General features: G+C 57.5%; 46 protein-coding genes. 22 read left to right on the top strand and 24 right to left on the bottom strand.

Features of this window, described 5'->3' with window-relative positions:
• Positions 1-66: 66 nt before the first annotated feature.
• The 5 genes from urtC (at position 67) to D9N14_RS13665 (ending at position 4,362) form a co-directional block, all read left to right on the top strand.
• Entirely contained in the window at positions 67-1,206 is a 1,140-nt protein-coding gene (gene urtC / locus D9N14_RS13645; RefSeq protein ID WP_290580582.1) for an urea ABC transporter permease subunit UrtC, read from the top strand.
• A gap of 3 nt (positions 1,207-1,209) precedes the next feature.
• Complete coding sequence (urtD, locus tag D9N14_RS13650; RefSeq protein ID WP_290580584.1) at positions 1,210-1,965, top strand: urea ABC transporter ATP-binding protein UrtD; 756 nt, start codon at positions 1,210-1,212, stop codon at positions 1,963-1,965.
• A 13-nt stretch (positions 1,966-1,978) separates the two neighbouring features.
• Positions 1,979-2,665: an urea ABC transporter ATP-binding subunit UrtE gene (gene urtE / locus D9N14_RS13655; RefSeq protein ID WP_290580586.1), complete on the top strand. Its 687-nt coding sequence runs from the start codon at positions 1,979-1,981 to the stop codon at positions 2,663-2,665.
• Positions 2,666-2,752: 87 nt separating this feature from the next.
• The gene (gene fmdA / locus D9N14_RS13660; protein WP_290580588.1) at positions 2,753-3,982 is read left to right on the top strand and encodes a formamidase; all 1,230 of its coding nucleotides are present in this window, start codon (positions 2,753-2,755) and stop codon (positions 3,980-3,982) included.
• 29 nt (positions 3,983-4,011) lie between these two features.
• Positions 4,012-4,362 carry an FmdB family zinc ribbon protein gene (locus D9N14_RS13665; RefSeq protein ID WP_290580590.1) on the top strand — a complete coding sequence of 117 codons (351 nt, stop codon included), beginning with the start codon at positions 4,012-4,014 and terminating at the stop codon, positions 4,360-4,362.
• Between the two features lie 108 nt (positions 4,363-4,470).
• Here the strand turns inward: D9N14_RS13665 and D9N14_RS13670 are convergent, their stop codons facing one another.
• The 3 genes from D9N14_RS13670 to D9N14_RS13680 form a co-directional block, all read right to left on the bottom strand.
• On the bottom strand, positions 4,471-5,445 hold the full coding sequence (locus D9N14_RS13670) for a sulfite exporter TauE/SafE family protein (protein WP_290580592.1): 975 nt from the start codon (positions 5,443-5,445) through the stop codon (positions 4,471-4,473).
• Between the two features lie 187 nt (positions 5,446-5,632).
• The gene (locus D9N14_RS13675) at positions 5,633-6,364 is read right to left on the bottom strand and encodes a glutathione S-transferase family protein (RefSeq protein ID WP_290580594.1); all 732 of its coding nucleotides are present in this window, start codon (positions 6,362-6,364) and stop codon (positions 5,633-5,635) included.
• Between the two features lie 70 nt (positions 6,365-6,434).
• The gene (locus tag D9N14_RS13680; protein ID WP_290580596.1) at positions 6,435-7,049 is read right to left on the bottom strand and encodes a TetR/AcrR family transcriptional regulator; all 615 of its coding nucleotides are present in this window, start codon (positions 7,047-7,049) and stop codon (positions 6,435-6,437) included.
• A 101-nt stretch (positions 7,050-7,150) separates the two neighbouring features.
• Between D9N14_RS13680 and D9N14_RS13685 the strand changes: the two genes are divergently transcribed.
• Positions 7,151-8,434, top strand: a complete 1,284-nt coding sequence (locus D9N14_RS13685; RefSeq protein WP_290580598.1) for an oxygenase MpaB family protein — start codon at positions 7,151-7,153, stop codon at positions 8,432-8,434.
• Positions 8,435-8,524: 90 nt separating this feature from the next.
• Complete coding sequence (locus D9N14_RS13690; protein ID WP_290580600.1) at positions 8,525-8,986, top strand: flavodoxin family protein; 462 nt, start codon at positions 8,525-8,527, stop codon at positions 8,984-8,986.
• On the opposite strand, the gene D9N14_RS13695 is transcribed toward D9N14_RS13690, so the two are convergent.
• The 7 genes from D9N14_RS13695 to D9N14_RS13725 form a co-directional block, all read right to left on the bottom strand.
• Complete coding sequence (locus tag D9N14_RS13695) at positions 8,983-9,828, bottom strand: GGDEF domain-containing protein (protein ID WP_290580602.1); 846 nt, start codon at positions 9,826-9,828, stop codon at positions 8,983-8,985. The genes D9N14_RS13690 and D9N14_RS13695 overlap by 4 nt on opposite strands.
• 183 nt (positions 9,829-10,011) lie before the next feature.
• A complete protein-coding gene (locus tag D9N14_RS13700) occupies positions 10,012-10,770 on the bottom strand; it encodes a penicillin-binding transpeptidase domain-containing protein (protein WP_290580604.1) in 759 nt (252 codons plus the stop codon).
• 63 nt (positions 10,771-10,833) lie between these two features.
• Positions 10,834-11,283 carry a GNAT family N-acetyltransferase gene (locus tag D9N14_RS13705; RefSeq protein ID WP_290580607.1) on the bottom strand — a complete coding sequence of 150 codons (450 nt, stop codon included), beginning with the start codon at positions 11,281-11,283 and terminating at the stop codon, positions 10,834-10,836.
• A gap of 92 nt (positions 11,284-11,375) precedes the next feature.
• Positions 11,376-11,603, bottom strand: a complete 228-nt coding sequence (locus D9N14_RS13710; RefSeq protein ID WP_317622624.1) for a DUF2164 domain-containing protein — start codon at positions 11,601-11,603, stop codon at positions 11,376-11,378.
• A 55-nt stretch (positions 11,604-11,658) separates the two neighbouring features.
• Positions 11,659-12,195, bottom strand: a complete 537-nt coding sequence (locus D9N14_RS13715) for a zf-TFIIB domain-containing protein (protein WP_290580609.1) — start codon at positions 12,193-12,195, stop codon at positions 11,659-11,661.
• A 59-nt stretch (positions 12,196-12,254) separates the two neighbouring features.
• Positions 12,255-12,695: a thioredoxin family protein gene (locus tag D9N14_RS13720; protein WP_290580611.1), complete on the bottom strand. Its 441-nt coding sequence runs from the start codon at positions 12,693-12,695 to the stop codon at positions 12,255-12,257.
• Positions 12,696-12,944: 249 nt separating this feature from the next.
• Positions 12,945-14,375: an aldehyde dehydrogenase gene (locus D9N14_RS13725; protein WP_290580612.1), complete on the bottom strand. Its 1,431-nt coding sequence runs from the start codon at positions 14,373-14,375 to the stop codon at positions 12,945-12,947.
• 280 nt (positions 14,376-14,655) lie between these two features.
• Here D9N14_RS13725 and D9N14_RS13730 point away from each other — a divergent pair, with 280 nt between their 5' ends.
• The 3 genes from D9N14_RS13730 (at position 14,656) to D9N14_RS13740 (ending at position 20,428) form a co-directional block, all read left to right on the top strand.
• Positions 14,656-17,073 (top strand): PAS domain S-box protein, encoded by a 2,418-nt coding sequence (locus D9N14_RS13730; protein ID WP_290580614.1) that lies wholly within the window; start codon positions 14,656-14,658, stop codon positions 17,071-17,073.
• A 118-nt stretch (positions 17,074-17,191) separates the two neighbouring features.
• Positions 17,192-19,387 (top strand): YgiQ family radical SAM protein, encoded by a 2,196-nt coding sequence (locus D9N14_RS13735; protein WP_290580616.1) that lies wholly within the window; start codon positions 17,192-17,194, stop codon positions 19,385-19,387.
• A gap of 153 nt (positions 19,388-19,540) precedes the next feature.
• Complete coding sequence (locus D9N14_RS13740) at positions 19,541-20,428, top strand: hypothetical protein (protein WP_290580618.1); 888 nt, start codon at positions 19,541-19,543, stop codon at positions 20,426-20,428.
• A 69-nt stretch (positions 20,429-20,497) separates the two neighbouring features.
• On the opposite strand, the gene D9N14_RS13745 is transcribed toward D9N14_RS13740, so the two are convergent.
• From D9N14_RS13745 to D9N14_RS13760, 4 genes are all read right to left on the bottom strand, one after another.
• Positions 20,498-24,355 carry an InlB B-repeat-containing protein gene (locus tag D9N14_RS13745; RefSeq protein ID WP_290580620.1) on the bottom strand — a complete coding sequence of 1,286 codons (3,858 nt, stop codon included), beginning with the start codon at positions 24,353-24,355 and terminating at the stop codon, positions 20,498-20,500.
• A 167-nt stretch (positions 24,356-24,522) separates the two neighbouring features.
• A complete protein-coding gene (locus tag D9N14_RS13750) occupies positions 24,523-25,620 on the bottom strand; it encodes a hypothetical protein (protein WP_290580622.1) in 1,098 nt (365 codons plus the stop codon).
• On the bottom strand, positions 25,621-26,481 hold the full coding sequence (locus D9N14_RS13755; protein WP_290580624.1) for a DHH family phosphoesterase: 861 nt from the start codon (positions 26,479-26,481) through the stop codon (positions 25,621-25,623).
• Positions 26,482-26,525: 44 nt separating this feature from the next.
• Positions 26,526-27,233 (bottom strand): glutathione S-transferase family protein, encoded by a 708-nt coding sequence (locus D9N14_RS13760; protein ID WP_290580626.1) that lies wholly within the window; start codon positions 27,231-27,233, stop codon positions 26,526-26,528.
• 147 nt (positions 27,234-27,380) lie between these two features.
• On the opposite strand from D9N14_RS13760, the gene hrpB reads away from it, so the two are divergent.
• Together hrpB and D9N14_RS13770 are read left to right on the top strand one after the other, a co-directional pair.
• Complete coding sequence (hrpB, locus tag D9N14_RS13765; protein WP_290580628.1) at positions 27,381-29,924, top strand: ATP-dependent helicase HrpB; 2,544 nt, start codon at positions 27,381-27,383, stop codon at positions 29,922-29,924.
• Positions 29,925-30,040: 116 nt separating this feature from the next.
• Positions 30,041-31,102, top strand: a complete 1,062-nt coding sequence (locus D9N14_RS13770) for an oxygenase MpaB family protein (RefSeq protein WP_290580630.1) — start codon at positions 30,041-30,043, stop codon at positions 31,100-31,102.
• 1 nt (position 31,103) lies between these two features.
• On the opposite strand, the gene D9N14_RS13775 is transcribed toward D9N14_RS13770, so the two are convergent.
• On the bottom strand, positions 31,104-33,011 hold the full coding sequence (locus D9N14_RS13775) for a diguanylate cyclase (RefSeq protein WP_290580632.1): 1,908 nt from the start codon (positions 33,009-33,011) through the stop codon (positions 31,104-31,106).
• Between the two features lie 206 nt (positions 33,012-33,217).
• Here D9N14_RS13775 and D9N14_RS13780 point away from each other — a divergent pair, with 206 nt between their 5' ends.
• Complete coding sequence (locus D9N14_RS13780; RefSeq protein WP_290580634.1) at positions 33,218-35,026, top strand: M61 family metallopeptidase; 1,809 nt, start codon at positions 33,218-33,220, stop codon at positions 35,024-35,026.
• A 36-nt stretch (positions 35,027-35,062) separates the two neighbouring features.
• Here the strand turns inward: D9N14_RS13780 and D9N14_RS13785 are convergent, their stop codons facing one another.
• Positions 35,063-35,896, bottom strand: coding sequence for a M23 family metallopeptidase (locus D9N14_RS13785; protein ID WP_290580636.1), 834 nt, complete (start codon positions 35,894-35,896; stop codon positions 35,063-35,065).
• Entirely contained in the window at positions 35,893-37,194 is a 1,302-nt protein-coding gene (locus tag D9N14_RS13790; RefSeq protein ID WP_290580638.1) for a lytic murein transglycosylase, read from the bottom strand. Before D9N14_RS13790 ends, D9N14_RS13785 begins: the two co-directional genes overlap by 4 nt.
• A gap of 133 nt (positions 37,195-37,327) precedes the next feature.
• Here D9N14_RS13790 and D9N14_RS13795 point away from each other — a divergent pair, with 133 nt between their 5' ends.
• Positions 37,328-39,220: a diguanylate cyclase gene (locus D9N14_RS13795; RefSeq protein ID WP_290580640.1), complete on the top strand. Its 1,893-nt coding sequence runs from the start codon at positions 37,328-37,330 to the stop codon at positions 39,218-39,220.
• Here the strand turns inward: D9N14_RS13795 and D9N14_RS13800 are convergent.
• The 4 genes from D9N14_RS13800 to D9N14_RS13815 form a co-directional block, all read right to left on the bottom strand.
• Complete coding sequence (locus D9N14_RS13800; RefSeq protein WP_290580642.1) at positions 39,190-39,690, bottom strand: hypothetical protein; 501 nt, start codon at positions 39,688-39,690, stop codon at positions 39,190-39,192. The genes D9N14_RS13795 and D9N14_RS13800 overlap by 31 nt on opposite strands.
• 46 nt (positions 39,691-39,736) lie before the next feature.
• Complete coding sequence (locus D9N14_RS13805; RefSeq protein ID WP_290580644.1) at positions 39,737-40,174, bottom strand: hypothetical protein; 438 nt, start codon at positions 40,172-40,174, stop codon at positions 39,737-39,739.
• A gap of 174 nt (positions 40,175-40,348) precedes the next feature.
• Positions 40,349-41,614 (bottom strand): spinster family MFS transporter, encoded by a 1,266-nt coding sequence (locus D9N14_RS13810; protein ID WP_317622625.1) that lies wholly within the window; start codon positions 41,612-41,614, stop codon positions 40,349-40,351.
• Positions 41,615-41,781: 167 nt separating this feature from the next.
• Positions 41,782-42,111, bottom strand: a complete 330-nt coding sequence (locus tag D9N14_RS13815) for a hypothetical protein (RefSeq protein ID WP_290580648.1) — start codon at positions 42,109-42,111, stop codon at positions 41,782-41,784.
• A gap of 196 nt (positions 42,112-42,307) precedes the next feature.
• On the opposite strand from D9N14_RS13815, the gene D9N14_RS13820 reads away from it, so the two are divergent.
• The 3 genes from D9N14_RS13820 (at position 42,308) to D9N14_RS13830 (ending at position 43,993) form a co-directional block, all read left to right on the top strand.
• The gene (locus D9N14_RS13820; RefSeq protein WP_290580650.1) at positions 42,308-42,820 is read left to right on the top strand and encodes a hypothetical protein; all 513 of its coding nucleotides are present in this window, start codon (positions 42,308-42,310) and stop codon (positions 42,818-42,820) included.
• A gap of 319 nt (positions 42,821-43,139) precedes the next feature.
• On the top strand, positions 43,140-43,760 hold the full coding sequence (locus D9N14_RS13825; RefSeq protein WP_290580652.1) for an RNA polymerase sigma factor: 621 nt from the start codon (positions 43,140-43,142) through the stop codon (positions 43,758-43,760).
• Positions 43,754-43,993, top strand: a complete 240-nt coding sequence (locus tag D9N14_RS13830) for a zf-HC2 domain-containing protein (RefSeq protein WP_290580654.1) — start codon at positions 43,754-43,756, stop codon at positions 43,991-43,993. Before D9N14_RS13825 ends, D9N14_RS13830 begins: the two co-directional genes overlap by 7 nt.
• Here the strand turns inward: D9N14_RS13830 and D9N14_RS13835 are convergent.
• Both D9N14_RS13835 and D9N14_RS13840 read right to left on the bottom strand, forming a co-directional pair.
• Positions 43,984-44,346 carry a hypothetical protein gene (locus tag D9N14_RS13835; protein ID WP_290580656.1) on the bottom strand — a complete coding sequence of 121 codons (363 nt, stop codon included), beginning with the start codon at positions 44,344-44,346 and terminating at the stop codon, positions 43,984-43,986. The genes D9N14_RS13830 and D9N14_RS13835 overlap by 10 nt on opposite strands.
• Positions 44,347-44,429: 83 nt before the next feature.
• Positions 44,430-47,111: a LuxR C-terminal-related transcriptional regulator gene (locus tag D9N14_RS13840; RefSeq protein WP_290580658.1), complete on the bottom strand. Its 2,682-nt coding sequence runs from the start codon at positions 47,109-47,111 to the stop codon at positions 44,430-44,432.
• Positions 47,112-47,361: 250 nt separating this feature from the next.
• Here D9N14_RS13840 and D9N14_RS13845 point away from each other — a divergent pair, with 250 nt between their 5' ends.
• Together D9N14_RS13845 and D9N14_RS13850 are read left to right on the top strand one after the other, a co-directional pair.
• Positions 47,362-49,674, top strand: a complete 2,313-nt coding sequence (locus D9N14_RS13845; protein WP_290580660.1) for a hypothetical protein — start codon at positions 47,362-47,364, stop codon at positions 49,672-49,674.
• Positions 49,675-49,929: 255 nt separating this feature from the next.
• Positions 49,930-50,709: a hypothetical protein gene (locus tag D9N14_RS13850; protein ID WP_290580662.1), complete on the top strand. Its 780-nt coding sequence runs from the start codon at positions 49,930-49,932 to the stop codon at positions 50,707-50,709.
• Positions 50,710-50,819: 110 nt separating this feature from the next.
• On the opposite strand, the gene D9N14_RS13855 is transcribed toward D9N14_RS13850, so the two are convergent.
• The gene (locus D9N14_RS13855) at positions 50,820-51,659 is read right to left on the bottom strand and encodes an integron integrase (protein ID WP_290580664.1); all 840 of its coding nucleotides are present in this window, start codon (positions 51,657-51,659) and stop codon (positions 50,820-50,822) included.
• A 360-nt stretch (positions 51,660-52,019) separates the two neighbouring features.
• Between D9N14_RS13855 and D9N14_RS13860 the strand changes: the two genes are divergently transcribed.
• The 3 genes from D9N14_RS13860 to D9N14_RS13870 all read left to right on the top strand — a co-directional run bounded on the left by D9N14_RS13860 (position 52,020) and on the right by D9N14_RS13870 (position 53,710).
• Positions 52,020-52,406, top strand: a complete 387-nt coding sequence (locus D9N14_RS13860) for a VOC family protein (protein WP_290580666.1) — start codon at positions 52,020-52,022, stop codon at positions 52,404-52,406.
• 127 nt (positions 52,407-52,533) lie between these two features.
• Complete coding sequence (locus D9N14_RS13865; protein ID WP_290580668.1) at positions 52,534-53,199, top strand: ion transporter; 666 nt, start codon at positions 52,534-52,536, stop codon at positions 53,197-53,199.
• Between the two features lie 121 nt (positions 53,200-53,320).
• A complete protein-coding gene (locus D9N14_RS13870; protein ID WP_290580670.1) occupies positions 53,321-53,710 on the top strand; it encodes a hypothetical protein in 390 nt (129 codons plus the stop codon).
• The last annotated feature ends 240 nt before the right edge of the window (positions 53,711-53,950 follow it).

Genomic DNA, 53,950 nt, shown 5'->3' on the forward strand with positions numbered 1-53,950 from the left:
GGCATCCTGATGCTGCGCCCACAGGGTCTGTTCTCACTCAAGATCCGTAAGTAACAGGAGCAGATTATGTCCTACGGTTTGCGTTCGTTTCTGCCCAAGAATGACATGATCAACATACTGCTGCTGGCAGTGCTGATCATGGTGATCTTTCCTCTCAGCATGGATATTTTCCGCCTCAATTTAGTGGGTAAATATCTGTCCTATGCTTTCGTTGCCCTGGGCCTGGTGCTCTGCTGGGGTTACGGCGGCATTCTCAGCCTGGGCCAGGGTGTGTTCTTTGGCCTGGGTGGTTACTGCATGGCGATGTTCCTGAAATTGGAAGCCTCTTCCCCGGAGAATACGGCCATCCAGTCCACACCCGGTATTCCGGACTTTATGGACTGGAACCAGTTGACGGCATTGCCCTGGTTCTGGGAGCCCTTCAACAGCCTGAGCTTTACCATGATCGCGATCATTGCGGTGCCGGTGATTTTCGCCTTCATCGTCAGTGTGGCCATGTTCAAGCGTCGGGTAGGCGGGGTGTACTTCGCCATCATTACCCAGGCCATTGCCGCAATCCTCACCATCCTGATCATCGGCCAGCAGGGTTACACCGGTGGCGTCAACGGTATTACCGACCTGCGTACGTTGAAAGGCTGGGATATCCGCACCGATGAGGCCAAGTACGTGCTCTACTTCGTCTGCTGCGCCTTGCTGATCGGCTCTATCCTGGTGGCACAGTTCGTACGCAAGAGCAAACTGGGGCGCCTGCTGGTGGCCATGCGCGACAAGGAAGACCGGGTGCGTTTCTCCGGCTATGACGTCTCCAACTTCAAGATCTTCATCTTCTGCCTGGCCGCGGCGTTCTCAGCCCTGGGCGGTGCCATGTTCACCCTGCAGGTTGGCTTCATGTCGCCGTCCTTCGTGGGCATCGTGCCCTCCATCGAGATGGTGATCTTCTGCGCCGTGGGCGGACGTCTGTCCCTGCTGGGTGCAGTGTACGGCACCTTGCTGGTGAACTGGGCCAAAACCGTATTCTCGGAATCCTTCCCTGAATTGTGGTTGTTCGGTCTGGGCGCACTGTTCATCGGAGTGGTACTGGCCTTCCCCAACGGTCTGGCCGGTGTGTACAGCACCTATGTCGAACCCAAGCTGGCGAAGTGGTTGAAGAGTCTCAAATCAGCACGACCACCACTGCCGTCCGGCACTGCAGAGTCGAGGAGTTAAACCATGAGCGTAACACCAATGGGTAAAGATTTTGTTCTCTCGGTGGAAGGTTTGACGGTTTCCTTCGATGGGTTCAAAGCGGTTAACGATCTGTCCTTCTATGTGGACGAAAACGAGATTCGCGTCATTATCGGACCCAATGGCGCGGGTAAAACCACAGTCTTGGACTTGATTTGTGGACGCACCAGAGCCACGGACGGCTCGATCAAATTCCGTGGCAAGGAGCTGACCAAACTCAAGGAACACCAGATCGTACACGCCGGGGTTGGACGCAAATTCCAGAACCCTTCCATCTACGAAGACCTTACCGTGTTTGAAAACCTGGAGATCTCGTTTCCCCGTGGGCGCAATGTGTTCGGCGCCCTCATGTTCAAACGGGATAAGGAAGTCATCGACAAGGTACATGAGATCGCCGAGTTGATCTTCCTGCAGGATGACCTGAACAAACAGGCGGCCCTGCTCAGCCATGGGCAAAAGCAGTGGCTGGAGATTGGCATGTTGCTGATCCAGGACCCGGAACTGCTGATGCTGGACGAACCGGTCGCCGGCATGTCCGTGGCGGAACGCAAACAGACCGCAGAACTGCTCAACAAAATCACCAAAGACCGTTCGGTGATTGTAATCGAGCACGACATGCAGTTTGTGGCGGACATCGCCAACCGCGTTACCGTGTTGCACCAGGGCAAAGTCTTGTCCGAAGGTTCCATGGACAAAGTGCAGAACGACCCGAAAGTGAAGGAAGTGTACCTGGGACACTAGGAGGAGAACCACCATGTTGAATGTATCCAACCACAAAGTGTCCTACGGCCAGAGCGAAGTGATCCACGGGCTCAACTTTGAAGTCAAACCCAACGAAATCGTCGCCATCATGGGCCGTAATGGCATGGGCAAAACCACGCTGATGAAATCCCTGATTGGTGTACTGCCGTCCGACGGCAGCATCAAACTGGACAACGTGGAAATGACCAACATGAAAAGTCACCAACGGGTGGCCAACGGCATGAGCTTTGTGCCCCAGGGCCGGATGATTTTTTCCACCATGACCGTCAAGGAAAACATCGAAACCGGGCTCACCACCACCAAGGAGAAAAAAGTACCGCAGGATCTGTACGACCTGTTCCCGGTACTGCTGGAAATGAAATCCAGACGCGGCGGCAACCTGTCCGGGGGGCAACAGCAACAGCTGGCCATTGCCCGGGCTTTAGCCAGCAAGCCCAAGATGCTGCTGCTGGATGAACCCACCGAAGGTATCCAACCCTCCATCATCAAGGAGATGGCCCGCACCCTGCGGCGCATCCGTGACGAAAAGGGCCTGTCCATCGTGGTGTCGGAACAGGTGCTGAGCTTTGCCCTGGACATCGCCGATCGCATTCTGGTGCTGGAGAAAGGTGAGATCGTCGCGGAGGAAACCCGAGAAAATGTGAACGAGGAAAAGATTGCTGCTTACTTATCGGTATAAGCATTTGAACGAGAAGTAACGCGCTCTTGTAAAAGCACTTTTATAGAAACTGGCTCTTGTAAAACAAAATGTCTGGAGAATATGACCATGGCTGAAACCATTATCAAAATAGATCTTAATAAATCACCCTACGATCAGGACGACATCCACAATCGCTGGCACCCGGACATTCCCATGGCGGCGATGGTAAAACCCGGCGACGATTTCATCATCGAATGCTACGACTGGACCGGTGGTCAGATCAAAAACGATGACGATGCCAGCGACGTGCGTGATGTTGATTTGTCCCAGGTGCACTTTTTGTCTGGCCCGGTGGGCGTGGAAGGTGCCGAACCCGGCGACCTGCTGGTGGTGGAAATCCTCGACATCGGTGCTTTCCAGGAAAGCCTGTGGGGCTTCAACGGATTTTTCTCCAAACAGAACGGCGGCGGCTTCCTCACGGAGCATTTCCCGGAAGCGCAAAAGTCCATCTGGGATTTCAAAGGCATGTTCACCAGCTCACGCCACGTGCCCGGCGTTGAATTCGCCGGTTTGATTCACCCCGGATTGATCGGCTGCCTGCCTTCCAAAGAGATGCTGGCGGAGTGGAACAAGCGCGAGAAAGAACTCTATGACACCGAGCCGGACCGCGTACCGGGCCTGGCGAACCTGCCCTATGCCGAAACCGCCCACATGGGCAAAATGACCGGCGCCGAAAAAGACGCGGCCGCCGCCGAAGGTGCCCGTACGGTGCCGCCCCGTGAGCACGGCGGCAACTGCGACATCAAAGACCTGTCCCGCGGCTCCAAGGTTTACTTCCCGGTGTATGTGAAAGACGGCGGCTTGTCCGTCGGCGACCTGCACTTCAGCCAGGGCGACGGCGAAATCACGTTCTGCGGAGCGATTGAGATGGCCGGCTGGATTCACATGCGGGTGGACCTGATCAAAGACGGTATGTCCAAGTACGGCATCAAGAACCCCATCTTCAAGCCCAGCCCGATCACGCCCAAGTACGATGACTACCTGATCTTCGAAGGCATCTCGGTGGATGAGCAAGGCAAACAACATTACCTGGACGTACACATCGCCTATCGCCAGGCCTGTTTGAACGCCATCGAATACCTGAAGAAATTCGGTTACTCCGGCGCCCAGGCCTACGCCATTCTCGGCACTGCGCCGGTACAGGGTCACATCAGCGGTGTGGTGGACGTGCCCAACGCCTGCGCTACGCTGTGGCTGCCCACGGACATCTTCGAGTTCGATGTGAAACCCAACGCCGATGGCCCCACCAAGTACCTGGACGGCTCCATTGACGTACCCTTGGCACCAGATAAGTAACAGCACCGGATCAACAACGGGAGGTATGTATGCCTGTCTATGATTACAAATGCAAAACCCACGGTGTGTTCCACGAGCTGGCCACCCTGGACGATCATGCCAAACCCTGCCCCTGCCCCCAGTGTGGGGAGCTGTCGGGCCGGGTTATCATGATTCCACCGGAATTTCTCAACATGGACAAGGAGCGCCGCCAGGCGTTCCAGACCAACGAGAAAGCGCAACACGAACCCATTTTCTCAACGGACCAGTCCCGCAAGATTCACAAGCGGGACGGCGGTTGCGGCTGCGGGGATCACAAGAAGCGCAATTCCAAACTCATGTACACCGCACGGGGGGAGAAATTCTTTCCCTCCATGCGGCCCTGGATGATCAGCCACTAGGTTGATCTGACAGGTCCACCGCGGCAGCCGTGCCTTTCCCACGAACTCAGGGCACGGTTGCTGCACCTATGCCATCACCTCCAGCACCGCGGCCTTAGCTACGCCGCCTCAAGCCAGCAACGCCCGAGTCAGGTTGTACACGCTCAGGGTACTGATCAGGGTTCCCACCAGCACCAGCAGAGTCCGCGGCGACAGCTTACGGGTCAACACAGCGGCCAGGGGAGCTGCAAACACTCCGCCCAACACCAACCCCGCGATCGTCGGCCAGGTATCCGGCCCCACCAGCACCGCAAACGCGGCGGCGGACGAGAGTGACAGAAAAAATTCTGCAAAATTGACAGAGCCGATCGTGGTACGGGGATCGTGACCTGAGCCGATCAACGTGGTGGTGACCACCGGACCCCAGCCACCGCCACCTACGGTGTCCACAAAGCCCCCGCACACGGCCAGCTTGGCCACATGGCGAGGTTCATGGGCGGCCCGTCGCAGACGTCGAAACGCCTTGCTCAGGATAAACAACCCCATCAACAGCAGGTAGGCGGAGATATAGGGTTTCAGGATCGCGCCGTCGATTTGGGTCACCAGCACAACCCCCAGCAGGGCACCGATAATCCCCGGCACCAACAACTTCAGGAACAACGACTTGTTGACGTTGCCGTAGCGCACATGGGACACCCCTGAAAACCCGGTGGTGAACACCTCTGCCATATGCACACTGGCCGTGGCGATGGCCGGCGTAACCCCGGTGCCGAGTAAGAACGTGGTAGCGGTGATGCCATACGCCATCCCCAGGGCACCATCCACGGCTTGCGCCGCAAAACCCACCAGCACCGCTGCCCAGAATGAGTAGCCGGTGAGCGTTTCCAGGATGGCCTGCAGGGCACCGGCCAGATCATTCTGCAGGAACAGGCGACTGACCAGGTACAGCGAAATCGCCAGTAAGGTGACCATCACAAAACCAACGGCCAGGCGCAAAACCGGATGGGTACCCGGGTGGGTCACCGCCTGCTCCAGCGGTGGCAGCCCCAGTTGCCGATGGCGGTCGTTTTCGCTGACGTCCAGATCCAGATTGCGAATCTTCATGATGTACCGTACCCACTGTGATTTTGGTACGGCGAGATTAGCAGGCCTTATTTAGATCAGGCAGGAATATTATATAATATGATTAGACTTGGACGTTATATGTGGCGGTTGGTCAGGTTGCGACGATAGCGTCGTGTTCCTGGAAGACGCTGCCCTGCTTGAACCTGAGCATTCAGACCACCACACCCTACCGATGCTTGCGATAAATCTCCTTCGCCCAAACCAGATAGGGCTCCATCGCTTTCACCTCTGATTGCAACGGTTCCGGCAACGTCGCCGGCCAGTCCAAACCGTATTGTGGCGGCATGAACAATGGCGCCAACAGCGCCGCGGCGGTCAGGTCTGCACGACTAAAGCGATTGCCCACCAGATACTTGTTCTCATCCACGGCATCATTGGTACGTTCCAAAGCCATCAACACTGCTTGACGGGATTTGGCCGCAGTGGCTTCGTTGATGTCCATCAGTTTGCGCATGGTGCGTGTTAACTTGGGGAACATGACTTTCAAAAACGGTTTGGCCCAGAACGGGCCATCCTTGGCAAAAAAGCCGATCACCATGTCAGGATGATCCAGCAGGGTGTGATACAGGTAGCACCGCAGGTGCACGCCAATTTCTTTATCCAGGTAGCGTTCCCACTCCCGGGCAGATTGTGCTTCTTGGGAATTCACCGGAGTTAGCTTTTTATCGGGAAAGTGCTCATCCAGATAGGTAATGATCTGTTCTGATCCCTGAATGGAGCGCCCTTCGTGTACCAGCACCGGCACTGAGGATTTGGCGGCAAGTTTCTTCGTGGTTTTGACGTGCAATCCCGGCAGCAGGTTTTTGGTGGTGTAATCCAGGCCTTTGTAATCCAGGGCCCAGCGGGCCTTTTCGCAAAAGTGTGAAATCGGAAATTGATACAGTACCAGCGACGACATAACGTTCTCTTATTATTGTTGAGCCCGACAGGCAGTAACCTCTTTTGTACCACAGTCAGCCGGCAAACGCCTATGGTGAATCGGGGAGTTGGTCCCGCAATACCAGCTCCACCATGTTGGCCAGGCAATTAATGATTTGCGGCTCCTTGAGGATGGGGTCTTCCTCATGCAGATAACGAATCATGGTGAAAATGGTGCTGTTGATTAAGACATAGAGTTTGGTGTGCAGGTGGTCCAGGGAGTAGTGCTCTACGTGTTGCAGCAAATAAGTGCGACTGATGGAGGCCAGGTGCTGGGCAATGGGGTCGAACAGACGCTGGATCGGCAGGCGATGCCAGTTGCGGATCAGTTCCGGATACAGCGCATTGGAACGCAGGAAGGCCAGACTCATCTGCAATGCCATTTTTGACAGGGTTTGCACATCCACCTGGCGGGTGTCCAGTTGGCCCAACTGGCGGTTGAACATCTGGTTGGCGTCCTGGCTGACCTGTTCCAGCACGGCCTCAATCAGGTCCGCGCGGTCGTAGAAATACTGATAGAACGAGCCGTTGCTGATGCCCGCCAGCTCCGCCACCCGGTTGGTGGTGAGCGCGTCCAAACCTTCCTCAGCAATGACCTGGCAGGCGGCGTCGATGATGCTCTTCACCATCATGCGCGAGCGTTGCTGTACCGGGCGTTTCTTCACGACGGGCTCCTAATACGACTTGAATGCGACTTAATGATCGCATTATCGTTTTCCCCAACGCAAGCCCTCATTCACAAGGCCCTGCCCAAAAGGAATAACCCATGCATTCAGCGCAGTACTATCTGTCCACCCGCCCTACCCCCACCCGGGTACCACCGTTTCCGCAAGGGGGCATTCCGCCGTTTATTTACAGCCTGATCCCCCGTCAGGTGCCCACCTGGCTGATGGAAACCCTGCTGGGCGGCCCGGTGCGGCTGGACCCCGCCTTGCGGGAGGAAATGGTGCAGGGTCTGTGGGAAGGGGACGCCCCTATGGATCATCTGGTGGACTGGATGTTTGAGATTGGGCCGGGACAGGCCAAGAAGCAGTTTGATCAGGCCCTGGAGCACGGTATCGACACCGTTGCCGATGCCCCCCAACCCTTGCGCGAGTTTTTTGCCCTGATTGATGAACCACCGCCATGGCTGGATCGGTCTGAGCTGCGCAAAGGCGCTCGCGCGGTGAATGCCTCCGGGGCAGCCATCCATTATCTGGCCCGGGATTTTTTCCTGATGGGGGCCTATCTGCTGTCGGGCTTCAACGAACCGCTGATCATGACCGGCGCGCTGCGCAAAGGCACCGGCAAGCGCTTTGCGGAAACCCAGTCCTGGACCATCGACCTCTATTCCCCGAATGGCATGGAGCGGTTCGGCGCAGGCTTCAAAAGCACGCTCCGGGTGCGCCTGATCCACGCCCTGGTGCGGCGCAATCTGCAAACCAAGTCCGAGTGGGACTTCGCCCGCCTGGGCATTCCCATCAACCAGACCGACATGCTCACCACCATTCTCACCACTCTGTTGCTGGGGTTGGGCTCGCGGGCACTGGGTGTACCCATGACCCGCCGTGAAACCGATGCCATTGCCCACCACGGGCGTTACGCCGCCTGGCTGATGGGCATCAAGGAACCCTGGTTGTTTGATTCCACCGCCCAGGGCATTCGCCTGTTGATGCACTCTGCCAGCACCCAACCGCGGGGCGAGGAAACCAGCCGGATCATGGCGCAATCCCTGGCGGCGGAACCACTGACGCGGGAATACCCTCATTTTCAGACACTGCGCCGCCGCTTTGAACACTCCAAACACCTGAGCATCAGTCGCCTGTACCTGAGCAAGAAGACCCTGGACAAACTGGGTGTGCCGTCCAACGTCCTGCCCTGGTATCCGCTGCTGACCATTGGCCCGCGCCTGGCGTGGCAAAGCGCACATCGCCTGGTGCCGGGCGGATATCGCCGCCTGGCGGAACAGGGTTATCGCAAGCAACGGAACATGCTGGCGGTGTTTCACGCCGGCGCCCGCAGCGCGGCGGGATTGATACAGCCGGATGCAGATCACCCGGCGCACATCTGAGATGGCCCATTGAAGGTCGTGTTTAAAAGTAAGCCGAGGGCACGTATCCTATAACCAACCCATTGCATTCGGAGCACCCGGGATACCGCCATGAAGAAACTGCTGATTGTGACGCACGCCCCGTCGGCAAATACGCTCAGGCTGCGGGAAGCAGTCATCCAAGGTGCGCAGCATCCGGACATCAGTGAAGTGGAAATCTCGGCAATCGCCCCCCTGGAGGCCAACGCTGAGGACGTGCTGGCCTGTGATGCGATCATCCTTGGCACCACCGAGAACCTGGGATACATGAGCGGGGCGCTGAAGGATTTTTTCGATCGGGTCTACTACCCCTGCCTGGAAATAAAGCAGGGCTTACCCTTTGCGCTGTATGTGCGTGCCGGTCACGACGGCACCGGCACCTGTCGCGCCGTCGACACCATCACCACCGGCCTGCGCTGGAAAGCCGTGCGGGAGCATCTGGTGTGTCGGGGTGAATGGCAGGAGGATTTCGTGGCGCAATGCCAGGAGCTGGGCACCACCATGGCCATGAGTTTGGAAGCAGGAATAATCTAACCGGTGTATTCCGCAAATTTAAGGCCATTCTTGCCTTGGCGCTTGACCTCATACATCAACTCATCGGAGCGTTTCACAATGTCCTCCAACGAATCCGGTGCCACACTGCAGGTCAAGGCGCCGATGCTGAACGTAATCGGCCATTGGTGTCGCTGCATTTCCAGCAGCAGGTTAGTCTGCAGTTTGGCCAGCATGGTGCCAGCCGATTGATGGTCGGTCTCGGGCAGTAACAGAGCGAACTCATCCCCGCCCAAGCGGGCCAACACATCAATTTTACGCAGGGACTGTCGCGCGCACACGGCCACCGCGCGCAGCGCCTGGTCTCCCACCACATGGCCATACCGGTCGTTCACCTGTTTAAAGTTGTCCAGGTCAAAGTACACCAGGGTAAAGGGGTGCTGGTAGCGCTGCAGGCGATCAATTTCCATCTGCGCCAACTGATAGAAAAAGCGTGCATTCACCGCTCCGGTCAGGTTGTCGGATCGAGCCAGTTCCTGCTCCCGTTCCAATGCCTGTTTCACCCGCACCAGCAACCAGGTGATGATGACAAAAAAGGAGAACCGGATGCCGCCGTTCCAAACCGCAATCAGCGGGTGCGAGTAGGGGTGCCCCAGTGTGGTATCCGCAACATACCACACCACTGCACTGACCAGGGAGGCCAGCATACCCAGCGTGCGCCCGCCAACCCAGGTCAACAGGGCAATAGGCACCACATAAAAGAACGAGAAGGACAGCTCATACCCTGTCAGATAGTCAACACCACCAACCACCCCAATGAGCAACATTCCCAGCAGCAATTTAAGCAGCCGGGGTAACGTCTCCAAACTCATCAGAACGTTCATGACATTTTCCTTAGGGCCTTAACTCAGGCAACCGGGTATCACGGAATTACTATAGCCCGAGCAGCAGTCGGTTAATAGCGGTCCTCTGGGCATTTTTAACGCCCGCCCAAACCCGTGGGCGGCAGAAACATTGGCAGGCAATAGATCACTCTCGAGGCGAGGCTTTCAGCTGATAGCTTTGCACTATTGTATGATGCCGAGCACCCTGAAGGCGTCCAGAGTGAGTTGTTGTCGAAATACCAAATCGGAGGGTTGCTCTATTTCAATGTGATTGGCGAAATACCAGGTGTGGCCGTTCACCACCAGATACCCCACGAACCACCCATCCCGCCCGGACCAGCCGGTTTTGGACCATAACTTAAAGCCGTGCCGGTCATCGGACTCCATGATGTCTTTCAGAGTTTTAATGTGCTGCGGGGCAATGGGCAAGGTTTCGTTCACCACCTTCCGCAAAAAAAGTATCTGATCCTGCACCGAAACCCGCAATTCACCATCCAGCCAAAAGCGCGACACGTCTGGCCCGGTCAACCCATTACCATAATCGAACTGCGCCAGATACGTGCGATATTTGGCGTCGCCCACTTGCAAGGCATAACGTTGATAACACCACACGCAGGAGCGCTGAAAGGCCGTTTTCAGTGTCTGGTTTTGATTCCAGGGATCATACTCCCGCTTAACCCCATCCCAGGTAATGACGTCGTCCGCCCCCTCCAGCAAGCCTTCCTGCAGAATAATGAGCGTGTTGGGGATTTTGAAGGTGGAGGCAGGAACGAATCGCTCAGCGGCATTGACGTTGTGCTCGTATCGCGGGGCGCCCTCCTCAGACTCAATGAGCAGGGAACCGGTGATCCCTTTTGATTGATAGAGATGGGCGATCGGATTGCCTGCGGCACCGACCCAGCCGGACACAAGAATCAACAGGAGCGCAAAAAAGTAGTTCATGGAATCGTCTGATACCGCCGTGGCAGGAAGATTGAATTCTAACGAAGGCGCGGATGGCTGCAACTAGTCGCTCAGTACCTTTTCATACTTAAGACAATGCTCCGTTGCACCACAGGCAACATAACCAAAGCGTTCATAGAAGCCTTTGGCGGTCAGGGTGCTTTCCAAGGTGAAACGGTGAACGCCCAGCGCACGCACACTGTCCTCGGCCGCCGACAGCAACTGAGCCCCAACGCCCTTTCCAACAGTTCCCGGGCGCAGATACAGAAGGAACAGATGCCCGCTGTGGCTGATGCTGGACACCCCCACTACTTGCCCACCCTCGTCGGCAACAAAGGTGTTGGTGGCCGCGTCCTGAATCCAGTGCTCGCAATGGGCGACGGTTTTATTCTGCAGCCAATCATCAATTCGCGCTTGCTCGCCGTGATGATCCTGTTGGCACAACTCCACTATTGAGGCCCTGATGACCTCACAACACTGGGCGGCATCCTCCACCCGAGCGCTTCTGATCATATCCATTCCTTTGGTGAGATTGAAAAAACCGGAACTTACTGTTGTGAGCTCTCCAGAACGGCCACACCGGCAGTAAAGCTTTCACTCCAAACTCATTTTTCCAGCTCGAAGATGGATTCAGCAATATCCTCGATGCGCTGGGCCAGTAGCGCCTGTGCATCGTATAACCCACGATTGTAAAAGTACGGACCGATTTCCCGCGTGAAAAAATCCAGCAGAAACAAAGCATCAAACTGGCCAATATCACTGTCTAATTCGGCTTTGAAGTAATTCTGGATTTTTTGGGTTATGGCCTCTTTTTCCTCGTTGCTGAACTCCATATTACCGATTCTCTCATGGTTTCTTTATTGACAGGCATGACACAGACACGGTGCTTCAATCAGATCCTAGAAAGTGCAAGATCGTGGACTTGTGCTGTGTCGTACCAAGCCACTTTTTTACAGCAACAGCTTGCTCTGCATCCTCCTCGCCCACCCTCTTTTTGAGGCGTTCTACCCGATCCAGTTCCGTACGCTCTGCTCTCACTTTTCGTTGCCAACTGTCCGTAAACACACTGGGCAGCGCATTCCCAAGCTCCAGCGATTTCAGCAGTTGCCACTCCCCGCCATCCAACCAGGCCTCATCACAATTTCCACACAGATCCAGACGGGTGTTAAGCGCACCCGACACAAGATATTTCGTCATCAATCTGCTACATTTCGGGCAGCCCAGCGCGGTTGCGGTGTCAGCGTCAGATCGTATCTCTCCTGTATCAACCACGTCATCCGACGTGACAACCACCCGTTCTGACCAGTCCCGGTAATACAAAAGCGACAGCAAAGCTCCGTTACACTTGGGGCAACCCATTACCGGCAACCCTTCTTCGAGCTTGGTCGGCTTCAAATATTCATTCTTGCATTTTGGGCAGTGCATTCAGTTTCCTTATATTTGTGTGTTTGACATTAGTACGTTTGACTGTGACCCAACACCCTTCACTTTTCCAGCGAACTCATCAAATTCACCAGATAACTGACGTTATTCGGCGGCAGATAGAAATCGTATTTCTTCGATTTGAACGGGCTGGGCTGCACCTCAAAGTCGGCATTCAGTATATAAGTTCTGGGAACGTATTTGCCATCCAGGCTGAACTTGCTCAGATAGTGCCCGTCCTCATCCTGATTCAGCCGGACCAGCACCACTTTATCGCTGTGGGAGATAACCGACGGGTCGTGGAACATCCTGGAATACTTCTTACACACTGAGCACCAGTTGGCGTACACCACCAGAATCACATTTTTTTGTTGCCGCTTTGCTGCAAGCATGCCGTCCACGTAGCCATACCACTTGATGTCGGCATCGTTCCAGTCAATTTCCGCATTGGCCACCACAGGCATGCACAACACTAGAAGCGCGATCATTTGAATTGATTTCATAACGTTCCTTGCCAGACCTTGGCCCTAGATTCCACAATCCATTACAAACATAGCACAGGCGGCGCAGCGATACCGATTCAGTATCCCGCCATCGGGGCAGAAAGCGGATTAACCCGTCAGGCGATTCAGGCGGATTGCTTGAAGGAGGTTATCAAAGCAATGGATATATGATGAGATTGGCCAAGGGGGCGGCCATAGAATAGAGCAGCCTGAAGCCAGGACGGTCTTCAGGCTGCATCGTGCGCCGGTTTACTTGATCATTTTCTTGACCAGCTCCAGCCGGTCACCGATCAGCGGCAGTTTTTTCGCGTAAGGCGCATAGCGCATGGGCAGGTCGAACTTCGTGGTGGCCCGCAACAGGCTGCGCTGATGGGAGAACACATCAAACGAGTTCTTGCCGTGATAGGAACCCATTCCGCTTTCCCCCACACCGCCAAACGGCAGATTCGGGTTGGCCACATGCATGACGGTATTGTTCACACAACCGCCACCGAACTGAACCCGATCCAGGATCTGACGCTCAACCGCTTCGCTTTCAGTGAACAGATACAGGGCCAGTGGGTGTTCAGGCAGTTTTTTGATGTTGCCCACCAACTCGTCCACGGTGCGGTAGGTCACCAGGGGCAGCACCGGGCCAAAGATTTCTTCCTGCATCACCTCATCGTCCATGGTGACGTCTTTGAGGACCGTGGGGGCGATGAACTTCTGGCTGCGGTCGGTTTGCCCGCCCACCAGGATCTTGGCTTTGTCGATCAGTGCAGCCACCCGATCAAAGTGACGTTCGTTGATCATGCGGCCCAGGTCCGGGCTGTTGACCGGATCATTGCCATAGAACTCGCGCACAGCGTTTGCCAGTTCCTGTTCAAAGGCTTCCTTCACGTCCGCATGCACATGCACGTGGTCCGGCGCCACACAGGTCTGGCCCACGTTCAGCATTTTACCGGCCAGGGTACGGCGCGCCGCGATTTTCAGGTTGGCGTCGCTGTGGATAATGGTGGGGCTCTTGCCACCCAATTCCAGGGTTACTTTGGTGAGGTGTTTGGCGGCGGCCGCCATAACGATACGACCCACCCGCGGGCTGCCAGTAAAGAAGATGTGATCGAAGCGCTGCTCCAACAGCTCGTTGGTCACTTCGGTGCTGCCCTTGTACACGCTGATGTAATCTTCGCTGAAGTTTTCTTTCACCATCTTCTCCACCACGTCCGCTACAGTGGGGTTCAGCGAAGAGGGTTTCAGGATGGCGGTATTACCGGCGGAGATGGAACCGATCAAAGGCTGCAACAACAACAGGAAAGGATAGTTGTAGGGCCCCATGATAAAAGTGACACCCTGCGGGGTGGATTCAATGTAGCTGCGACCCGGCTGTGCCCACATGGTGGTGGCCACTTTCTTGGGCTTCATCCAGCTCTTCAGGTGCTTGATGGTGTGCTTGAGATCTTCAATGGCGGTGCTGATTTCAATATAGGCTTCAAACGGCGGACGGCCGATGTCGGCCTTCAACGCATCCTGAATGTCGCCCTGATATTTCACAATGGCAGCCCGCAGCTTGTTGAGCTGCTGCACCCGATACTCGTAGCTTCGCGTTACCCCGGTTTCAAAAAATGCACGCTGTCGTGATACGGCATCCGCCGCCCACCCCTGTGCCTGGGTCAATTTATCAGATTCCAGAACAGCACCCATGGCTGGCCTCCCTGTAGTTAGAATTGTGTGGTTTGGTACAGGAGACACTTCTAGAGCTTTTGCACTAATCTGGCAATGGCAAGAAACATGGCATTGCCTGAACCAATGAGTCACTCTGCGTAAAACCCGCTCAAACGGCGCACCAAGCTACCTAAATGATTCAGGAAAACCGGCCTGATGGCTCTTTATACCCACGCCGGTTCGCCAAACCCCAAAGCCCTTTCTAGACTTAGATGAGAATCGGAAGCATTTTTCATTGTCATCGCGAAGGGATTTCACCATGTTGGCGACTATCATCGAACGCATCACTGGCTCCCGCCTGCAGCAAGCCGAGCACCGAATAGCCCAGCAGGAGGCCGTCCTCCGGGCGCTGGACAAGACCCAGGCCCGCATCGAATTCGAACTGGATGGCACCATCCGGGACGCCAACCCACTCTTTCTGCAGCTGATGGGCTATCAACTGCAGGATATCCAGGGCCAGCACCACCGCATCTTTGTTCGCGACGAGGATGCCGATAGCCCCCAATATCAGGCGTTTTGGCAGCAATTACGGCGGGGTGAATTCCAGTCCGGCGAGTTCAGGCGGCGCACCCGGGACCATAGCGAGGTCTGGATTCAGGCCGCCTACAACCCGGTACTGGATGCCGACGGCAACATTACCCACATTGTGAAGTTCGCGGTGGACATCACTGAGCAGAAGCGGGAACGGCAGGCGCTGCTGAGTCAATTCGACGCACTGGATCGATCCCAGGCAGTGATTCAATTCGATCCGGACGGCAACATTCTCGAAGCCAATCAAAACTTTCTGGACGCCATGGGCTACACCCTGGAGGAGATCCGGGGCCAGCACCATCGCATGTTCGTGGGCAAGGAATACGGGCAAAGCGCCGAGTACCGGGAGTTCTGGAACCGCCTGCGCCGGGGTGAGTTTCAATCCGCCACCTTCCAGCGCTTTGGCAAAGACGGGCGCGAGATCTGGATTCAGGCCACCTATAACCCCATCCTGGACGAGCACGGCAAGCCCTATCGGGTCATCAAATTTGCCACCGACGTAACCCGGCAAACCCTGATCAACGCGGACTATTCCGGTCAGATTGATGCCATCTCCCGCTCCCAGGCAGTCATTGAGTTCGACCTGGATGGAACCATCCAGCACGCCAACGACAATTTCCTGCAAGCCATGGGTTATACGCTCGCTGAAGTGAAAGGCCAACATCACAGCCTGTTTGTGGCCCCCGAAGAGCGCCAATCCGCAGAGTATAAGGCGTTCTGGCAAGCCCTGAATGAAGGCCAGCATTTTACCGGGGAGTACAAGCGTTTCGGCAAACATCAGCGGGAAGTGTGGATTCAGGCCTCCTACAACCCGATTCTGGACATGAACGGCAAGCCGGTGAAAGTCGTGAAATACGCCACCGACATTACCGAAGATAAGCTGCGCAACGCCGACTACGAAGGCCAACTCAACGCCATCTCCCGTTCCCAGGCGGTCATTGAGTTTGAGCTGAACGGCATCATCCGCCACGCCAACGACAATTTCCTGCAGGCCATGGGCTACACGCTGGAGGAAGTCAAAGGCCAACACCACCGCCTGTTTGTGGATGAAGCCTATGCCCAGTCGGAAGAATACCGGGCCTTCTGGAAAGCCCTCAATAAGGGTGAGTTTTTCAGCGAAGAGTATGAACGCATTGCCAAAGGCGGGCGCCGCATCTGGATTCAGGCCTCTTACAACCCCATCTTCGATGCCTCCGGCAAACCCTATAAAGTGGTGAAGTTCGCCACCGATGTCACCGAACGTAAATTGGCGGTGAACGAGATCAGCCATTGTCTGCTTGCGCTGGCAGAAGGCGACCTGAGTCAACGGGTTAGGGGCCAGTATCAGGGCGAATTCGATCAGCTCAAGACTGCGATGAATACCACCTTCGATCGCCTGCAGAATCTGGTGGCCAGCATCCAGACCGCCGCCAACGACATCCAGGTGGGGGCCACCGAAATCCAGAGCGGCAACCTGGATTTAAGCCGCCGTACCGAAAGCCAGGCCGCCTCGCTGGAAGAAACCGCCTCCAGCATGGAACAAATGACGGCGCAACTGAACACCAGCACCACCAACGCCGGTAACGCCAACCGCACCGCCCAGACCGCCAAGGAATCCGCTACCCAGGGTAAAGAAGTAGTGGACGCCGCCATTCAGGCCATGAGCGCCATTGCCAGCTCCAGCAAACAAATCGCCGACATCATCGGCACCATCGACGAGATCGCCTTCCAGACCAACCTGCTGGCCCTGAACGCTGCAGTGGAAGCTGCCCGCGCCGGCGACCAGGGGCGGGGGTTCGCTGTGGTGGCGGGTGAGGTACGCAACCTGGCACAACGCTCGGCCGCCGCCGCCAAGGAAATCGGCCAACTCATCAAAGACAGTGTGGACAAAGTGGAAACCGGCACCCAGATGGTGTTCAAATCCGGCGAGACCCTGGAGGAGATCATCAACCAGGTGGTGAAGGTGACTGAACAGGTGTCCGAAATCGCGGCCTCGGCCTCCGAGCAGCTGGTGGGTGTGCAGCAGGTGAACCAGGCCATCAGCAGCATTGATGAAACCACGCAACAGAATTCCGCCCTGATGGAGCAGGCCACCGCCGCCACCACGTCCATGGTGGATCAGGTCAGCAAAATGCACCAGGAGCTGAGTTTCTTCAAGCAAGGCTAGCAACAGGCACAGTAACAGGCTTGGTAACAGGGAAAGCGGACTGCAAGATCATTGGTGATATGTCTGCAGTTCCGCTAGAATTGGCGGATTAATTCTCGGCAGTCCCCTGTTAAATCCTATGCAAGCAGCCAAATCCCTCTTTACCTATCCGCGCTATTGGGCGGAATGCTACGGCACGGCCCCGTTTCTGCCCATGTCCCGCCGGGAGATGGACACCCTGGGTTGGGACAGCTGCGACATCATCATTATCAGCGGTGACGCCTATGTGGATCACCCCAGCTTCGGCATGGCGGTAATCGGTAGGTTGTTGGAATCCCAAGGATTTCGGGTAGGCATCATTGCCCAGCCCGACTGGAACAGCGCAGAACCGTTCCGCGCCCTGGGCCGCCCCAACCTGTTCTTTGCGGTGTCCGCCGGCAACATGGATTCCATGATCAACCGTTACACGGCGGACCTGAAAATCCGCCATGACGACGCCTATACCCCCAACAATGAAGGGGGCAAGCGGCCGGATCGGGCGGTGTTGGTGTATTCCCAGCGCTGCCGCGAAGCCTATAAAGATATCCCTGTGTTGATTGGGGGTATCGAGGCCAGTCTGCGCCGCATTGCTCATTACGATTACTGGAGCAACAAGGTACGCCGTTCGGTGCTGATGGATTCCAAGGCCGATCTGCTGGTCTACGGCAACGCGGAACGGGCGGTGGTGGAAGTCGCCCACCGGGTGGCGGCAGGCCAGGCCATGAAGGATATCCGCGACGTACGCGGCACCGCCTGCCTGATCAACGAACTGCCCGCGGACTGGGAAGTAAAGGATTCCACCCGCATCGACACCCCCGGAAAAGTGGACCCCCACTACAACCCCTATCACTGGGAGCAGACCAACGCGGCCCTGGAGGCCCCCTGCGCCAGCGGCGACAATGGCCCAACCCAGCAGGATACCCAGGTGGTGCACATCCGCCCCGCTGCCGGCAGCAAAAAGCAATACGTCATGCTGCCCTCCTATGAAAAGGTCAGCAAAGATCCCGTGCTGTATGCGCATACCTCGCGGGTGCTGCATCTGGAAACCAACCCCTCCAACGCCCGTACCCTGGTGCAAAAGCACGGCGACCGCTTTCTGTGGATGAACCCTCCACCGGTGCCTCTCTCTACAGAAGAACTGGACGATGTGTTCGAGCTGCCGTTCCAGCGGGTGCCCCACCCGGCCTACGGCGACGCCCGCATTCCCGCCTATGAAATGATTCGCTTCTCCGTGAACATCATGCGCGGTTGCTTTGGCGGCTGTTCTTTCTGTTCCATCACCGAACACGAAGGGCGGGTCATCCAGAGTCGCTCGGAAGATTCCATCATCCGCGAAGTGGAAAAGATTCGCGATATGACGCCGGGCTTTACCGGCACCATTTCCGACCTGGGCGGCCCCACCGCCAACATGTACATGCTGAATTGCGTGAGTGAGGACATTCACCAGAACTGCCGGCGGCTGTCCTGCGTGTTTCCCACCATCTGTAAAAACCTGGTGACCGATCACAGCCCCACCACCCGCCTGTATCGACGGGCGCGGGAACTGCCCGGCATCAAGCGCATCATGATTGCCTCCGGCCTGCGCTACGATCTGGCGGTGCTGGACCCGGAGTACGTGAAAGAGCTGGTGACCCATCACGTGGGTGGGTACTTGAAAATTGCGCCGGAGCACACCGAAGACGCCCCCCTGTCGAAAATGATGAAGCCGGGCATGGGCGCCTACGATCAGTTCAAGGAAATGTTCGACCGTTTCTCCAGGGAGGCGGGCAAGGAGCAATACCTGATTCCCTACTTCATCGCCGCCCACCCGGGCACCACCGATGAAGACATGTTGGGGCTGGCGTTCTGGCTGAAGAACAATGGTTTCCGGGCGGATCAGGTGCAAACCTTTTACCCCTCCCCCATGGCCATGGCCACCGCCATGTACCACACGGAAAAAGACCCCATTCACCGGATCAACTACAAAACGGAAAAGGTGTTCATTCCCAAAGGGGAAAAGCAGCGCCGCCTGCATAAAGCGTTTTTACGCTACCACGATCCGGACAACTGGCCCATGTTGCGGGAGGCCCTGAAGCGCATGGGTAAGGCACACCTGATCGGCTATGGCAAAAAGCACCTGGTGCCACCGACGCAGCCGGCGAATCACCCCTCATCAAAACCGCACCAACGCAAGCCTAACAAGCCCAACCCCTCGGGCACCCGCGCCAAGGCGGGCAAAGGCAGAATCCTGACCCAACACACAGGCCTGCCGCCCCGTGCCGGCACAGCTGGCAAAAAGCCCCGCCGCGGTAAATAGCATTACATTAGGCTGACGAATCCAGTAGCATCGGGCCTATAACAACAAAAAAAAAGCGAGCCTGTTATGCCCACCTGGCCTACACCGCGGTGGCGATTACCATCGCCGTTGGGAACCCTGTTTGCAAGAACCTTCCGTGCCATTGGAATGGGAATGGGAACGGTCATAGGAATGGGAATGGGCCTGGCCGGGTGCAATCCGCCTCTGGACATCGCCCCTCTGCCACAACCGGCCTTTGACGACACCACACTGGCCCGCATGCACAACAGCCAGGCCATCAACCTCCACGACATTCTGGCGCAGAATCAATTGCTCGCGACCCCGGCGGAAACCACCATCAGCCGCTCCCCCTATCAACCCCTTACCCTGATGAATTTTGCCGAATGCTGGCAGGATACCCATTGCCGCTACAGCATTACCGAAACCGGCATTCCCCTGCAGGCGTTTCCCGCCAATGAGGTGGTGTACGCCTGGTGGCAGAGTCGGCTGACCGAGCCGGACCAGGCGGCCGTTTGCGGCCTTCGTTTTCTGGAAGACGACAGCGCTCAGTATGAGCTGGCCAGTTTCAGCAACCGCACAGAATTGGACAGTACCCCTGGCTTTCAGCTCACCCATTACCAGCAATGCGGCAGTTGCTCCACCTTGCAGGATCTGGCGGTGTACGGCTCCCTGGATCTCACCGTCATGGCCAAGACCTGCAGCAAACAGCAGGGCTTCACCGCCAAACAACGTTGCATGGAAGACATCGGTTTTACCTCCGCCTGTGCCGAAAGCTGGGCCTTCAATGCACAACAGACAACCCAATCCTGCTTTGTCCGGTGTGTGCAGGAATACGGCCTGATCCCCCTCATCCTGGGCACCGAATCCAGCCCCAACACCAACGGTGGCCAATTGAATCAATGCCTGCTCTGCGACGAGATGATGGCCGGCCCCGGCTTTCAATACGCCGCCGGACGCACCCGTCGCAATTCCGGCATCACCTCCGAGATCGACCGCCCGGAGGATCAGGTTTACGAGGTGGAGCACCACTATTTTGATTAATGAAAAAGGGCTGGATGATCCAGCCCTTTTGGTTTGCTTTCAGGTGTTTTGCACGGCTAGCAACCGCCCTTACTCCGGATCAATATCTCCGTCATAGGGTTCGATCACAATGTCGTGACCATCTATCAACAGCGCGTTGTTGTTGTCGATCACCTGCACCCGATAGGTTCCGGCGACAGTGGGCACCCGCAGGTATTGTGCACCACTGGCAGCAGGCAAGCGGGAGGACAGGGCAGAATATTCCCCCGGCACCGCGGCATAAAACGCAATACGGGGGAAACTGCCGGTCACGCCGGAGTAAATGAAGCGCACGGTATCTCCCGCCCGCACCACCGCAGGGCCATGCACCGCCGAACGGGAAGGGTCCAGCACATACAACAGATTGGCCTGCGCCAGGGCTTGGTTGCTGCCGTTGCGCATTTCCACGTGATACACACCATCCGCCGCCGGGGCAGTCAGGGTCGCATTGCCAAAGCCCACAGGCAGCGTGCCCGTATTCAACGCAGCGCCTGACAGCTGATGGTAAATGCCGATGGTATTGCCCGCTGCGAATGACCCACTGTAACCGAAGGTCACCGGTGCACCCGGGGCAGCGATTTCCGGCGCGATGAACAACTCTGTGAGACTCTGATCCAGCACGCTGACGGTGATGTTGTTACTCATGGTGACGTAGCCGCGATTGATCATACGGATGTCATAGATGCCGGTTTCCGTGGGCAACTGCAGCGGGATAGCGCCCTCGTTCAAGCCATTGAGCCGTACCCGGGTCAGGTAGGCAGTATTGGTGGCATGCTGCGGATAGAGAGCGATGTAATCCCAGTCTTCGGTGGAACCCACAAAGGACACCGTGATCTCTTCACCGGGGCTCGCCAACTCCTGGGCCGACACTGAAATGCTGCTGTTGTACGCCGCCAGGATAGTGCCCAGTTCAGCGATGGTTTCGTACTTGTTGTTGATCAGTCGCACTTCATACTGGCCCTCTGTATCCGGCATATTAATGCTGGCCACACCGGATTCGCTGGGCAAACGCACCCGCCCCACATAACTGGTATTCGCCGCCCCGGGGGCATAAAAAGCAAAATAGTCGAACGGATCAGTGGAACCGGAGTAACTCACCTGGATGGACTGGGTGGGCTCTGCCACCGAGACAAAACCGGCGGTGGCATTATAGGGCGCCACGGTGAAGCGATTGCCTTCCACTTGCGTGACATAGCTGTTGGAGATCATGCGCAGATCGTATTCACCGGCTACCGTAGGCACCCGCAACGATACCACACCGTAGTTGGCCGCCAGGCGTTCCCGATTGTAGTAGCTGGTGTTGTTGGACTGCCCCACCGGGTAGCTGGCGGCATAATCAAAGGCATCGTCCGATCCGGAGAAGCCAACCCACAGGGTTTCACCGGCACGCACCTCATCCGGGATAAAGAGGTTTTCTTCTGCCGGATTGATGGAATACACCAGGCGGGCACTGGCCAGGGTCTGGTCCTCGGCACTCACCAGTCGCACGTGGTAGATGCCGGCGTTGGCCGGCAGGTTCATGGTGACACGCCCTTGGGGGAACTCGCTGGCAGGCAACTCGGCAATGGGCATATTATTAGCGGCACCCTGGGCATACACCCCCACGGTGGCGCCTTCCAGGGCCAGTGGATGGGAATAGGCCACATGCATCTGGGACCCGGATTCATCCCACACCGGCGCGGTGAAGATTTCAGACAGGGAAGGATCCAGCACCGCGATGGGCACGCCGTCGGCGATGGTAACGTAGCCGTTGTTGATCATGCGCACATCGTACATGCCGGTTTGCTCCGGCAGATTCAGCGTTACGTCACCTTCCGTCACACCGTTCAGGCGCACCCGGCTCAGATAGCCGGTGTTGGCGGCGTGCTGGGCGTACAAAGCCACATAGTCGAAGTCCTCCGTGGAACCATTGAAGCTCACCGTCACCTGCTGGCCCGGCAGGCCGAACTCGGGGCCACCCACAAAGGCGTCGTCGTAGGCCACGTCCAGTACACCAGCTTCCAGAATGGTTTCGTAGGCGTTATTGATCATACGGATCTGATAAGCGCCTTCTGCACTGGGGGCAGTGACCGAGACCTCACCGGCATCCTGCGGCAAACGCACCCGCTGGGTGTACTGGGTATTGGTGGCACCGGGCGCATAGAAGGCCACATAGTCAAAGCCGTTGGTGGAACCGGTGTATTGAACATCAATGCTCTGCCCGGGAGTGACCTCATAACTGGACAGGGTCACCGTGGCTGCATAGGGCTCTACGGTAAAGGTGTTCCCCTCATCCAGCAATTCATACTGGGAATTGATCAGGCGCACCACGTACTGCCCCGCCACCGTGGGCATCCGGAAATCCACCATGCCGTTGGCATCGGCCACCCGAATGCGGGTGGTGTAGCTCACCAGGTTGTCTTCCCCCAACGGATAGATGGCGATGTAGTCGAAGTTGTCTGCGGAGCCGGAGAAAATAATCGGGATGGTGTCGCCAGGCTGCACCGTCTGGGGAATTTCCACATGCACCTGCGCGGGATCGATGACTTTTACATACTCCATTGCAGCCAGGGTTTGCTGGGCAGCAGACAACAGGCGCAGCTCGTAATACCCCACTGCATCCGGTGCCGGCAATTGAATGTTGCCCGCCGGCACCACACCGATGGCCGCGGAGGCCAACGGCGCGCTGTTGGGGGCCCCCTGTTCGAACAGGGCCACCGCTTCGCCACCACTGACACCGCTGTACGCGATGGTCAGTGTTTCCCCACGCAGCGCCAGATCCGGCGCCACAAACACTTCCACTGCATTGCTGTCCAGCACACTCACGTATTCGTGGCTGGCCATGGTCTCATAGCCCTGATTGATCATCTTGACGGTATACATGCCGGTGGCGTCCGGCAGGGTTATTTGCACGGTTCCGCTGCTCACTCCCGCCAAACGCACCCGCGACAGATAACCGGTGTTGGCCACGTTCTGCGGATACAGGGCGATGTAATCAAAATCCTGGGTGGAACCACTGAAGCTGACATTGATGGTCTGGCCGGGATAGGCCTGCTGCACCGTGCTGACCGACGCGGAGTAGGACAGATCCACTGTCAGGCTGGAAGAGATGGTTTCATACTTGTTGTTGATCATGCGGATTTCATAGCGCCCTTCCTGGGCCGGCATGGACAGATCCACTTCGCCCTCCGGATCAGCCAGGCGGGCACGGCTGGCGTAGCCGGTATTGGTGCCCCCTTCCGGTATCACCGCAATGTAATCAAAATCGTGGGTGGAGCCCTGATAGCTCACCCGTACCACGTCTTCCGGGCTCAGGGCCGGGGTTTCCAGGTTGAATTGCGTGTTATAAGGCAGCACTTCCAGGTTGTCGTCGATGACAATGGTTTCGTATTTGTTGTTGATCATCCGAAACTGATAGGTGCCGGCGATGGTGGGCACCCGGATGGTGGTGCTGCCAAAGTCCTGGGCCAGTCGACTGCGCTCAAGGTATTGCGTGTTTTCCCCATCCAGGGCATAGATCCCGGCGTAGTCAAAGGGATCAGTGGAACCGGTGTAGTTCAGATTGATCACGGTGCCGGCGCGCACCTGCAGTACCGCGCCAATGCCCGGGTCGGAGTTCTCGTTGAACACGGCGCCTACGGTGCGATCATCGCTGACGGTTACCTCGCAGGTTGCCTCGGTACCGGAACAGTCATCCAGCCAATTCAGGAACTGGTATCCCGCCTGGGCGGTGGCGGTGAGCGTCACCGTGGTGTCGCTGGTATAGTCATGCTCACAGTCCGCACCGCACTGGATATTGCCGTCTGCGGATACGATGGTACCGCCCACCGGTTGCGACACCGTCAGGGTGCCCCCGGCGTTGCCACCACCACAGGCGGCCAGCAACAGAGTCGCCGCCGAGGTAAGCCATAGTTTAGTTTGGGATTTCATCGCCTTTGCCTCTTGTTATTGGATGCCGTGTGATCCGGAAGAAATGCCTGTCGTGCTAGGTAAGACAAAAGAGGAGCAAAGAAATGGCAAAAAGCCTTGAGCGGCGACGCAGAGCAGCGCTAGAAAGAGAGATGTCGAATCAACATATTGAATGACGTACGCCAGGATTAAGGGGTTTGCAAAGCGGCTTTGGCCGCCGCAATGCTCTCCCGCCGCCACACCTCAATCCGGGCACGCAGCTCACTAACGTACTGCAACGTTTTTTCGGAAATATCCACATCACTGCGATCCGCCCGTTTGCGCAGGATGACTTCCGGTTGCAATTGCTCCGGAATGATCCCGTGACCGGAAGGGTTCAACAGGCGCTCACCGAGGCGGCCGTACTGCTGCCGCGGCAGCTGATCCGTGCGGCACTGGACGTTCTGCTCACGCACGCTGGTCAGCAACGCTTCATCCCGCAACAAAGGGCAGTTAATGCTTTCATCCCAGGCTGCGTCCACATAGTCCGACCAATGAAAGGCATTGGCCACACGCCATTGCTTCTGCACACAGACCACGTAGGGGGAAGGGGATTGTCCGGTGAGCGGGTCCGGGTGCAGCGCAAGAATCCGATTCCAGAAGCGCAAGCCGTGAAAATTGGCGGTCAGGTCCGCGTAGGAGAACACTCCGGTGGTCTGGGCGCCGAAGTACACGGCCTCCGACCATTCACCGAACAACAGGCCACTCTCAAGGGTACGGTGCAGATGATCAGTCACCACAAAATAACTGAAGCCTTCCGTGAAGAAGTGACCCAGCTTGTCGGTGCCGATGTCCACCCCATTCACATGGATCACCGATGCCATGCGTTCCGACAGCACCAGCGATGGCGACGCCTGCCAGGCAAAGTCCTGATAGATGGATTCCTGCAACGGCACACGGCGCCGGGTAATCTGCTCGCTCTCCTCCGCGAAAGACTCCAGCTGACCGATCAGGCTGCGGGCCAGTTGTTCCACCAGCTTGGTGTAGAGCCGCTCTTCATCACAGCCCGGTGCAATCCATTTGGGGGCGGTTTTGGGTTGGGTTCGCATGATTCTGGCATTGGCCCGCTGCACGGCCAATTGCAGCCGCCGGTTCACTTCCTGGTTCAACACCGTGGTGCTGTCCGGCAGGTTTGCCGGCGCACCGTCCGGCCGGGTGAACTGGTCCACTTCCGCAGCGGCCAGCGGCGTTGACCAAAGCATACTGACTGCCGCCAGCGCGGCGATCTTGAAGCGCAGGGATCGCATTTAGGCTGAGCCGGGCTCAATCACCAGATTATCCTGCCCCAGCCAGGTGACAAACCCGGCGGCATTTTTGTGGCCACCGCCACCAAACTGCTGGGCAATCTGCGCCACATCCGCGCCATCCTGCGCCGAACGCAACGACCAGCTGCGGCGCAATCCCTTATCACTGTAACCCGCCGCAAACGGATGACCTTCCGCCAGTTCCCCCACCAATTCACTGACAATGGCACGGGGGCAATTCACAATGGGCACCCGATGGCCGGCAATGGTGCCCATTTCCGCCGCCCGCTTGCCTTGCTCGATCATTTGCGTGCGATAACGATTGATGGCGTTGCCGTCGTTCACCAGGCACTGAAACGCCTGTTCATCCTGCACCGCCTCATGCCAGCGTTCGAATGTAAACGGTTGCGACATCAATCCTGCGTTCACGTCATGACTCTCCGGAATGTTCCACCACCACATGTCCCGGTCCTGCACGCAGGCAATCAATTTGGGCGCGGCCGTGGAATGAAAGTATTCCCAGGTAATCATGGCCCCGGAGCGCTCCATATCAAAATGCAGCTCCAGATTGTCGAACTGTTGGTCCATGCCCGCCAACTCGTTCACCGCCGTAATATGATGATCCAGCACAATCACTTTGGCCGCCTGCTGGCACAGTTGCTCCATGCCTTCACGTTTGTAGGCGTAGTCCAGCAGGTACACGGTTCGATTATGGGCCGCAGGGGGCGTATCCCCATGGGCCGCCGGCAGGTACTCGGCGCTGACGTTCAGGTTCAATTGAAAGTGCACCCAGGCACTGTAGGCGCTGCCAAAACCGTCCAGGCAATTGGCGTGAAAAATTATCAGAGGGGAGGAGTCAGTCATACTGCGTCATCAACGGCTGTTTCAATAAAAGGGCGCGCACTATATCACGTGCCGAAAATTTCAGTGAGGGCCCGCTCGGTGAAGCTCACCAGGTTAGGCCATTTTTTCACGGTGGCTTTTAACGGGGTTTCGATGGGGGGCTTAAGAATGTTGGCCAGATAGCTCACCGCCACCACATCCAGTTTCACCGGCTGTTGCTCACCGAACCAGGTTTTATCCCCCAGATACTGCCCCAGCGCATTCACGTGCTTGGCGCCGATGGAATAGACCTCTGCCGTGTTGTGGCGCCCCATGCCCTGCCCCACCAGGTCCCCCTGGATTTTCTTGCGGATCTGGTTGGTGATCACCGGGCGGATCAACTTGGGAATGCCGGCAAACATGGTATCGCGCACCTGATCCCAGTTGGCATCATCCATCCAGCGGCTGTACAGCATCACAAAATACAGGCTTTCTTCACACATGGAACGCATGGCGTGCTGCACGGCACGTTGCTCATCGGTGAGCGGTGCATCCAGGTCGATGGCGTGGTGGGAGTGGAGAAACTCATAGATCTGCTCGGAATCCCCCATGATCTGCTTGTCGATTTTCACGTAGGGGATTTTGCTTTTCGGGCCTTTGCGTGGATCATTCTGTTCGACAATCTTATAGGGCAACTGTCCGAGTTTGAGATAGCCTTCCAATTTCATGCAGAAGGGCGATGCGTTGGGCAAACCCCAGGCCCGGCTGAACTGATAGACGGTGATATCAAACATGCTGTTTCCTTATACTGTGTCACGGCGATACGTCGCTGCGGCTCTGTTGGGATCATACCGCTAGCCGGCTCCCGTGCAAACGTGTGCGCTGTACAGTTTTGTGAGTGGCCTCTAAACTTGGGCCTCATTTATATTCGGATACTCTGCGTGTTTGAAAATCCGCTTGAGCTGCCCATTGAACAGGTACTGCCGGAGTTGCTGCAGGCCAGTGAAGCCCACCGTGCGGTGGTGCTGCAGGCGCCCCCCGGTGCCGGCAAAACCACCCGGGTGCCACTGGCGCTGTTGGCGTGCCCCTGGCTGAAGGGCAAGATCCTGTTGATCCAGCCCCGCCGCCTGGCGGTGTACAGTGCGGCCCACCGCCTGGCACAACAGCTGGGGGAAACGCCGGGCCAGACTGTGGGCTACCGCACCCGCTATGATCGTTGCGTCAGTGGACACAACCGGATCGAAGTGGTCACCGATGGTATTTTCCTGGCCCAGATTCAACGGGACCCGGAACTGAACGGCATCGCCATGGTGCTGTTCGATGAGTTTCACGAGCGCTCGGCCAACCTGGACCTGGGGCTGGCCTTCGCCCTGGAAGCCCAACAACTGCGGGACAGCGACCAGGCACTGCGACTGATGGTGATGTCCGCCACGCTGGACGGTGAGCGCCTCAGCCGCTGGCTGGATGCGCCGCTGATCCAGTCCCAGGGCCGTTCCCACCCGGTCACCACGCATTACCGCCCCCTGCCACGGGATCGTTACCCCGAGCAAGCCATTGCCGCCGTGATTGAAGAAGCCCTGCGCACCGAACAGGGCAGCCTGTTGGTGTTCCTGCCGGGCATGGGGGAAATCCGGGCCCTGCAGCGGCGGCTGGAGCAAGCATCGTTGCCGGACCAGGTGGTGGTGCTGCCCCTGCATGCCAGCCTGCCCCGGGCGCAACAGCAGGCCGCCCTGACACCGGCCCCAGCCGGCCAGCGCAAGATTGTACTGGCTACCAATGTGGCGGAAACCAGTATCACCATTGAGGATGTGCGGGTGGTCATCGACAGTGGGCAGGTGCGGGTGGCCCGCTATGACGAACGCCGCGGGCTCAATGGACTGCATACGGAGAGGGTCTCGGCAGCCTCGGCAGAACAACGCCGGGGCCGGGCCGGCCGCACCCAACCCGGCGTTTGCTATCGGCTGTGGGGCGAAAGCCAACAGGCCTCCCTCAAGCCCTTCAGCGACCCGGAATTGCTCACCACGGACCTGCAGCCCATTGCCCTGGAGCTGGCCCAATGGGGCGTGCCCAACCCGGCGGACCTGACCCTGCTGGATCACCCACCGGCGGACCGCCTGCAGCGGGCGCGGGCATCCCTGCGCCAACTGGGCGCGCTGCGGGAGGACGACGCCATCACCGAGTTTGGTCGTCGCCTGGGGCAGCTGGGACTGCCGCCGCGCCTGGCCGCCCTGGTGCTGAATTGCCAGGGCAGCCCGGTGCTGGCGGACGCCATCCGCTGCGCCGCCATCCTCAATGAGGGCGACCCTCTATTGCAGGGACAGCGCCAGGGCCAGGATTCGGTGCGGGCCGATATCCTGCTGCGCCTGGCCCACCTGGAATCCAGCCGCCACCCACGCATCCATGCCCTGGTCAAACAGATCCAGCAAAGGCTGCCCCCGGCGCCGGTCACCCGGGCTGAGACCCAGCCCCAGCCCCAGCCCCAGACCCAGACCCAGACCCCAAGCCTGGCCCAGGCGCTGGCCAAGGCCTTCCCGGACCGCATCGCGCAGCAGCGCAGCGGGCATGCCCAGCGCTACCTGATGAGCAACGGCAAGGGCGTGCAGCTGCACCCCCACGACCCCCTGGCGGGGCAGCGTTTTCTGGTGATTCTGGAAGCCGGCGGCAGCGCCACCGAGGCCCGGGTGGAACTGGCCTGTCCCCTGTCCCTGGAGGACATCAAGCAGGCTCTGCCGGCATTACTGGAGACCACTGCGGCCCTGTTCTGGGAGCCCTCGCGGCAGGCGGTGGTGGCCCAGCAGCAGTTACGCCTGGGCCGCCTGGTGTTGCAGCAGCACCCCCTGCCCAAACCCTGGCCACCCCATACTCAGGCCCAGACCCAGACACTGTTGCTGCAGGCACTGCGGGAGGCGCAGCTTACCCCCCTGCCCTGGACCCAGGGGTGCCGCCAGTTCTGTGAGCGCCTGCTCTGGCTGGCCAGCCGACCCGGAGAGTCCTGGCCGGATTTCAGCCCCGAGGCCCTGAGCCTGAGCGCTGACCAGTGGCTGGAGCCGTTCCTGGAACAACGCAGCAGCTTCGCCGAGCTGGAGCAGCTGCCCCTTTTGGACGCCCTGAAAAACCGTCTGGGCTGGGAGCGGCTGCCCGAACTGGACGCACGGGCCCCCACCCACTGGACCCTGGCCACCGGCACTCATCCCATTGATTACAGTAACCGCACGCCCACCCTGCGGGTGCGGTTGCAGGAGTGCTATGGACTGCAGCAGCACCCCACCCTGCCGGACGGCACGCCCCTGACCCTGGAGCTGCTGTCGCCGGCCCGGCGCCCGATCCAGATCACCCGCGACCTGGTGGCCTTCTGGTCCGGCTCCTATACCGAGGTGGCCAAGGAGATGCGTGGCCGCTACCCCAAGCATTTCTGGCCGGAAGACCCCGCTGCCGTCCCCGCCACCACCCGCACCAAACGGGCCATGGGTAAGCAGGAGAACTGATTGTTGCGTGACCGATTGCGGTTGTGTACCGGGTTGTGTAATGTAGTTGGCTGACAATAACAATAAACCAGTAACCATCGGGGCATCAGATGTTCTCCCAAGCGCGCGAGAATGCGATGAGTGATTTCTCCTTCAAACGCCTGGCCAATCGGGGTGACCCACTGGCCGATGCCGTGGCCCTGCGCATTGATCGCCGCCGACCGTCCCACATGATGGACGAGGTGGTGTACCTGGCCAAAACCGAAATCAGCGTTTACCAGGAATTCATCGACCAGCTCAACACCCATCCCGGCTGGTTGGATTGGGAGCAGATTGAACACGCCCGCCGCCTGCAAAGCGCCTTCCATCATGCCCGCAGTATCGCCATCTTTTCCGGCAGCCTGCTGGAAGGCTATTGCCAGAATCGCGCCGCGGTGGCCCTGGTGACCCGGGGTCATCTGCATCACGAAGTCATTCGTCGCATCCACGAAGCCAATTACCTGATTCACAGCCTCAATCAAACCGACAGCCTGCGTAGCGGCAAGCCCGGCTATCGCGCCCTGGCAGAGCTGCGCCTGTCCAACGCCATGATCCGCAAAAGCCTGACCACACGGGGCTGGCCGGAGCACTACAAATGCGCTCCCCTGTCACAACTGGACCTGGCTTTCGATATGCTGGAATACGGGTATCTGGCCACCCAGGGCATGGAGCGCCTGGGCATTCAACTGGATCAGGATGACAGACGCGCCATTCATCATTTCTGGCGCTACTGCAGTTGGTTGTACGGACTGGATGAAGCGTTGATCACCGCCGGCCCCCATGAAGAACGGGCGCTGTATCGGCAACTGAGCCAACGCCAGAAACGCGTTGCCAGGGAACACGAACTGCTGGCCCACACCACGCTGCGCTGCATCGGCGAACAGGGCCTGTTGAATATTCCCAATGAGTTGCTGCAGAGTTTCAGCCGCATTTGTCTGGGCGACGCCAGGGCGAACGCACTCAATATCACCCAGCCACCGGGTTGGCGCCGACGGGCCCAGTTTTACATTACGGCCAACCGGGGGGCCACCTTCGTCCATTACCACATCCCCGGCATGAGCGGACTGAACCAGCGTATTCACCGCTACCTGTCCCGCAATATTACCGTGCCGCCTCAGGCGCCGGAACGTCCACCCCGCCCGCTGCAAAAGATCGCCTGATTCAGGACGCCAGGGAAGACGCCGCCACCGAACAGTTTCGCCCGCGGTTCTTGGCCTCATAGAGGGCTTTGTCGGCGGCTTCAATCAAGTCATCGGCTTTGGCACCCGGCTGCAGGGTCTGCCCCACCACACCCAGGCTGGCGCTGATAGGAATACGCTCGCCTTTGAAAATGAACTTCAGCTCGCTGATTTGGTTGCGAACGCGCTCCGCCACCGAATAGGCTTCTGCTGCGGCGGTGTCCGGCAACACAATGGCAAATTCCTCGCCACCATAGCGCGCCACCAGATCCGTGCTGCGGCTGGCGACTTCTTTGAGGGTGGCCGCCACCAGGCGTAAACAGTCGTCGCCCACCAGATGGCCATAGCGATCGTTGAATTGTTTGAAATGATCAATGTCCACCAGCACCAGGGACAGGGGCTGTCCGGTACGGGTGGAACGCTCAATCTCACGGCTCAGGGTGGCATCAAAATAACGCCGGTTATGGACTTTGGTGAGCGGGTCGGTGACGCTCAACTTGGCCAGTTCCCGGTTGGCAATTTCCAGGTTGGTCATGGTGCGCTCCAACTCCTGGGTGCGCTCCACCACCCGCTCCTCCAGTGCCTCGTTGGTTTGCTGTTGCAGTTGCAGCATCGCCTCCTGGGCCTGCAGTTTTTCCTCCCGCTCCCGGTTCATCAGCAACTGCAGATCAAGGGCTCGGGTTTGCGCCAGTTCCCGTTGGCTGCGTTCGCGGTTAATGCGCTCTGCCAACGCAAAGGAAAGCAGCAGCATTTCCGCCACAAAACCGATCAACTGGCCGTTTTCAGTGATCATCGAATAGGGTAAAGCGCCTTCCATCATCAACACCGCCATCATGGTCAGGGTAATCAACCCACCCCAGGCGATCGTGAAATAGCGGGCCGACACATTGCCCTTGATCCACAGCACGATGGAGGTGGCCAACGCCACCACACAGGACAGCAACGCGCACAGCTCATTAATCCGTACCAGGAAATCATTCCCCACCAGCAATACCAGCGCGGAACACGCCCAATACAGTATGAAGAACGTATTGCAATGCAGCATCCAGCCGCCATAGTGTTTGAGTTCCAGAAAGTGTCGCATGAACAGGGCCGCAGCAAAGAAGCTGACATAGATCGACAGCGCAAACCCATTCAGCCGCAACCACTGAGTGTGCCCCCACAACAAATAGTCACCCACCCCGGTGAGACCGCATTCGTACACCATGATGGAAAGGGCATAGAAACAGTAATACAGATAACTGTGATCGCGGGTGAACACATACAGTGACAGGTTGAACAACATCAATGCGATGAGCACACCAAAGGCCAGACCGTACCAGACATAACGCTGCTGCTGATGCTGATCCAGTGCATCCTGCTGCCAGATGTACATGGGTAGAAAAATATTGAAACGGGAACCGGCGCGCAGATAAATCTGCTGTTGCTCCCCCGGCGCCAGTGACAGGGAAAACAGCCAGCTGGTATTGTTGTCTGAGGCGTCGGTGCGCGGCGTGTTCAAACCGGACGCCACCTTGCGCACATTGGCTTCATCCTGGCCCATCACAAACAGGTCGAGCACACCCAGATTGATCCAGCGTATTTCCAGAGTGCGTTGCAGCGCTTTGTCACTCCGGTTCTCCACCGTAAAGCGAAACCATACCGGGGTAGCGCTCTTGCCCACATTGATGGCGGTTTTTTGCAGGCCGGACCAGCCCTCCGTCGGCAGCTGCCGTGGGTCGCTGATCTCGGTTGATTCCGGCTGTACCCAGAAGCGCACATCACCAGGCTGCACCCGGATGGCATCGGATGCCGCCAGATCCAGAATATCAGCGCGCGCCGCGCCATGGGAAACGCTGCAGGCCAACAGCAGCAACAACCCGCAGCAGCACGCACTCCAGAATTTAAACACGAAACAGTACCTGTGAAATGATCTATCCATCATTATAGTTTGGAACGAACGTGTTGCTTTGATAGCCTGTTGTGATTCTGTAACCTAAGCGTCTCAGGCAGGAAGCATTTGTCATAGCTAACCGGTTATGGAAAATTAAACCCTGCCGCGCCAGAATATCGGTCACCTTCACAACCCTGACACCCACCTGAATTTTACGGGCCGCCATGAATCACGCTTGCGAATTGCACTACAGTATCACCCCCATTGATCCCTATGCCCATGTATTTGCAGTACAACTGGACATTCCCTTTGCCGTGGCCGCCGGGCAGCGCCTGCGTTTGCCCAGCTGGATTCCCGGCAGCTATATGATCCGCGACTTTGCCAAAAACATCGTGACGCTTCACGGGGAGTGTGATGGCCAACGGGTCACGCTGACCAAAGTGGATAAGCAGACCTGGAGCCTGCCGGCCTGTGATGCCCCGCTGTCGATCCATTATCAGGTGTACGCCTGGGATATGTCAGTGCGCGCAGCCCACCTGGATCAGAATCACGCCTACTTCAACGGCACCAGCGTGTTCCTGGAGCTGGAAGGCTACGCCGACACTCCCTGCACGGTGGACATTCACAACGCCACCATTCCCGAAGCACGCCATTGGCGGGTAGGCACGTCACTGCCTACGGCCGGTGCCGAGCAGTATGGTTTTGGCCGTTATCGGGCCGAGAATTACAGTGACCTGATTGATCACCCGGTGGAGATCGCCGACTTCAGCCTGGTGAGCTTCGAAGCCTGTGGCGTGCCCCATGATTTTGCGCTCACTGGTTTGCATAACGCGGACCTTGAACGACTGGCAGATGACCTGAAAATCATTTGCGAGTACCAGATCAACCTGTTCGGTGGAACAGCGCCGTTCGATCGTTATGTATTCATCACCTGGGCGGTGGGCAACGGCTATGGCGGACTGGAACACCGCGCCTCCACCAGCCTGATCTGCAACCGGGATGACCTGCCCTGCCGTAACGAGAGGGGCAAGGTCAGCGACGGCTACAAAACCTTTCTGGGATTATGCAGCCACGAATATTTTCACAGCTGGAACGTCAAACGCATCCAGCCGGATATTCCCTACGACCTGAGCCGGGAGAATCACACGCCGCTGTTGTGGGCCTTTGAAGGCATCACCTCCTATTACGATGATCTCACCCTGGTGCGCACCGGTTTGATTTCCGCTGAAGACTATCTGGAGCTGGTGGGCAAAACCATCACCCGTATCCTGCGCAACCCGGGCCGTACGGTGCAGTCCACCGCCGACTCCAGCTTCGACACCTGGACCAAGTTCTACAAACAGGATGAGAATGCGGCCAATGCCATCGTCAGCTATTACACCAAAGGCGCCCTGATTGCCCTGGGACTGGATCTGACCCTGCGCCGACTGAGCCAGGGGGCGGTCAACCTGGATCACATCATGGTGCAACTGTGGCAACGGCACGGCCGGACTCACACCCCGGTGGCGGAATTCGATATCCAGAATCTGTGTCGGGCATCCCTGGCCCCGCAGGGTGCTGACGCGCTGGCGGCGCTGGACCAGTATCTGGACAACGCCATCTACGGCACTGACGACTTTGATTTTGCCGCCCTGTTCGATGCAGTGGGGGTTCGCTTTCATACCCGCCCCGCCACCTCCGCCAGCGACGGCGGCGGGAAGCCGGCCTCCGGCGAGCAAACGCGACTGGAACTGGGCCTGCTCACCACAGCGGACAACGGGGGTGCCAAGGTCCAGCGGGTGCTGAACGGGTCCAGTGCCCACCGGGCCGGCATTTCCGCCGGGGATACCCTGATTGCCCTCAACCGCATCCGGCTGGACAACGGCAATCTGGAAAAACTGCTGGCCCGCTATGAGGCGGGGGATCAGGTGGACATAGTGGGTTTTCGGCGCGATGAGTTGATGCAGTTCCAGCTCACCCTGGAGGCCGGCACCCCGGATACCGCCTATCTGCAGATCCAGGACGCCGAGCGGCTCAAGGGCTGGATTCGCTGAGCGTTCATCCCCAGGCCACAATGGAGCAGGAGCGGTTCAGGATTCCGGAATCAACAGTTGCGGGTCCAGGCGCTCCTGATACCAGTTCAGGCGCCAGCACAGGTGCGGACCGGTGGCACGGCCGGTGGCCCCCACCAGCCCGATCACCTGACCTTGGGTGACCGCGGTGCCGGGCGTCACCAGCAGCTTGCTCATGTGCAGATAGCTGGTGCTGATACCGTGGCCGTGATCAATGACCATTGTGCCACCGGAAAAGAACATATCCTCGTGAGCCAGGGTGACCACCCCATCGGCCGGGGCCAGGATCTCGGTGCCCTGGGGTACGGCGATGTCGACACCGTAATGGGGGCGGCGGGGCTCGCCATTGTAGAAGCGCTGGCTGCCATAAACGCCGCTGATGGGGCCCTGCACCGGCCAGGTAAATTGCTGTAGAAACCCGTGCAGATCACTCTCGGTATCCCGCGCCTGCTTGACCTGACCGGCCTCTTCCTGAATCCGCTTCAGGTGGCTGGGGTCCGGGTTCACGGTGCGGGCCGGCACCCCTTCCACCCGTTGCAGGTTGTATTCCCGTTTTTCAATGCTGAAAGCCAGGGTCTGCTGGCGACCGTCGGCCAGCGTCACCTGCAGGCTGTGCTCCAGGGGTTCATCACGACCGAAGCCCAACACAAACTCGCCCTGTTCGGTGAGGGTGAGTTGGCGGCCACCATAACGCACCCTGGCCTGATCCGGGACCTGGCCCACCACCATGCCTCCCTGGATAAAATCACCGCGCAGCGATACTCCGCCGATGGTCCGGGTCTCCGCCCAGAGGGAGGGGGCGGCGCTCAATCCACTTAACAGGCACAGCAGTGCAATCCATGCATTCTTCAAGGTTGTTCTCCCGATCGAGTGGGTGTGGGCTCCGCGGGCAGTACCGCACGCAATTGCTCCAGGGTCTCATCCGACAGGTAACCGTCCGCCACCCAGCCCCGGGATTTCTGCAGGTCCCGCAGGGCCCGCTTGGTGCGAGTGCCGAAGATACCGTCTACCGGCCCCACATCATAGCCGGCCTGGGTGAGCGCTCCCTGTACCCATTGGACCGTGGCCAGGGTGAGGCGTTCATCGTTGGGCGGGGTCACGCTCAGCTCGCCACCGCCGTTGATGCGGTCTGCCAGATGGCCAACCGCCAACGCATAGTACTCGGAGCGGTTCCAGCCCATGATCACGTCAAAGTTGCGGTAGACCACGAACGCCGGCCCCCGGTGACCACTGGGCACAATAACCGACGCCGTCAGCGGCAGGTCCGGCAGGCGGTTGCCCGCCACATCGGTGATCCCCAAACGACGCCATTCCGACAGGGGCTTGTGCACATCGCGCCCGGCCAGGGCGTAATCGAAGCCCGGCGGTAGGCGCACTTCGCGCCCCCAGCGCAGGTTCCGCTCCCAGCCCAGCTGGTTGAGGAAATGGGCCGCCGAGGTGAAGGCATCCGGCAGACTGTTCCACAGGTCCGCCTTGTTGTCACCATCCGCGTCCAGGGCAAAGCGCCGATAGGCACTGGGCATGAACTGCATATTGCCCATGGCACCGGCCCAGGACCCGAGCATGGTGCCGTGATCCGCCACCCCGGCTTCCACCAGGCGCAGGGCTTCCATCAGTTCCTGGGTGAAGAATTCACTGCGGCGGGGATCGCAGGCCAGGGTGGTGAGGGAATCCAGCACGTTCATCTTGCCCAGATAAGAACCGAAATTGGTCTCCAGGCCCCAGAACGCCACCAGGTACTGCGGCGGGATGCCGTATTGGCGGGTCAGGGGCAGCAACAGGTCGTAGTGTTGCTTCAGCAGGCGGCGACCGGTTTCGATCCGCTGTTCGTTCACCCGCTGCCCCAGATAGTTATGGAAGGTCTCGGTGAATTCCGGCTGGCGCCGGTCCAGTTCGATGACCCGGGCCACATAGGACACCGCCCCCAACTGGGTTTCCACCACCCGGGGATCGATGGCCTCTGCCAGGGCCCGTTGTTGCAGCTGCGCCACGCACTGGCTGAATTCAGCCTGCTGCGCTGCCTCGGGGGCCGGCGCGGGTGTAACCGCCACCGGCTCTGCGCGCAACAGTCCGGCCCAGCCCAGGCACAGCACGCCCCAGGCGACCCACCCCGGCAGACGCCAGGCCATTTTGCAATCGTATGATTTCATTAAGGTATTCCCACACCCAACCGTTCACTCTGATGATCCTAACAAAGTTAACAATCCGCCGACAGCGGTGGCACACAGAAAAGACGGTCTACAATGAATATTCAGCTACCCCTAACCAGGTCGACTCCATTTCATGCTGCTACAGCGTTTACTGTTGACGTGCCTCGGCCTACTGCTAGCAACCGTAATACAGGCCGGCACCATTACACTCACGCCGGATACGGGCCCCATCGAACTGATGCCCCGGGCAGAGCTGTACGTGGATGAATCCGAAGCATTGACGGTGGAGGCAATCCGTGACGTGCCGCTGCTGCAACCGGTGGAACAGGAAACCCTGAGCCTGGGTTTCACCAAGGCAAGGGTATGGTTGCGCTTCCAACTGTACAACCCAGAGCCGACACCCGCGTATCGGGTCCTGTACATGAATTATTTTCTGCTGGATGACGTGGTGCTCTATCGTGAGGAGGGCAACGGATTCAGCGCCCAGTACAGTGGACGGCGCTACCTGAGCGAGCACAACCAGAGCCCCATTCCCACGCGCTTTTTTCATTTTGAAATCACCCTTCCCGCCCACAGCAGCCAGACGTTCTACCTGGCCCTGAAAAGTGAGGATGCCATCTCCACCGCCGCCACCCTGATGCCGCGGGCCGACTTCCAGCGCGTCATGGTCACCGACACCATCGGCATCACCCTGTTCAGCGGACTGATTCTGGCGAACCTGTGCTTCGCGCTGTTTATGCTGATCAAACTGAGGGAGTTGGAGATGCTGTATTATTTCGGCTTCCTGCTTTCCCATCACGTGTTCACCATCACCATGCTGGAAGGGGTGCCCGCCAGCCTGTTCAATATGGAAAGCCTGTTCTGGAACCGCACCGGCATCATATTCATGGTGAACTTTGCGGTGATCATGTCGGTATTGTTCTTTCGCTCGTTTCTCAAATTTCAGGAGAAGTATCCGCAACTCTACCGGCGCTCTCAGGCCCTGCTGGTGATTGCCATCATCAGCACACTGCAATGCCTGCTGGTGCCCCATGTGATTGGCTCGGCCGTGTCCACAGTGCTGTGCATGATCGTGGGCACCGGCATCATGTACAGCTGCGTACAATGCGCCATTGCCGGTGATCGCAGCGCCATGTTGTTCCTGTTGTCCTGGTCCTCCGGCATCACCGGTGCCACCATCTTCTGCCTCAAGTTATGGAACGTTCTGCCCAGCAACGGATTTACCGACAATGCCTGGCAGGTGGGTGCCACGCTGGAGGCCATACTGTTTTCCATCACCATTGCCGACCGTGTCACCGCCGAGCGCCGCATGCGCCTGCAGACCCAAATGGAGCTGGTGAAACAGGAACGGACGTTGCGCCTGACCCAGGAACAATTGCTGAGAACGGAAACCGCCGCCAAAGAGGAACTGGAACAACAGGTGGAAGAACGCACCCAGGACATCACCCGGATTTTAGGTGAACTTGAAATTCAAAACCGCAAGCTGATGGAGCTGTCCATCAATGATGGTCTCACCAAAGTGCGTAATCGCCGTTTCTTCAACGATGCCTATCCGGAGCTGTGGCGGGAGGCGCAATCCAAGGGCAAGTGGATCAGCGTTATCATGCTGGACATCGACCATTTCAAATCCATCAACGACACCTACGGACACCTCACCGGTGACCAATGCCTGGTGGCGGTGGCCGAGGCGCTGCGTAATCGCGTCACGCGGCCAAAAGACATCATCTGCCGCTACGGCGGTGAAGAGTTTGTAATGGTGTTGTTCGATACTCCGGCTGAGTCCGCTATGCTGCTGGCGGAAAGCATTCGCACCTCGTTGTCTGAAACTGTTCTGGAAACCGACTCCGGCCCGTTGAGTGTTACGGCCAGCCTGGGGGTTGCGGCGCGGATACCCAACGCCGCAGTGTCCGCCACGGATTTACTTTCCACCAGTGATCACGCCCTGTATGAGTCGAAAAGCAGCGGGCGCAACCGGGTCACGTTCGCTGACCACCCTCAGTCCGCATCCGCTTCCACCAGACGCTGAGCCATTTCCAACACCACGCTGCCCCCCACCTGATCCCCTGGGTCCAACGCCTGCAGTTTCAACAACACCGCCATGGCCTGCTCCACATTGCCCTTGCGCAACTGCACAAAACCCGTGGCCTTCATGCTGTACACATAAAGCCGACGGGCGCCACTCAGGTTCAACCAGTCCGGCCCCGGCTCCTGTACCCGCCAGTCCACCGCAAACCCTGCCTGCAACGCGCTCATCACCAGCACCTGGTTGATCCGTTGCAGGGATTCATCAAAGCGGTTGGAATAAGCGTACATCTTGTACAACGCCACCAACACTTCCAGTTTGTCCGGCATCCGCTGATGTGCTTCCAGCAACAGGTTTTCCGTACGTTGCCAGTCGTTGCAAATATCCAGTGGTTCCCGCAACAGTTTCTGCAGCTGAATGTCCGCCACCCCGGTGCTGAGCGGCAGATCGTCAAACAGATCTTTTATCTGCATGATGGTCCTCGTAAGCGTATTTAGGTTCCTGAGCAAGGCATGCTGTTCAACATCCTTCGGCAGCGTCTTGCGCCAGCCACTGCAGCAGATCCGGGGGCAACCGGAACAGACCCTGCTCTCGAATGTGGGCCTTGAACGCCTTCATCACCGGCCGCGAAATCCGGGTTTCCGCCAGCACCCGCAGCTCATAGACCCGTTCTGTATCCGCCGCACTCAACTCACCGCGGTATTGCGCGATCATAGCGTGCAGGTCCGCCCCCATTTGCTCACCGGCGCGATGCTTCACTTGATCGTACAGCGCCGTCATTACCGCCTTTTCCAGGGGTTTCATCTTGCACTTGCCGTCCAGGATTTTGAGCATGACGGTGGTGGCGCAGTCCAGATCCGAAGCAGACAGGGATTGGGCCGCCACCCAACGCCCCAGCCACTCATCCAGAGCCACGGAAGGGTCCAACGGGGGGAAGTTGCGAAGGTGTATGAACATGTCCGGCCTGCTCCCGGTCTCTCAACAGAGACCCATACCAATAGCAAGCGATGACATTTGCAAGCCACGCACCAACACTAACCAGTTGATTTTATTAGTTAGAAAACAGCGTTTGGCGGGCAGGTGCCGACCCAAAGCCGACACCCGGGATCACATTGTCAGATAGCGTACAGCCTAAACCGTGGCCGCACCCCACTCCCGCACCCGGGCCACACTTTCCCGATAAGGGCGCAGGGAAGCGACGAGCAGCAGGATCGCCACCACAGTGGCCAGCACACTGATGATCAGCAGGGAATAACGCAGGGCCTGGTCATCGCGGAACACATAGTCCGTCAGCAGCGCCACCGCCGTGGGGCCCACCCCCAATCCGATGATGGTGACCACGAACAGGTACATGGCGGACGCCTGGCCGCGCATGGGGTTGGGCATGATCTCCTGAATCGCCGCCGGCGCCACCCCGAACGGCATGGCCAGGGTAAAACACCCCACGCCCACGCCCACAATGGCCACCCGCAGGTCGTCCACCGCGTAACAGGCGAAGGAAGGCAACGCCAGGGCACAGGCAATCAGGCCCACCCGCATCGGGGCATCCTGGTAGCCACGGCCGGTGAGCCAGTCCGACAGGCGACCACCGACGATGATGCCCAGGGACCCAAAAATCCCAATCAGCAGGCCATAGATGTAGCCCACTTCCGAGGCATCCAGGCTATGGGTCCGCATGAAAAAGGCCGGCACCCAGGACGCGGCCCCATAGGCGCAGAACGCCACGCAGGCAAAGCTCAGGTTGTGCAGCAGCACGGTTTTGCGGTTCTTGCGGATGTAGGCCATCACTTCACCGAAGGACACATCCACCCCGGCCCCGGCACCCTGCCGTTGGGGTTCCTTCAATAGCAGCAGCACCAGGCAGAACATGACGCCCGCCGCCCCCAGCATGAGGAAGATCGATTGCCAGGGGCGAATGGTGCCTATGACCGGTAACACCATATCCCCCCGGGCAGACGCAAAATGAATCACCAGTCCACCCAGCAGAAAGGCCATGCCCGACCCCACATAAATCCCCATGGAGTACACACTGATGGCGGTGGCCCGCTGATGGGGGGGAAAGCTGTCGGCAATCAGGGAATAGGCCGCCGGGGACAGGGCCGCCTCGCCGGCGCCCACCCCCACCCGGGCAAAAAGGAAGTGCCAATAGTGTTTGGCCAGGCCACAGGCCGCGGTCATGGCACTCCACACCAGCACCCCGGCGGCAATCAGCCCGCGGCGGCTGCGACGATCTGCCATGCGCCCCAATGGAATGCCGCACAGGGTATAGAACAACGCGAAGGAGAACCCCATCAGCAGGCTCATCTGGGTATCGGATATCGCCAGATCCCGGCGGATGGGGCCCACCAGCAGGTTAAGAATCTGACGATCGATGAAGGACAGCACATAGGCCAGCATGAGAATCGCCACGGTCACCCAGGCACGGGCGGTGGAGGGGTATTTCACAGGGATGTTCAAGGGGCACCTCAAAGCACACGATGGTTATTAATGAGAGTGGTCCAGCATCCGCTGCTGTGCAAACCCCATGGCTGGAACTTGCCCAAAAACAACCCAAAACAACCTGTTCAGCGTACCGCCGGCACTTGCATCTTCAGTCGCTCCGCCGGCACACTGAGATCCGGCTTTTTACAGTCGTAGCCATCCGGATAGATCACCTGGATGATGTGGTCGGTGCCCATGGAATCCCGCAGGATGTTCAACATGGCAGTGGCTTCGTACTGCGACATATGGGTGAGCTTGCGCCGCACGCCGGACACCGTGGCATAAAACAGGTCACCGCCTTTGGCCACTTCCAGGGATTTGATCCGCTCCGGAAAGCATTTCACCTCTGCCCTGAGCGGCAGTGCCCAACACAGGGCCATCAGAACCAGAATCCATTTACTCTGCATCCACATACCTTATTCCCTATATTCAAAAATTATTATGGCATTTAATGTGCTTAGGCTATTTTTAGTTATATACCCTTAGCGATCTACCCTGGGGTTTTATCCTGGGTTTTTTATCCTGGGTTACGTCGCCGCAAACACATCGCGCCATCTTGCGCTTGAGCAGTGCTGCAGCACAATAATAAAACAGGATTCACCGAGCAACATGAAACGGATTTATGATGGGGAACACCCGCCCATTGTGCTTGATATTGAAGCCTCCGGCTTTGGCAACGGCAGTTACCCCATCGAGGTGGGCTTTGCCGCTGACGCCCAGACCCGCTATTGCAGCCTGATCAAACCCTTTCCCAGCTGGACCCATTGGAGTGACTCCGCCGAGGCCGCCCACGGCATCAGTCGGGCGGAACTATTGCAACGGGGCCGCGATCCAAGGGAAGTGGCACTGGAACTGAACCGCCGGTTGCACGGCAAGCAGATCTACAGCGACGGCTGGGTGGTGGATCATCCCTGGCTGATGACGTTGTTCTTTGCCGTCAACATTGAGCCCACCTTCCAGCTTTCTCCCATCGAACTGATCATGACCGAGGACCAGTTCACCGTGTGGGATGAAGTCCACGATGAAGTGCTGGCCTGCAGTGACCAGCACCGTCATCGGGCCAGTGTGGACGCCTGGGTGATTCAGCAAACCTGGATTCGCAGCCATTACATGACTCAGTAAATTTTGCACCAAACTAAAGCAACAAGGTGCAACCGGCGTTAACTTGAAGCAGATAAAGGGTTCTGATGGCTCAGAAAAACCGGTTTTTCGGGATTTTCGCAGGTTTTGATCTTGGCATCACACTTGCTTTGATAAACACAGTGATTCCATTTCACACCCTCTTTACAGCCGACTCTTGCTGTACTTTGGGATCGCACACGTCGGGTTGGGGAACCCGGCGTGTGTTCGACCCGCACAACCATTTCCGCTTTGCCTCGTTCCGCACCCATGTGTATGATTCCGCTCACAATCATTTCAGTAAGCGTGCTCCGGGAAGGACATGACGGATTCCATCGACAGCATTGATCAGGAACGCCTGCGGCAACAGGATCACCAGGCCTTCGAAGCGCTGGTCAGCCAGTTGCATCGCCCCATGGTGTCCGTGGCCCGGGCCATCGTGGGGGACAGCCTGGCGGAGGAAGTCGTGCAGGAGGCCTGGGTGTCAGCCTATCGCAACCTGCCCAAATTCGAGGGCCGCTCCTCGGTCAAGACCTGGCTGTTCACCATCGTCAGCAACGAGGCCAAATCCCGCCTGCGCAAGGAAAAGCGCCTCGTGGCCCTGGAGGATTTCAACCCGGAAGGCAGCGGGGATTACCTGGGCCCGGATCGCTTTTATCGCTTTGGTGGCCACTGGAAAGTGCCGCCGCCGGACTGGCACCTGGATTCGCCGGACCAGCTGCTGGAAGAGAAACACCTGCAGAAATGCATTGATCACACAGTATCGATTCTGCCGCCTCAGCAGCGGGCCGTCTTCATCCTGCGGGACATCGAACAGCAGGCGCTGGCGGAAATCTGTAATATTCTTGAAGTCACCGAGTCCTATGTGAGGGTGCTGCTCCACCGCGCCCGCATGAAGCTAATGCAAGTAATTGATCGTTATCAGGAAACCGGCGAATGCTGAATTGCAGAGACGTGGCACACGAAGCCAGTGACTACCTCGACCAGAACCTCAGCTGGTGGCGACGTCTGCTGTTCCGGCTGCATTTGTTCGTCTGTGCGAAGTGCCGTAAATTCGTCGCCCACGTGCACATTACCCGGGATTTTCTGCGTCGGCGCGGCCCCTTGCGCGCCTCCGACCAGGAGATCGAACAGGTGATGCAGAACGTGAAACCATCAGCACCGGATCAGTCCTGACCCTCTTCCGTTTTACGGGCAGGTGCCGGGCGCCGGTTGGAGCGCTTGTCATCCCAATTCAATTGTTCCGGATCGTACCATTGGATGGCATCCAGCACTTTATGCTGAGTCGCCACCGACAGCGTCGCCCACAACTCCTCGAACTCCTCTAACCCGGCCTGACGCCGCCGCGCCACCTTGCTCCGCAAACGGGAGACAATGGTGGGCAAATTCAGGGCCTCACCCAGCTTACCGGGCACCGTATACACCTGCCCCAGATATTTACGCTTGTGAGTGCGCTGCTCCAACACCTGCTGCAGGGCCGCCGCCGCTGCCAGGGCAGTTTCCTCATCAAACTCCAATGGGATGCTCATGATCGCGTATCAGTCAGAAAATCGAACCCTAGAGCATAGCAAGTCGCCGATTCGATCTCCAGCGCGTCTATAGACGATTCCGCCTATAACAGATTCATCTCCCGGGCTTTGGCCACGGCTTCGGTACGGTTACTGACGTTTAACTTGGCGTAGACATTTTTGAGATGCCACTTGGTGGTGGTGAGGGAGATGTTGGCACGGGCCGCCACATCCTTGTTGCGCAGTCCGGACTGCAACAGGTTCAGCACTTCCTTCTCTTTGTCGGTGAGCGGCTCCACCACAAAGCGATGCATCTGCTGCTGGTCATCATGTTGCAGCAGATCCTGGAACATCAGGCGATACAACTCCGGCAGTGGCTGCAACACATTGCTCTGCACCGCCTGCATCAACAACGCGGCACTGCCCGGCGCCTCATCAAACACGGTGCGGTTGAAGCAGGCCAGGCCACCGTATTTGAGGCTGGCGCGCACTTCCTGCAGGGCCTCCTCCTGCCGCCCCTGATGCGCATAAATCACCGCCCGGTTCATGCGCCCCACCACCACCCGGGGTACGCAGCCGTATTGTTCAGCGGTGTGGATCAATTGATTCACCAGTCGCTCGGCGGCGTCAAATTTTTTCAGCATGGACAAAAAAATCACCCGGGAAATCCCCAGCCGGTCACGACCTTCATCGAATCCGCAATCCTCGCTCCAGTAGCCGGCTTTCTGTTTGGCTTCCAGTTGATACTCCTGCTGTACCCGGTAAATGGTTTCCAGATCGCCGTGGGTGCGGGCGTACAGCGTCCACTCCAGGCACAACTGGGTGTTGAAGCGTTCGTAATCCCCATGCACCAGCACGCGGGATAAATAATTCAGCAAGCGCCGGGCTTCCACATCGTTGCCGCGAATAAACGCCAGCCGGGCCAGCGCACAATAGCTGGCGGTAATCACTTCCGTGGCACAGGCACTGGACACCAGGGGCACCACTTCCCGCAGCAGCTTTTCCGCTTCCTCCAGACGATTCTGCTCATAACGGATCAAGGCAACCGGCGTCGCCAGATTCACCCACTCCAGGGTGTACGGCCGATCGCTGACAGAACGGAACGCCTCTTCCGCCAATTGCACTGCCACCATCATATTGCCCTGGGCCCGCTCCGCCAGCACCAGCACCTGATCGGCAAAACTGCGCAAAAAATTCTGGCCGGAGATGCGCAGAATGTCGCGGGCACGATGGGCCTCCGCCACGGCGGTGGCAAAATCCGCGTTCAACAGATGGTAGTACGCCCGCATGGGACTGTAGAACAGGCGCACATGGTGCTGCACATTTTTCTGGTTGGGCAGCCGGTAAATATCATTGTGGCGAAAATCCGTATCGCTGTGGAACAGCTCCAACACATTCAGCAGGAACGGCAACGAATCGTCGTGCGCATAGCGCCCCTGCATCTCTCCACGCCGGTTGAGTTCCTGCACCAGTTCGATGTAGTAGTTAGCCTGATTGAAACGCCGATAAAAAATCAGCGCTGTGATGAGCGGATACACCAGCTCACTCTGATTGATCATGCGTTCTTCCGGCAGCCGGTTGATCCACTCGATCAGGCGGGTGAATTCACCGCTTTTGATCCACTCGTCACTGCAACGGACGATGGCACTTTCCAACGCCTCGCCATCATTGATGTCGGCCAGCAACTGCAACGCCGGCTCCCATTCCCGTCGCTGCAAACGGGTGGACGCGGCGCGCCGGATCAGGGAATCCATTTCCTGCGGGAAATCCGCTTTCAAGCGGTGTAACAGGAACTCACGAAAAATGGAATGATAACGGTACACCTCCCCCTGCCCGTCCAGCGGGTGTAGAAAGACGTGATTTTCCAGCAGGTAGTCGATGCAGCGCTGGGCATCCCCAATCTGCAACACATCGTTGCACAGAGCCGCGTCCAGGGTTTCCAGGCAGGCGCTTTTGATAAGGAAATTACGAATGTGGTCCGGTTGCTGCTGCAACACCGAGTCGGCAAAGTACTGCAGCACCTCGGGGCTCTTGCTTTCCCGCGCCATGTGATCGGTCTGCCCGGAACAACCGCCCTTGAGGGACAGCGCCAACAGTTTGATACCGGCCACCCAACCCTCGGTCCAGTCCAGCAACGCACGCATGAAGGACGTGTCCCCGGTATCCAACCCCACCGAACAGAACCAGCTTTGCAGGGAATCCATATCCCATTTCAAGTCATTGGCGTCGATGCTGAGCAGGCTGTCCTCCAGTTTCAGTTTGCTCAACTGCAGCGGCGGATGATTGCGGGAGGCCACCACAAAATGGATGTGGGGCGGCAGACTGAAAATCACCTGGGACAACGTGTGGTGGATGTTCTCATCCTGGATTTGCTGGTAGTCATCGAGCACCACAAACAACGGCTCCTGCAGTCGCTCCAGCCCCAGCACCAGGGATTCCGTCACCGCCTCCACGGAAAAGGCCACGCGATCGTTGATCTGGTTCAGGTAATAGGCGTCGAAGTGCTTGCAGCTCTGCTTGATGGCCTTGATCAGGGCGGCAAAAAAGGGCGCCGGGGCATTGTGGGCAGGTTCCAGGTTCAGCACCGCAAAGCGGGACGATTGGCGCCCGGAGCGCAGCCACTGCCGCAGCAGCGTGGACTTGCCGGACCCGGCGGGGGCCAGCAACACGGTGAGGGGATAATCCTCGGCCCGGTTCACCAGGTCGATGAGCTGGGGCCGCACCAAATGATTACTGGCCAGGACACTGCGGCCCGCCGCGGTTGGTCCACTACCGTGCTGGGACATAGGCTGTACACCTTATCTGTTTCTGGTTTTATTCTAATTTATTGTTATTGTTCGATTTTTATATCAGTGCCTATTATACCCCGGCGCCAACGCCCGGCGTGACCGACCATTCCCCCTCCTATGGGGGGTTACCTGCGTAGCCGTTTCAGCCAATCTAGTACCGTCGGTCAGTGCTCTGTAGCAGGTACTATGGTACAACACGACTTCAGGTGCAAACCCCCGAATAATGACAAGAATGAGGAACACCACGATGACAATCCGATCTGGCCTGCTGGGACTGGCACCGGCGGCGCTACTGCTCTGCGCCTGCCAACCGGCCGGCGACTTTCCTGAATCCGATGGCATTTGCAGCTTCGACACCGTGCGCGAGAACGCACGGGCGGCCTCTGCGGCCAGCTTTCCCGCGCCGGTCATCACCCGCCTGGCGGTAAATGGCAGCCTGGTGTGGGAGGCCGGCAGCGGCTCCCCTGCCCCCAGCCTGCAACCGGGCGACGTGGTGACCCTCACCGGCACCGGACTGGGCAATGGTCCGGACACCGACTTTACCAAGATCATGCTGGGCAACACCCGCGTGCTGGAAACCGACCTGGTGATGTTCAAGCAGAAGCTGGATATCGCCAACCAGGTGAACTACGAAGTGGACGACCTGCTGGACAGCTGGCCCAAAGACATCCTGGCCTGGCAACCGGACCAGATCCAGTTCACGGTGCCGGATCACGTCAGTACAGGCCCATTGATTGTGCAGATCCAGAAGCGCACCGGCTATAACGAATCCCTCACCAACCCGGGGCAACCGTTCAACGTGATCGACGCCCTCACCAGCCGCATCACCGATGAGGATTTTGAGCACAATTGCGACGTGGTGTCCCAGCTCAGCCACAGCCAGGCCACCGCCCCCATCGAGGTGAGCATCGTCAACCCCGAGTTCCAGGCCCTGGTGAACTACGGCGAGGAGATCTTCTGGTCCTACGATTACAACATCGGGCTGGCCCACGCCATACGCAACCTGAACTGGAAGAAGATCTTCAACTACCAGACCAAAGACCCCATCACCCACGAAGTGGCAGACCCGGCCAAACTGTTCGGCGCCTACCCCACCCTGGCCGGTGAGGTGCCCAGTGCCGCCATCGACGACGTCTATTTTGACCCGTACCCACAGCCCAGTCCGATTCCGGGTTTTCTGACCATCGAACCCCAGCTCAAAAAAGGCAACACCACCGACTCCGGCTGGGCCGGCTACCGCTACGCCCAGGGCAGCCACCCGTATACCGGGCGTGGTTCGTGGATCGGGTTCAACTGCGCCTCCTGCCACGGTTACCGCATCAGCTACGAGAACACCCCCAACACCACGGTGACCAAGGTATTCCCGGGCCTGCCCAATCCGGAGTGGACCGTAAAATGGGCCATTCTGGGGGACAAGAACGCGGAAACCACCTCCACCTTTGACGGCATCGTCACCAGCGAGGAAGGCCCCAGCTGGGCCCCCGGCGCCGCCAAGATCGACAAAAGCATGCTGCTCTATTACCTGCCCCAGGGCACCGGTGAGCACAACATGATTCGGGTCAACGGCGAAGGCAGTCATACCGACAACGACTACCAGTTTTCACCCCACACCATCCCCAACGTGACCCACTACATGAGCATCCGCCGCTCCCTCTCCCACACCGAATCCTACGTGGGCTTCGAAGGCTCCTACATCCACGCGGAGGAACCGGACGGCGCCACCGGCAGCATGTATCGCTACCCCCTGCAGGCACTGACCGCCTACATGACGGTACTGGATCAGCACGACGACGACCTGCGCAACGTGGGCCTGTACCGCTGGCTCAAGTACAACGGCAAACTGGCGGAACAAACCGGCTCGGCAGACCTGGGGGAAGGCGAGTTCGTGCAGAACGGCTGGCAGTCGTACCCCGGCGTAGTGGCCGCGGTCAATCAGGGCAAGACCAGCTTTGACAGCGCCTGCGGCAGCTGCCACCAGGACAACCTGGGCGCCCACACCGACGAGAACATGCTGCCCCTGAACCAGGTGGGCCACTTCTTTGTGCCCTCCCTGTATCAGCAGGAAACACAGAGTATCCGGGTGGGCTTCCTGCGCAACATGTACTGGGTGCAGCACCGGGGCCTGCTCACCGACGGCCATGTGCGTAACCTGGAAGACCTGGTGCATCCGGATCGCTGTACCAGCGGCAGTGACCTCTACAACCAGTACTACACCCTGCATCCACCGGTGGTGCCGGCGCTGGGAGGCCCCGACTTCCCCGAGCCCTATCCCGCCACCAACCGCAAGGGGGACGTGTTCCGGGTGCCCAAATCCCAATCCACCAGCGCCGGGGATACCGCCGAGCAGCGCAACCGCTTTATCGAGCGCCACAAATACTTTGTGGAAGTCCCCTGGGACAGCGAGCACTACTACTGGGATTACCAGAAATTCCGCAGCGAATACGGCCCGGATGAAATGGGCACCCCCAGCCCCATCGGGATGCCCGCCTCGCCCCACCCCTGGTGCGCCGACTCCAGCGCCGAAGTGGACCGTCTGGTGCAGTATGTGCTAACCCTGTAAACCACGGGATATGGCATCCTGGCATTGAGGAAGGGGCCTGCGGGCCCCTTTTTCGCACCCAATCCTGCCGCGCCCATACCTTTGTACGGTGATGATTTGGACCAAATTCGGTTTAATTGATGTCATCGTAATAATAAGTGCGGGCGCACCACTGGGCCCCCAAGCCATTACGTGCCTGAGACGACACCCGCTGAATCAGGGACGAGCGATAAAAACGACAAAAACCAAAGCCCCATTTAGAAAGGTATAAACTCTATGATGCGCTATAAAACTGTTGCTGCTGCCATGCTGTTACCCTCCCTATTGCTGACCGGTTGCGGCGGGGAACAAGCTGAAACCCAACGCGCCACGTCCAATAGCGCCAACCTCACCGGGCTCTGGCGCTTGAACTTTGAAACCAGCCAGACCGGCCTGAACGCTGAAGCGGGCATCACCTACACCCTCACCGACAACGGGGACGAAGTGAACATGGTAGCCTGCGCCGAGCGTCAGGGCGTGACCCTGAGCCGGGACGGCAACACCCTGAGCGGCATGCCCGTGGGCGAAGCCACCGTGGCCACCAATGACAGCATCAACGCCAACGGCAGCCTGGGCGACAGCGCCGCTACCAAGATGTCCACCAAAGCCGTGTTCGACATGGGCTCCCTTGCCGTCAGCGGCGGCGATCTAGGCAGCATCGCCAGCTCCAACATCTGCATCCAGTCCGACAACGCCCGCATCCTGGGGCAAGCCACTCAGGAACGCATCTCGGCCACCACCATTCTGAACGGCAAGCCCCTGATTCTGGAAATCAGCCGCATGGGCAGCATCGGCAAAGGCACCTATGACGTGAACCGCGACATGGCCGAAGGCGGCATTCAGATCTTCATGAAATCCGATGCCCTCAAATCCCGCATCAATCGCTCCGAGATGAATCTGCGCAACGGCTCCATCACCATCACCGAAGATTCCAAAGTGTGGATGAAAGGCAACTTCAACGCAGAGATGCCCAACGGCCAATTGGTGGCAGGTAACTTTGAGTTTGAAAAGCCCTGATGGATAAATCGCGGCAGGCATAATCCCTGGCAATGAATCCCGGCCCTGGCGCCGGGATTTTTTTGGTGGGTTTGGTGCGGGCGACGAGAATCTTCAACCAATTTGAAACGCTAAGGCCCAAACGAACCGAGAAAAGCATTTAGCTCCGGGTTTTCACGTGGCATTACCTGTTTGTGAGTTGGCAGGGCCACCGTCTTAATCGCCGATTGAATGGTGCTGGGGTGCAGATGGTGGCGACGAATTTTATCGCTGCGGGGATCAGCGCTCAGCTTTTGGGAAGGAAACACGTACTGCCAGGCCCAGGCACCAGCAGCTTTAGGGTATTTTCTCTCCAAGGCATTCGGAAGATGAACCTCACCATAGCCAGCAGCAAGGTCCGTGTCGTGTAATTGCTTCACCATACTGAGATGCCGTTGCAGTGGTAGGATCAAGGCGGGATGCAAGGGAACCACACGATCTTTACTGCCTTTGCCCTGATGAATGTGCAAACGTGCATCATGGAAATCCAGATCCTTCACTCGAATCCGCAGCGCTTCACTCACGCGTAGCCCAACGCCGTACATGAGCGATGCCAACAGACGGTTGTGACCTTGCAGGTTATACAGCAAGGCTTTCATCTCGGGCCGATTCAACACAGCAGGTAATTTGCGTACGCGTTTCGCCCGACAGGCATCTAACCCCACTAACGGTTTATTCAGCACATGGCGATATAAAAAGATCAACGCATTAAAGGCCTGATTTTGCGTATTAACCGCCACATTGCGGCTCACCGCCAAATAGGAAAGGAAGCGTTCCACCTCCGACTCAGCCATCACTTTCGGGTGTTGATCATGATTAAACTTAATGTAGTAGCGAATCCAATAAATGTAGGTCTTTTCCGTTTGGTAGGCGTAGCCACGGACACGAAGCACCCTCTGCACCTCATTCAAAAATGGGGACTTGTACTGCATACGGCAATCCTCAAATAGCGCCACAAAGTGTAAATACATACAGTAGACAGGGGCTGCACAAAGAAAGACCATAAGTTGGATGTACCGGAACTTCCGGTATTTGCTTCCGGGATATACCGTGGGTTCCGTGATTTGGTGCTTGGATATCACGAAGGTTCCGGCATTTGCAGGCCTGGGTATCTCGAAAGGTTCAGCTTTTGCCAGATTAATTTATAACCTATACTGTTTAATAAGTTATTTAAAACAATTGGTTAGGGGATCGGGGCTTGGATATCTCGAAAGGTTCGGTTCACTAAGTTGTTATGCGATATCAGGTGTCAATCAAGAACACTAGATTGAAATTAAAATCAGGGAAGAAGCATGATTTCACACACGACGTTTGGAACTAATGATCTTGGAAGGGCGGAAGGATTTTTCGACAAATTGCTTCCGAGCCTTAATGGAAGGAAACACGTAAAAACCGATAGGGCTGTTTTTTACTCTTTTGGTGATGGGGCAGCAAAACTGGCAATTTCAGTACCATTTAATGGTGAGTTGGCGAGTGTAGGCAATGGTACAATGCTTGCGTTCACGGTTCCCAGCATTGAGGACGTTGAAAGGGTTCATGATCTTGCTTTATCTCTAGGCGCGATAAATGAAGGTGATCCTGGGCCAAGGTACGATGGACTATACTATGGTGCATATTTTAGGGATTTGGACTCAAATAAGTTTGCAGTTTTCCACCTGTTGCAAGATCCAAATGCATAACAATTGCATGCACAGGAAGCCAACTACGCGCCACCAATTGTGGTGCGCTTCGCGCACTTTACCACAATTGGCTCTGCTCCGTTGTCTCCTGTGATGCAGGCGTTAGCTTGTTTGAGATCCTGTAATCATGAAAGAAAAAGGGAGTGCAATATATCAATTATTTATGCTTGCGTTGTCAGTTTATGTATTGAGCGCATTAACCTTAGAGATGTTCATTGTTCAGGATGATGAGATCAAAAAGGTATTGCAGTATGTAGATCTTGCAATATGTATGTTTTTTCTATTTGATTTTTTTCTGAATCTGATTACTGCTGAGAGCAAGCTAAAGTATTTGAAATGGGGCTGGATCGACTTAATTTCATCAATTCCTGTTCTTGATTCACTCAGATGGGGACGCTTATCCAAAGTTATCCGAATAGTTCGATTTTTACGTTCCCTTCGTTCTATAAAAGCGATATATGAAAATGTGCAGAGTAGTAAGATTCAAAGCCTAAGCTTTGTGGTTCTATTGGTTACATTCCTATCGTATACAGTATGTGCAAGTTTAATCCTGCACTTCGAAAGAGAATCTAATGTAGGGTTAAATACAGCTGCTGAAGCTCTATGGTGGGCATTTCTTAATATCATGAATGCAAAGATAAGTATTGCAACGGCGGAGACACACGCCGGCCAACTAATGACCATCTTGCTTAATAAAATTGGGCTACTTTTGTTTGCATATTTCAATGGCATTATTATCGCGTGGTTGGTACAAAAGCGTATTGAAATAAAATCCAGTGCGGTTGGCAGCTAACAAATTGGTGCACGGGAACCAACTACGCTCCACAAACATGTGGTTCGCTACGCTCACTTTACCACATGTTTGTTCCACTACGTTGGTCCCGTGACCAAGGCGTTATAACTAGGGGGAGCTGATGAGAATTGATGAAGTAATTGAAAAATTCAAATCAGAATTTGGGGTGATAGCTGAGTGCTTTGAGGTTTTGCAGCTTTCAGTCGCGGAGGCAAATAGCACTGTAGATCCCAGGAGCAATCGCCCAGGTATCTACGTGTATTGGCATCCAGAGTATGAGGTTGTGTTGGTCGGTAAAAGTCAATCTAATTCAAAGAAGAGAGCGCTTCAGCATATTTCTGATAATTCTAGAAATGATGTCGTGGCTATGTCTGATTTGGCTGACGATCCAAATTTGAGATTGCTCCTATTTAACGTAAATGAAGATAAGTCTAAGCATTGGGTTTTGGCTTTGGAGGCATTTTTCGAATGGAATATAGAGCCAGTCATAAAAGCGTGGCGCATTGGTTAAGTTATAACAATTGCATGCACAGGAAGCCAACTACGCGCCACCAATTGTGGTGCACTTCGTGCACTTTACCACAATTGGTTCTGCTCCGTTGTCTCCTGTGATGCAGGCGTTAGCTTCCCGTGTTACCCACAATTAGTAGACATCCTTTATAGTTAGACCAACCCCTATGGAGATGTCGAAATGGCACGTAAGAAAACGCAAGCTTATACCGAAGAATTCCGCCGAGAAGCGGTCAACAGG

Origin of the sequence: Ketobacter sp. (assembly GCF_003671495.1) — a bacterium.
Classification (GTDB): domain Bacteria; phylum Pseudomonadota; class Gammaproteobacteria; order Pseudomonadales; family Ketobacteraceae; genus Ketobacter.

Excerpts from the sequence above, each read along its gene's own strand:
- D9N14_RS13675 (WP_290580594.1), bottom strand. The coding sequence starts at position 6,364 with ATGTCGTCGCTGGTACTGTATCAATTTCCGATTTCACACTTTTGCGAA.
- D9N14_RS13740 (WP_290580618.1), top strand. The coding sequence starts at position 19,541 with ATGGGAACGGTCATAGGAATGGGAATGGGCCTGGCCGGGTGCAATCCG.
- D9N14_RS13710 (WP_317622624.1), bottom strand. The coding sequence starts at position 11,603 with ATGGAGTTCAGCAACGAGGAAAAAGAGGCCATAACCCAAAAAATCCAG.
- D9N14_RS13820 (WP_290580650.1), top strand. The coding sequence starts at position 42,308 with ATGAAACGGATTTATGATGGGGAACACCCGCCCATTGTGCTTGATATT.
- urtD (WP_290580584.1), top strand. The coding sequence starts at position 1,210 with ATGAGCGTAACACCAATGGGTAAAGATTTTGTTCTCTCGGTGGAAGGT.
- D9N14_RS13670 (WP_290580592.1), bottom strand. The coding sequence starts at position 5,445 with ATGAAGATTCGCAATCTGGATCTGGACGTCAGCGAAAACGACCGCCAT.
- D9N14_RS13815 (WP_290580648.1), bottom strand. The coding sequence starts at position 42,111 with ATGTGGATGCAGAGTAAATGGATTCTGGTTCTGATGGCCCTGTGTTGG.
- D9N14_RS13695 (WP_290580602.1), bottom strand. The coding sequence starts at position 9,828 with ATGAACGTTCTGATGAGTTTGGAGACGTTACCCCGGCTGCTTAAATTG.
- D9N14_RS13780 (WP_290580634.1), top strand. The coding sequence starts at position 33,218 with ATGAATCACGCTTGCGAATTGCACTACAGTATCACCCCCATTGATCCC.
- D9N14_RS13685 (WP_290580598.1), top strand. The coding sequence starts at position 7,151 with ATGCATTCAGCGCAGTACTATCTGTCCACCCGCCCTACCCCCACCCGG.
- D9N14_RS13830 (WP_290580654.1), top strand. The coding sequence starts at position 43,754 with ATGCTGAATTGCAGAGACGTGGCACACGAAGCCAGTGACTACCTCGAC.
- urtC (WP_290580582.1), top strand. The coding sequence starts at position 67 with ATGTCCTACGGTTTGCGTTCGTTTCTGCCCAAGAATGACATGATCAAC.
- D9N14_RS13835 (WP_290580656.1), bottom strand. The coding sequence starts at position 44,346 with ATGAGCATCCCATTGGAGTTTGATGAGGAAACTGCCCTGGCAGCGGCG.
- D9N14_RS13720 (WP_290580611.1), bottom strand. The coding sequence starts at position 12,695 with ATGAAATCAATTCAAATGATCGCGCTTCTAGTGTTGTGCATGCCTGTG.
- D9N14_RS13730 (WP_290580614.1), top strand. The coding sequence starts at position 14,656 with ATGTTGGCGACTATCATCGAACGCATCACTGGCTCCCGCCTGCAGCAA.
- D9N14_RS13705 (WP_290580607.1), bottom strand. The coding sequence starts at position 11,283 with ATGATCAGAAGCGCTCGGGTGGAGGATGCCGCCCAGTGTTGTGAGGTC.
- D9N14_RS13840 (WP_290580658.1), bottom strand. The coding sequence starts at position 47,111 with ATGTCCCAGCACGGTAGTGGACCAACCGCGGCGGGCCGCAGTGTCCTG.
- D9N14_RS13825 (WP_290580652.1), top strand. The coding sequence starts at position 43,140 with ATGACGGATTCCATCGACAGCATTGATCAGGAACGCCTGCGGCAACAG.
- D9N14_RS13870 (WP_290580670.1), top strand. The coding sequence starts at position 53,321 with ATGAGAATTGATGAAGTAATTGAAAAATTCAAATCAGAATTTGGGGTG.
- D9N14_RS13735 (WP_290580616.1), top strand. The coding sequence starts at position 17,192 with ATGCAAGCAGCCAAATCCCTCTTTACCTATCCGCGCTATTGGGCGGAA.
- D9N14_RS13725 (WP_290580612.1), bottom strand. The coding sequence starts at position 14,375 with ATGGGTGCTGTTCTGGAATCTGATAAATTGACCCAGGCACAGGGGTGG.
- D9N14_RS13750 (WP_290580622.1), bottom strand. The coding sequence starts at position 25,620 with ATGCGATCCCTGCGCTTCAAGATCGCCGCGCTGGCGGCAGTCAGTATG.
- D9N14_RS13755 (WP_290580624.1), bottom strand. The coding sequence starts at position 26,481 with ATGACTGACTCCTCCCCTCTGATAATTTTTCACGCCAATTGCCTGGAC.
- D9N14_RS13700 (WP_290580604.1), bottom strand. The coding sequence starts at position 10,770 with ATGAACTACTTTTTTGCGCTCCTGTTGATTCTTGTGTCCGGCTGGGTC.
- urtE (WP_290580586.1), top strand. The coding sequence starts at position 1,979 with ATGTTGAATGTATCCAACCACAAAGTGTCCTACGGCCAGAGCGAAGTG.
- D9N14_RS13810 (WP_317622625.1), bottom strand. The coding sequence starts at position 41,614 with ATGCTGGCCTATGTGCTGTCCTTCATCGATCGTCAGATTCTTAACCTG.
- D9N14_RS13760 (WP_290580626.1), bottom strand. The coding sequence starts at position 27,233 with ATGTTTGATATCACCGTCTATCAGTTCAGCCGGGCCTGGGGTTTGCCC.
- D9N14_RS13805 (WP_290580644.1), bottom strand. The coding sequence starts at position 40,174 with ATGTTCATACACCTTCGCAACTTCCCCCCGTTGGACCCTTCCGTGGCT.
- D9N14_RS13850 (WP_290580662.1), top strand. The coding sequence starts at position 49,930 with ATGATGCGCTATAAAACTGTTGCTGCTGCCATGCTGTTACCCTCCCTA.
- D9N14_RS13790 (WP_290580638.1), bottom strand. The coding sequence starts at position 37,194 with ATGAAATCATACGATTGCAAAATGGCCTGGCGTCTGCCGGGGTGGGTC.
- D9N14_RS13690 (WP_290580600.1), top strand. The coding sequence starts at position 8,525 with ATGAAGAAACTGCTGATTGTGACGCACGCCCCGTCGGCAAATACGCTC.
- D9N14_RS13855 (WP_290580664.1), bottom strand. The coding sequence starts at position 51,659 with ATGCAGTACAAGTCCCCATTTTTGAATGAGGTGCAGAGGGTGCTTCGT.
- D9N14_RS13865 (WP_290580668.1), top strand. The coding sequence starts at position 52,534 with ATGAAAGAAAAAGGGAGTGCAATATATCAATTATTTATGCTTGCGTTG.
- D9N14_RS13845 (WP_290580660.1), top strand. The coding sequence starts at position 47,362 with ATGACAATCCGATCTGGCCTGCTGGGACTGGCACCGGCGGCGCTACTG.
- fmdA (WP_290580588.1), top strand. The coding sequence starts at position 2,753 with ATGGCTGAAACCATTATCAAAATAGATCTTAATAAATCACCCTACGAT.
- D9N14_RS13665 (WP_290580590.1), top strand. The coding sequence starts at position 4,012 with ATGCCTGTCTATGATTACAAATGCAAAACCCACGGTGTGTTCCACGAG.
- D9N14_RS13795 (WP_290580640.1), top strand. The coding sequence starts at position 37,328 with ATGCTGCTACAGCGTTTACTGTTGACGTGCCTCGGCCTACTGCTAGCA.
- D9N14_RS13860 (WP_290580666.1), top strand. The coding sequence starts at position 52,020 with ATGATTTCACACACGACGTTTGGAACTAATGATCTTGGAAGGGCGGAA.
- D9N14_RS13715 (WP_290580609.1), bottom strand. The coding sequence starts at position 12,195 with ATGCACTGCCCAAAATGCAAGAATGAATATTTGAAGCCGACCAAGCTC.
- D9N14_RS13745 (WP_290580620.1), bottom strand. The coding sequence starts at position 24,355 with ATGAAATCCCAAACTAAACTATGGCTTACCTCGGCGGCGACTCTGTTG.
- D9N14_RS13770 (WP_290580630.1), top strand. The coding sequence starts at position 30,041 with ATGAGTGATTTCTCCTTCAAACGCCTGGCCAATCGGGGTGACCCACTG.
- D9N14_RS13800 (WP_290580642.1), bottom strand. The coding sequence starts at position 39,690 with ATGCAGATAAAAGATCTGTTTGACGATCTGCCGCTCAGCACCGGGGTG.